This window comes from Paenibacillus barengoltzii G22 (assembly GCF_000403375.2).
Lineage (GTDB): Bacteria > Bacillota > Bacilli > Paenibacillales > Paenibacillaceae > Fontibacillus > Fontibacillus barengoltzii.
On record NZ_KE159655.1, the window covers coordinates 115344 to 173014 of the forward strand.

Here is a 57671-nt window from a genome sequence, read left to right on the forward strand (position 1 = left end):
TTCGTCAACGCTTCCTGCACCAGTCGGAAGATCGCTGCCTCCATCGGAGAGGACAACCGGTGCTCTTTGCCCCGGGTTTCAAAGGTTGCTCTTATCTTCGTTTTTTCTTCGTAGTCATGTACATACTTCCGCAGCGTCGGAATCAATCCCAGATCATCCAATGCCATCGGCCGCAGGTTGAAAATAACCTTCCGCATTTCTTCCAAACTCGAGCGGACCTGTGCTTTCAAATCTACTATTTCGTCCTGCACTAGTTTAAATTCCTGCTTAGCAAGCATTCTTTCTACAATTTCCGTCCTTAGCACTAGATTGGCCAGAAGCTGGGCAGGACCGTCGTGAATCTCGCGGGAGATACGTTTTCGCTCCTCTTCCTGAGCCAAAATAATCTTCAATCCGATCAATTGACGGTTCTTCGCAGATTCCAAAATCCGGGTCACTTGTCCTAATTCACCGGAAAAGTACTCCAGCACGACGCTCATCTGCGAACTGATCGTCTCGGCGCGCTCCACCGACTTCTCCACGTTCCGCGCACGCTTCTGCAGTTCATCACGTCGAGCCTTCAAATACATTTCCTTCTCTCGGTAGATGAGCAGGTCGAGCTGGAGCTGAGTTGCCTTTTCATAGGCTTGCTTAATATCTTCCTCGGTATAACGCACGAAGTCCCGGCTGACTTCCGTCAGCCGGATGCGGGATTTCCGGTAGTTAACCTCGAGCTGGTCTACCTTCTCTACCGTTTCCGCCGTTTCCTTCATGACATTCTGTAACTCATTATTGAGCATCTTCAGCTCATTCCGGGCCGAATCTAGTATTTCCAGGATCTGCAGCTTGCTATTTTCCAATACGCTTACAGCGTTATTAATAACGCGATCTATGGCATCCGCTTGAAAATCCACACAATCCTTCTCCGTTTCTTAGTCCAAATAGTCCCAGACTAATCATATCATGATTCGAGGGTAATGGATTTGGTTTTCTGCTCCCAATTTACGCCAATTCCGAGCTGTTCAGAGACCAAACGTAATGGGACTAAAGTCCTTCCATTGACAATAATTGGCGCGACTTCCGCTTTGGAAGAGACCCCATTTAGCAAAAATGCCTTCTGCCCCACCGTCAACTCCAACACCATAGTACCGCGAGTTACCGTGATTTTTTTGGCTGCCCCGTTCCATGCTGCGTTCCCGCCAAAGACGTCCAGCACGTACTTGATCGGCACGTAGGTCGTATTGTCCTTAAGCAATGGAGCAACTTCCAGGTTTTGCTTCTTCCCGTTAACCGTCATCGACTTCTGGCCGATCACCATGACAGCCTTCGCACTTGGGAAGTCCGGGTTGCTGCCGCCGGCTGCAGGAGCCGTAAAGCGCACATTGTCAAAAGATACACTGCCCGTCAGCGCCCGTTCGTCCTGGCCTTCTTCGACGTTTACAACATAAAGGCGTTTCAGCTTCGCCGGGAACTTGATGTTATTGGCAGTCAGATCCGCCGTCAGCGTTTTCCAACCGGTGTAATCCATCGGACGAGCAAGGTCGATATAAACTGGCTTGCCATCCGCGTCAGACAATTCGGCGCGTACCCAGTTCAGACTCGCATCACCTAACACATCCACCGTCAAAGTCGTTGCATTATCCGGAATCGCTCTGCCGCTTGTGCCGTTAAATTGGGCATAAGCAAACTTGCTGCCGGTACCGCCGGTCAAATCGTAATCGAGCTTCAACACTTTGGAGTTTGCGTGCTCTCCGGTTCCTTGCACAATGCTCACGGTTCCTTTAGCTTCAGCCGGAAGACCGGTGAAGGAGATGGGGTAAGTCATGTTTTCGAAGCTTTCCCAGATCGTTTCAGTGGAAGCCGACAGCACGATCGGTGTTCCATTAAAGCCGTCATAGACGGGCGTCGCATACGCAAACTTCGCCCCATTGTTCACGGACTGCACTGTAAGCACACCGCCTTGTACGCTGGCTTTCATGCCGCTGAACGTCCATTTTACCGATTCCGCTGGAACGTCAACTGTACGTCCATCCTTCAGCTTCGCGGTAACGGCCACCGTAACGCTGGTTCCTGCTTGCAACGGAGCGAACGTTGTGCCCGGTGTCAGGCTTTCCAAGTCCGTTCCGCCCAGTACCTTCACATCCATGCTGGTTTTCGCTTGCCCGCTGGTAGCGGTAATTTTGGCCGTCCCTGCCTTCACACCTTTAAAGCCGCTGCCGGTCCAAACCACGTTACCGTTGCTAGCTTGCCAGGAAGCTTGGATGCCGCTCGTATCGATCGGATTGTAATACGTGTCATAGCCTTTCAGCGCGTACGGCACGGTTTGCCCGATGAACAACGTGGAAGAACCGCTGACCTTGAGACCAAGTAGCGAACCTTGCGGTGCCGTCGTAAATACGCCCAGCCCGTTTGCAACTGCCCGTTGCCCCGCCGCCCCGTTAGACGTCGTAAACGTGAGCTGCGGTGTCGTTTCCGCCAGCGGTCGCGTGACCATTGTCGTGGAGCCGCCGCCGTCCAGGTTCAAGCCTTTCCAGACACCGATTCCCGTCATGAAGCCTTGCAGCTCTTTCAGGGTGAGGCCGGTGCTGTTGCTGTTTTTCTCAGCTGTAATGATATAAGCCGTTTTCCCATCTTTGGAGTAACCTACTGCTGTCCGTGCTACGGCACTGCCTCCGCTGATTGAAGTTGTCGAACGGGTAAACGCTGACGCTTTGCCTTGATCGACCAGCAGGGTGTGACCGCCGATCATCATTTTCAGATCCGCCGGATCTACGAGTTGCCCGTCAGTCAAAGATTGCAGCTGATAGACTGCATCTACGCGCTGACCTACTTGCAGGTGAGCGGCTACATAATCCGCCGCCGTACCATGCGCCCGCAAAATATACCCATCTGCCGGCACCGGTCCCGGAATCGCCGCTTTGATGGAGATTTGTGTAATCACGCCGCCTTGCACCAGCACTTCGGTTGGCGTCGTTGAGCTGGCTGCCGGACGTTCCTCCGATTTCCAGGCACTCGTATAAATAAACATTTTATTCACGTGGCTGTATGCCTTATCTGGCTCGGTCATATAGGATTCCTGGTTAATGCCCGCGAGCGGGAACGTCGAACCATCCTCCGCGAACACCGTACCGCTGAAGCCAAAACGGTCGATCAGCGGAGTCCCGTCATTCCGCACGGCAAAAGCATACATCCCTTGCAGCTGAGCTGGGCTGGTCACAACCGTCCCTTTCGACACCGCCGGCCCCATCGGAACGCCTTGCCCGCCGGTCGCAAAGAAATCGCCGTTTACCCCGGCGACTGCCCCGGTTTCCTTGGCCATTCCTTCCACGCTTTGTCTCGTCGTTACTTGTCCTCCTTTGCCGGTCATCACGTCCAGTTGGACGTAAGGATTCGTCAAATCCACCTCAATAACATCGGTCAGCACCTTCACCGGTTTGCCCGAACGGGTTACCGTGTACTCGTATTTTACGAGCTTGGCTCCCGACGTGATCATTTCTTCACTAAGCTTCACCGTTTGACTTGCGGCTGCTTCCGCAGTCAAAGCCGGTCCCGCGATCGGTCCAATGCCAATCACAGGCTGAATCCATATCAATCCCGCCAGCGTGACTAAGGCGATGCGCTTACCGCCCTTTGTCACCAGGTGGGCCAACTTCGAGTTTTGACGTACGACAACTTCCAGATCCGTATTCACTTGGGTTTGTTTCGTTCCGGTTTCGTCTCTTCTGACTACCATTTTGTTAGACAACTCTCCCATCTGTTCATGCTTCTAACGTGCTTCTATTAAGCTAGTCCCTTATTAATAGACTACTTTTATGCCGAAAAGTTACGAAATTTAGCAAGATTGTTAAAGGAACCTATCAACTTCTTTACTTTTGTGGAATTGAAATGTGGGTAATGTGGATATTGGGGATAAATTCTGTGGAAAACTAGGATAACTTTTGTTTGATACTCCTATCGGATGTGCTTATCTTCTGTGGATAATGTGAATTTCGTGGATAACTTGTGAGCAAACATCCCCAAAAAGGGGGTCTCACTCCGCTTTGCTCAACTCCGAATACCAAACTTATGCACTTATGCACTTGCTCATTTACTCATTTGTCGCTAAGTCACTAAGTCACTTACCCGCTCAGCCGCTTACGCCTGCACGCCCCTTTTCACGACTCTTTTGCACGATGATCCCTTTCGTTCAGAACGACGGGGCCTTAATTTAGTTACCGTGCGGATCGCCCCTCAATGTAACGGCTGATAAGTCCTCTCTTACTGAACACCTTTTTAGCCCTTTTCCACAACCTGATGCAACGGGATAAACCCCGAAAGAGATCTGGCCATATGCATTCCCCTCCCACGTCAAAAAAAAATCCCGACACCAGGGTTCGTCCCCTAGTGCCGGGAATCATTGTGGATTAAATGTAGTTCAGTTTATCCAATACACGTTTCAGCATAACCGCCGCTTGCGCGCGGGTCGCATTGCCTTGCGGCTGGAACGTATTTGTCGTTATGCCCTGAATGATGCCTTCCTTCACGGCTTTAGCCACCGTGTCCTTGGACTGGATCTTCGCCGCATCCTTGAACTTCGTCAATGTTGCCGCGCTCGCTCCGTTCATCGACGTATTGTACCCGGCGTATTCCATCGCCCGCACCATCATCAGCGCCATTTGCTCCCGCGTGATGTTGCTGTTCGGCTTAAACGTGCCGTCGGTGTTGCCGTTAATAATCCCGGCCTTCGCCGCAGCCCCGATGTACGCCGCTGTCGTCCCAGAAGAAACGTCCGGGAAGCGACGGGCATAGGATTCATCTCCAGTTAGTCCGAGGCCTTTTGCAATGTAAACCGCAAACTCAGCACGGGTGATTTTTTTCTCCGGTTCAAACTTCGACCCCGAAGCAGCCGTTACGATCAAGCGACTGGCCAACTCATTAATGTCCGCACGAGCCCAATGCTTGGTCGTGTCAGAGAAGTAACTGTAGCCCACCGCCGGACCAACTACAGCATTGCCGTTAATCTTCCCATTAAAGATGATTGCACTGCCGCTAGTTGTTGTTTTAGACGGAACAAAAGATACGGTTTGTGTATTTACGTCATATTTCATAAGCAAAAATTGACCATTAGGCGAAGTATTTGTCGCTCGGAAGTAAAGTTGTCCGTTGTGGGACACCTCTACCGCGTTTTGCGAATTCACTCCGTTAAATGCTGACACATAGATTTGCACCGGGTCCGTCATCGGGGTTGTTGTGACTCCATTACTGTAGTTCGTCCCCGGTAATTGTGCTTTCGTGACCGTCTCCAGTTGAATGGTAAGATAAGCTGAGTTTAATGCACTGACATTAAGCAACCTGGAAATTTCGGTAAACGGAATCTTTTCCACCGGCAATTCATACATCACATGATTATATTTGACCATAAACGAAGCCGTTTTTCCTCGACTATAAACATCCATCAGTGCACTAAGTGGAACAACCACTTCTGCTGCTTTCTCGGTAGAAGGTACCTCAAATACCACTTTGCGGACTGAAGCGTTGCTGTCTACTAAATATCTAAAGGCCGTCTGCAGCTTGGTATTATCGATTGTATATTTTTTTGTTCCTGCGCCTAAACGCGACCGGCTGTCAGTAGCTTGGGCCGTATTCACGTTTAACAGATATCCACTAACTCCGAACTGAGCATTACTCATGACGGTCAGATAATCCGGTTGGACCCCGTTTGGCGTTGTAGACTGACCACCCATTAAGTTTTGTACCGATAAATTATTAAAGCTTTTTATCATGTTGCCCAGATTATCATATAAAGGTGCCGCACCTGTCAGATAGGACAATGTTACGACCTGCCCGGCTGTTACAGCAGAGCTCAGTTTCAGGATGACCGTATTGCCACTAATAGTCGCGGATTGAACCCCACGGTTCACGTTATCCACATTTACGTAGAATTGATTAACCGGAACATATGACGCCGACTTCAATGTAGAATTGAACGTTATGGTTAGCGTATCTCCCGTGACCGTGGCTGAACGAACCCCCTCAACTACGGTACTGTATGTTACCGGCTGCAGGTTGATGTAACCCGCCAGGTTTCCATTTAGATCCGCGATGCCACCTGTACCCGATACATAAGATAACGTTACGTTCTGATCTTTTGTAAATGACGAAGCCAAGGTTAGGATCACTTGGTTGGATACAATTTCAACACCTGTGACATATACCGGTGCATTATTAACCAGTATCGAAAATTGGCTTTTTAACGGTGTCGGGCTGGTACGCAATGCTTCATTATACGTTAAGATCACTTTGTTGCCAGAACCCTCAACCCCTTGAAATACAGGTGCCACTGAATCATATGTGTTGCGAACAAAGTAATCGGTGAAGCCCGCGATATCAAAACCGCGGTAATCCTGCAGTGGATAAGAACCTGGTGTATAGGATACTTTGACAACATCACCGTTCGAAATCAAGCTGGACAAATACAGCGTAATGGTTGAGCCGCTATGGGATAGACTACTTATCCCCCTGGAACTTCCATTAGCCGTAACCGTGAATTGTTGATAAGCATAACTCGAAGGGCTCTTAAGTGAATCACTAAAATACAACGTGACCGTGTTGCTTGTTGCATACCCGTCTTTTGGCTTCGGCATAACCGAGTCAATCCCGTTAGTAACTACTTTTCCGGTGAAGGCAGCCGCAGCATTTCCGGCCACATCCCGAATCCCCGAAGTGCTACCCGTATAACTGATTTTCACATCCTGCCCGACAGCTACACCAGTCTCTAGGTTTACATATACAGCATCCCCGGATACGGTAACATAACTAATCCGACGTGTTTCTCCATTCACCGTCACTGTGAAATAGGAAGTGGGCAAATTTGAAGTGGACAGCAATGGCTCATTGTACAATAATCGAATAGCTGTGTTGCTATACATCGTTGCGCTTTGAAGTACGGGTGCAGTTTTATCAGGAGCAGCAGTTTGGAAGCTCCAACGATTACTTCCACTTATTCCTGCATAATAAATTAATGTATTCTGAGCATCGTAAATCCCGTTCCCCGCAATTTCAATATAATAACTAGTACCCGCCTCCAGCGTTGAACTTGTTGGATAGATCGTCACAAGATTGGAACTCGCCGACACCGTAATAGGTACGATTGCATTGTTGCTAGATTTTTTAAGCGTAATTCCCCCATTTGCAACACCAGGATTCAATCTAATATTTCGGTTAAACGTAATCGTTGGCTTGGTGTTGATGCTGACATTCGTACTCCCATTGCCCGGACTAAAGGATGCAGATAGTGCCGTCGTTGAAGACTTGGCTGTCGTAAAAGACCAGCTATAGGCTGCCGTAGTTTCACCGCTTCCTTCGATAGTAAAAGCATCCTCAGGCAAAGAAACGGTGTACACTGTGTTATATTGCAATAAAGTTGGCGGCGTCAGTACAATAGAATCTCTATAAGTAGATTCCGTAACGGTAACTTCTTTTTTATCCGTCACTCCACCCGCACTTGTGGAAATTGTATACATCTGCGTGCCGTTTGTCTTGATTTTCGCCCCCGGAACACTTATCTGCAGTTTGATGTCAACTGGAACATTCGTAGAACCGTTCGCGGGAACGACAGTAGGTGATGGTGCAGTGGCACTTGCCGCGCTCGCAACGTCCTCTCCCCATACTCCTATGAACATGTTAAATATCATCGCAATAACAATCCATAACGAGAGTTTCTTTTTCATTTCCTTTCCCCTTCCCCGGTTGCAATCCTATATGTAAAGTAAAAAATGATACGAGTTCAAGACATACCTATAATTAATAACGGCAAAAGGTAGCAGCGAGTTTAGAATTCAGAGAATAAAAAAAGGATACTCACCCAAATAGATGAATATCCTTGTCTTAAACAATATACAATTACAGCCCTGCTTGTGCCTTCAACAACTCGGCCTTGTCCACTCTTTCCCAAGGCAGATCGATGTCCGTACGGCCAAAATGACCATAAGCAGCAGTTTGACGATAAATCGGGCGACGCAGATCCATCATACGAATGATGCCCGCTGGGCGCAGGTCGAAGTTCTCCCGCACAAGCTCCACCAGCTTCTCTTCCGGTACTTTACCAGTTCCATACGTATCGACGTTGATGGAGACCGGGTTGGCAACGCCAATCGCATATGCCAATTGGATTTCCACTTTATCAGCCAGCCCTGCAGCAACCAGGTTTTTCGCTACGTAACGAGCGGCATACGCTGCAGATCGGTCTACCTTTGTCGGGTCTTTCCCCGAGAAAGCCCCGCCGCCATGACGAGCATAACCGCCATACGTATCTACAATGATTTTGCGTCCGGTCAGGCCGGCATCCCCTTGAGGTCCGCCAATAACAAAACGCCCTGTCGGGTTAATAAAATATTTCGTATCCCCGTCCAGCAGCTCCGCGGGAACGACAGGGAGGATAACATGCTGCTTAATATCTCTTTGAATTTGATCCAAAGTAATTTCCTCAGCATGCTGCGTAGATACGACAATCGTGTCTACACGTTTCGGCTTGCCGTCAATATATTCAATCGTCACCTGGGTTTTACCGTCGGGACGAAGATAATCTAGCGTTCCGTCTTTACGCACTTCGGAAAGGCGGCGTGCAATCCGATGTGAAAGGGCTATCGGTAACGGCATTAACTCCGGTGTTTCGTTGGTAGCAAACCCGAACATTAAGCCCTGGTCGCCAGCCCCGATATTTTCTGTCTCTTTATCGACCTGTGCCTGATCGCGACTTTCCAGAGCGGCGTTTACGCCTTGCGCGATATCAGCCGACTGTTCATTCAGCGATGTCAGAACGGCGCAGGTACTGTAGTCAAAACCATATTTAGCACGCGTATAGCCGATTTCCTTAACCGTCTTACGAACGATCGCTGGAATATCGACATACTCGGATTTCGTACTGATCTCCCCGATGACCAGCACCAATCCGGTAGCTACAGACACTTCGCAGGCTACCCGAGCATAAGGGTCATTTGCCAAAAAAGCATCAAGTACCGCATCGGAAATTTGGTCACAAATTTTATCCGGGTGCCCTTCAGTAACAGACTCGGAAGTAAATAGGTGTCGCCCTTGTACGGACATAGTTTCAACCTCCCTTGGATAGTATGGCTACAGCCTGTCTATCCAATACAATATAAAGCCCAATCAAAAAATGAACCTTTCCCAAATCGGAAAAGGTTGGATTAACATCCTCAAAGGAAATAGTATCGCATTTGCCAAGTCATGTCAAAATAATTCATGACTTTTGTGGAATAATTTATAGGATGAAGTTCTGTTCGGCATGCGCGATGAGGCGTTTCGTAATTTCCCCGCCGACAGAGCCGTTTTCACGGGAAGTTAGGTGTCCCCAGCCTCCGCCAGAGCTTTGCCCCCCGCCAAGAGTACCCAGTTCACCAGCGAACTCTGTATCCGCTCCAGATCCTGTCGCGCCATACCCTACAGGCAAACCAAGCTCAGCGGCAATTTCATATTTCCATTGCTGCAACACTTGACGACTTTCCGGTACGATTTTCCGATTACCTCTTGCCATAATCCAGACACCTCCTGAGAAATTGGTTTCAGGAGTAGCATAGCCTCACTTTACCTTCGTTACGCTCAGGAAGTATTGTCTGTACTGCCCAATCCTTCCAAGCAACCGCGTGTCCGGGCATTCTCGGGCTATTTAATTTGGTATCCGCCCCGTACCATGACCGTTAAGTTGTGGGTATCGCCTTCTTGAACTTGAATCCCCCGGCCTTCTCTTGGGAAAGATAACAGGTGATTATTCGTAACTGTGCCGCCATTCGGAATATCCTTACCGTCGGTAAGATCCGCAACCCCGTTGGCATCCGCGCTATAAACGACTGCTTTGCCGGCGCGAACAATAAACTCCGCCCCTGCAGAAGCAATGAGGATCTTGCCTGGTTTGACTTCCACGATTTTTATCTCATCACTACTGGAACTGCTCCCAGTATCTCCAGTGGAAGGCGCGCTTGGTGAACTGGAGACTCCACCACCAAGAGCTTGCTGAATCGCTTGATCAACGTAGCTCTTCGTAACCACGGGGTCATCTGCGGTTCCTGGCGTCGTCCCTGCCCCTTCCGCCTGCATATTCAGCAGCGATCCTGCCCAAACACTGCCGCCAATCAATACCACGGCCGTTGCGATTTTCCAACCCGTCTTCATCATGTTCCTCCTCTATGACTCTGTTATGTCTATGATAGAGGTTTTGGTAGAAAGGAACAAGCCCAAATCCGGAGGGGATTTGGGCTTGTGATAAGTTAAGTTGTTTACTCGTAAAGAGACGAGTTGCTGTAATAGGCTGAAGAGGTAGCAATTTTGGTTTTCTCCCCTTGGTAAGAATCATAAATAGAGAATTGGAAGCCACCTGTTCTTGAGGTTGCAAAGATAGGATCGTTGATAACATAGGAGTATGATTGATTTCCACCAACAACAAAGTCTTTCTCCAACTCAATTTCTTTCTCAAAACGAGCACCACTGGAATCTACCACTTCGAGAATAAACTTGTGTTGGAAAGTCCCCATCTCAAAAGCCAAATCCCGGCTGAGATCGTATTTCAATTTAACCTGAAGTCCTGAAGAACTTGTGTTCCCAACGACTTCTTTTACGGATAAAGTATATGGGAACAATTGAATATCTTTCAAGGTATTCTTGACATCTCTGCTATCAAGATTTAGCTCCATCGCTGAAGCATTCACGTAACCCGTCGGAGTACCCTCCGGCGTAGTAAATTTATTATCCGAAATGCTTTCACCAATTACCAGCTTCCAGTTAGATACTACCGTCCCCTTTGGAACTCTAGCAGAGAATGTGACAATGCTTGCCGCTTCAGGACCTATGCTCCGTTTAACTTGATTTACTTCAGCTTTATAATATTGGCCCTGATCCGTTAGGAAGTACCCCGTAAGCATAGGAGGAACAGTCTGTTTATTTTCTCGGTTTTTCAAGATAAGCTCTGTGTAAATAATGTCGTTCGTGCTTCCTTTATACATGTAGGTTTTACGTGTTTGTAAATCGGACTTTTTCCCAGCAGTATCCAAATTAAAATAAGAGCCATCGGCTATGACATCAAGATCACTGGTCTTCCCATAGTTTGAAAACATCACCCAGTTGCTTGTTTTTTCTGCACTTAATTTTTGCAGCAATTGTACTTGTAATTGAGAGAAACTCAAACTTGATGGAATATTGGCTGCCACATATACACTTGCCTTTTCGCCAACACCAAGAACTTGCGTTGTGTTACTATTGATCAACTGAACTGTACCGCTTAATTCAGTTAAATCCAGTTTGTACGCCCCAGCAAATTCAGGGAGTTTAGCCGCCTTTGTTCCTTTATTTGTAATGGTTATTTTGGTAGCCAGAATATTCCCATCTTCCCAAGGGAGTTTTTGGATGTCATCAAGGGTAACACCAAAGGTTCCATCATTATTTTTGACAATCCGCTCTTGACCGATGGCATATTGCATCTCAATATAATCCGGCAACTTATATCCGGCTATAGGATACGCAGTCGCTAGATTATTCGTTGAAGGCGTTTTCCCGGTAGAACTTGATGAACCCGCTGGCGTTTTTAAAATCAATTCTAAAGCATCTGAGTTTGCAATAACCGGTATTGTTCCGTCGATAGAGATTATTTGCTCTTCTCCAGGTTCCAGAACCGTTTCAGACAGGCCGCTTGCTGTCAGCGAATAACTTTTTGAACCAGATTGAATTTCAAAAGCATAGTTCGGTAAAGTAACGGCCTGATCCCCTTTATTGGTCAATGCGAATTGGATCGAAAGATTGCTTTGTCCAAAGCTTTGATTACGCGAAACACTAACGATTCTAGTAGAGATGGGACTGTTATCAATCATTAATATTTTTTCTTTGTTAACAGCTGTCACCGAGTTCTGGCCTTTTTTCGTTCCTAAATTCAATGTGGCTATAGGCAAATCCGTTTTTGTAGATTCATCTGTCTGAACAAGTAGCAACTGAAGATTTGCCAAGTTTACCGTTTTAGGTATTTTCGCAATCAAATTCAGTGTTTTTCCTTCTTGCGGGTAAATCTGAAGATTAGAACTCGTTCCGTCTGAGGTCAAAGCAAAAGGTGTTCCGCTCGGAGTTTGGATGACATATTTGAGATTAGGATTTTCTATTGTTTTTGAACCTAAATTATGTAATTGTAATGCTACACTTACATAATTATTAGCACCCAATCCAATAACACTTACATTACTGACCTTTACATTTGCTGAATAATCACCAAAGGTAATTTTTCGCGTCGTATTAACAGGCGTTGCAACAGTATAAGATGCTGGTATTTTAATTGTTCCTAAGACTTGCTCATATCCAGAAATACTAAAGTTCCATTTAAGCACCTGGAAATTAAGATCACTGTACTTCAAGCCTTTTGCAATCTTAGTAGTGTACGTAACAGAAACAGACGAACCAGGCACTACTTTCTTCTTATCCTTATCTGAATTTATTGCAGATACACTATAAATCACTCCAGATGTTGTTTTAACTTTAGACCAATAATCCAGCAGCGATAAAGCCGTGCTTCCATTGTTATGAAAAGTCAGCGTATAGGTCAATACACTTCCGTCATCCTGAGACAAAATATTGACATTTGTCAATTTGACGGTACTCTTCGCCCCGATATTCACACCTGCCAGATTATTAAGAGTTTTCACCGATGCTTGAGTTGTAGATTTTACTTTGGTATTCGTTGCAGCAGCCTCTACGTATCCTGCAGCGCTCTGGCTCATTAATGCAGCAACAGCCAATGATGCCACGATCAACTTCGTTCTACTCAATATTAAATCCTCCTATTATTAAGTCTTATATATGTATATACGCATTAGAATAAAAAAAGTTTAGGCATAAGTGTTTGATATTTATACAATATTTTTTAGCTAACAACGAATTGATACTCGGTTCCGATTAGTACGTTATATCCTTACTTGATTTTATGTACTGACTTGTTTGATTCTAACATTAAACAACTTTGATTTCTTTTGGTTAGCAAAATATAAAGAGGCTGCCCCTCAGTCATCTATGATAACTAAGGAACAACCTCTTTTTTGAAAATTAATTAGTTAGTGAAGATAGTGCTAAGTTGGCCACCAAGTTTTTTACCAGCATATGCATTATTGCCATCGGAAATAGCTTTCAATGCTTTGTTGGCATCACCCTTGATCTCAACATTGAGATATTTAGTACCTACAGTATCTGGCAAAGTAACTTCAATGTAGAATTGGTTGTTGGAGCCAGGCACTGCAGCTACACCTTCAATAGTCAAGACTGTTTCATTGAATTTAACTTCAATTACTCTTTCCAGATCAGCAAGGGAACCAAGAACAATCTTATCATTACCTGTCACAATGAGACGATAAGTGTTGTCTGTTACGCTTTGAACTTTTGCTGTCAGAGTGTCGTTAAATTCTGGAGTGATTTCATCAACCAGAGTCTGTTCAGCTTTTGCGATAGCAATACCTTGAGCATCACTAGTCGAAGGGCTATCCACTGTTGTCAATTTTGCATTCGCACCAAGATAAGCAGGAAGCTTATTGTTGTCATTGAATGTCAACGTAAGCGTACGACCATCTTGGCTCAAAGATGCGCTATCTGGAGCCAAAGTTTTTGTGTCAACATCATTCCCGATTTCAGTAGCAACGCTCACACGGAAGTCGCTAGCTGTATAGGAGTTAATCTTACCGTCAAATTTAACCTTAACTTCTGTACGGGAAGTAGCTTTTGCTTCAGTCACAGCGATTCTGCTGGATACCGAAACAGGTGCCTTCAGCGTATAGCCGCTAACACCACCGATAGTTTGCTTGAAGTAGTTTCCATCAGCATCTTGAATCAGTTGCGCTGTTACCTCGTTAGAAGAAGCCAAAGTACCATCAGGATTAAACACCAAGTTCAATGCATTCTTAGTACTTGTGATACGCACAGTATCTCCAGATACAACATCAACAGTTACATCTTTCAACGGCGCGCCATTCACAAGGTACTTCTCAGCGAGGTCGGCTCTGCCTTCACCAGATGTTTTAACATTGGCTTTGTATTGAACATAAAGAATGTTCTCAGAACCGTCTTTTTTGTACCATACACGTGTGATAGCATCACCCAAGGTTTGCTTAGCCGAGAACACAGTAGTGTATGGGAGCATAGTGTTAGCAACATATGCCGTATCAACAACGTTAGCTACTTCCAGTGTGTAGTCAGCTGTATCCAGTTTTGTTCCCAGGTTTACAGTTACAACATTTGTTTCAGGATCGTAGCTTGGAGTCGAATATGGATGGCCATCGCTATCCAGACCAGTACCACTCACTGCTTTACCTTCACTGTTTTTAACAGTGTAGTTAGTTCTTGTTTCAGCAGAAGAAGCTTTAACCTTTTTACTGAAATGAACTTTCAATTTATGGTAGCCAGTAACATCATCTTGTTCTACTTCAACCTTTTCAACTGTTGGACGTTCAGTATCCAGAGTTGGAGTCAATTTAGCTTCACGGTTAGCTTTGTTACCGCTATAGTCAGTTACACCTTCAATGTAAACAGTGTTTTCACCAACTGCCAGTGGTTTGCTGAAAGTTACGATAAGCTTGTTATCTCTCTTCGTAACAACGCCCGTATTGCCGGATACACCATGGTATACTTTGCTCCAAGTTTTAACCGATTCATTAAACTCGATTTCAACTTCCGTCAAATCGTTAGATTTAATGGAAACAACTTCAGGAGCAGACGTGTCTTCAGCAATGGTGAACGATTGTTCTACCGGAGCAATTTTCAAACCAGAGAAATCACGAATATTGCTAACAGTCAGTTTATGTTCACCTGTAGGAAGGCTCGCATTGATAATGGCAACGTTAGGATAAGAGTATTCAACATTCCCACTAACCGGCACGCCATCTACTTTATAATTGCTAGAAGCGTATACGTCGGATTTCAGAACTGGCTCACTGAATACTACTTTGAACGCACTTGTTCCCAAACCTACTACTTCTTTAATTTCAGGAACTTTAACATCAACAACAGTGAATTTTACTGTTTGTTCAATAGTTTTGGTTCCATCTTCGTTTTTGATATTCTTAACTTTAATTTCTGTTTCTTTTTGGTGAGGCAAAGTGTATGCTTCTTGAAGCAAAATGGTAGCAGTTGTCTTGTCATCAGACAATCTCACACTGTCAACCTTTTGATCTTTAACCTCATAGTTCAATTTGTTTTCTGCAGACTTTTTATCCACAGTCCCATCAAATTTAACGACAATTTCCTTGAGGTTGTCAGCCGTTACACTTTCAACCTTTTGAGCCGCAGTCGTTACATAAGTAACTTTTGCAGTGTACTCTTTGTCTTGGTAAGTGAATTTGATTTCAGTTTCTTTGTTAGCTTCGAGAGCTTTTTCCAAAGCAACTTTAACCACATCACCATTAGACATAGTTACTTCTACGTTCTTCGGATCAACCACTTTGTAGGATTTCACCGTAGGAACTTGGCTTGCTTCGTAGATTGCGTAAGCTGCAACAGTCGCTTGGGAACGAGTAGCTGCTGCTTGGTAGTTGATGCCGTCAGCGATGTAACCAGCTTTAACAGCCGCTGCTACATAACCTTTAGCCCATTCGGACGCAGTGTTGTTAGCGTCAGCAGGAACTTCCAGTTTCAGAGCAGTTACCAGAACTTTAGCCAGTTCTTGTACAGTTACTGCGCCGTTCGGATCGAACAGTTTCTTAGTAGCATCTTTACCATTGAGGATGCCAGCTGCAGTAGCTGCTTCAATGTAAGGAGCTGCCCAGTGGCTAGCACTGTAGCCTTTATCCTTGTAAGTTGCAACGCCAGTTACTGGCTCCAGGTTCAGGGAATTAACGATGATTTTCGCGAGTTCAGCGCGAGTCAGCGTTTTTTCCAAGTGAGACAGACCATCTGGGAAGCCAGATACGATCCCTGCCTCTTTCAGAGCATTAAATTTTTGCTCTGGAGTCAATTGGGCATCAGCACCGAATGCTACGGAAGCAAACATGGAGAATGCCATTGCTGTAGACAAAGCTACGGACAAAATTTTCTTCATAACCTTTTTTTCTCCTCCTTGATTAACTATCACATGAGAATTTTCTTTAAATGAATAGCTCGTGTTACTCATTAGCCATTGCACCCCCTTTCCAGAGCTTGAGCAGGTTTCCTATAAATTAGGTCTGCAGCAGAACTGCAGAAACTTGTAAACGAGAATGAATAGAATGTAGAAATAGACTAGTTTCCTAATCCTACCTAAACATTATACAATGGGTCTCCGGAGCCGTAAAGCTAAATTTTCTAATAGATAGACAAGTTTCCCTATGAGGGAGACGTTGCCATGTCTAAAACGGTCGCCATTGTTAATGCTCTACATCTTAAACGCAGCAGGTTTCAAAAAGTTGCGGGGGTTTCAAAAAAAATTGCGAGATTGTAACTTTTTCTAAGATTCCCCTGAGTTACTCCTTTTTGACTTCCTTGCCGCCTGACGGAAATTAGTATATCATGCCGAAATATGTCAGTCATTAAGCAACTTTTCCCATTTTCGCGCTATCTCCATTGTATGTGAGTGCACGACAAATAAGACGTCCAATTTTGGACGCCTTATGGGCAAATCTCGTACCCAAGCGGCCGCAAGCTACCTTACTCTCATGGCCAATTGGATAATACGAGCCCGCATTTGCGGATCGGTATTCAGTTTCTCATACATCTCGTCGATGGCTTTTTTATTATCTTTGTATGTCTTCTCATGCTTCATCGTGTTATGAGACCATTCGATAAGTTCATTTTCGGCTGCACGCAGCTCGGTGAATGCATCATGGAAGCCCGTCTCAATTACAAGACTCTCCATAACCTCCTGGGTTACTTCTTGAAGCTTAGCCGTTTCTTCAATGCGCTTCTCCAATACTTTGGATCTATCCTCAAATTTGCGCTTAGCTTTGGAATAACCCAACTGCGGTTTCGATAGGATCGGTTTCATCTGTTCAAGTTCACCCTTTTGCATAATGTCTATTACTCTGATTATTGTAACGTAAAGCTCTAGAAAACACAAAAAGATGTAATTGGAAATAAAGAGACGGCCTTGGTTAACCTTGGCCGCCTCCAGTCATTGAACGCCTATTAGCTTAGGTTTTTAGGGAAGATAGACGAGCTTTTCTTCAGAAGTTCAACCGCAACTTTCCCTGCCTCAGCTCTCGTCATGTTGTTTTTCGGATTGAAATTGACGGATGCTTTCTTGCTGCCTGCCGTCGTAACACTTTGTCCATCCATGATTTTCGCTTTGTAAACAGCTTGCACGGCTGGACGTGCATAAGGATCAATTCTTCCCGAATCCAGGAATTGCTTAGCCAACGTTGCATTCAACTTACTATCATTAGCCGGAAGCTTCAGTTTGAGTGCACGAGCAATCATCATGGCTGCCTGTTCTCTCGTGATCGGCTCCTCAACCCCAAAGTATCCTTCAGTAATACCTGTAATGATCCCTGCACGGGAGGCCGTTTCAATATACTTGAACTCCCAGGTATCTGTTTTGGCATTTGGTACAACGTCAAAATAAGTTTGAACTTTATTGTCATAATTCAATGGGATATTAAGGCCTTTGACCAGCAATGTAGCAAATTCCCCGCGAGTCGTCAGATCGTCGGCTCCGAACGTATTCGGCTGCAGATTTGCCATAATTCCCTTCGAATACAGAGCATTCAGCATATTCCGTGCCCATGGATGGTTCGTGATATCGCTGAATCCACGGCTTTGCTTCATGACAACATAGTAGCCAAAATCATCAAAAGGCACGGTAATGGTATTGTTCTTCGTATCGACAGTCCCGCCGATATTCTCCCATTCCGAATTTTCGGTGAATCGGAATACCGTTACCGTAGTTCCTGCCTCATCCACGACGCTCTTGTTGAAGGCTAGCTTCAACGTGCCGCGTTGGGAAGGTACAAGCTTTCTTTCTGGTTCTCGTAGCAAGAGATCCCGGAAGTTTTGGGAATCGGAGTACTGCGGCAAAATCGAATATGGCGGCAAACCATTTGTCGCCGGCTTATACGAATCTCCGCTTCCATACTCGCCGTAACCCCCGTTAATCCAGTAAACATCAGAAACTCTGGTGAAATTGCTTGTTTTGGCCGTTGAGTTGAACAACTCAGACAAGTCCTCTGGCAAAGTCAAGGTTGCTAAGCCATTTGGTGTTCTTTCGTCCTTATCAATGTTAAAGAAGTTTCCGTAATCGTTCCGGCGCTCCAAGATCCCGTTCTTAGGATCTGCAATCCCAAATAACAACTTATTGTCCGGATAAAATTTAGTTACGCTACCCTCAGGTACATTTGCTGTTTTTAATACGGTACCTTTAGGGAAAGTTAACTCCAGCGCTTTATTAAACGCCGAATACTTCGTGGCCGGTTTCTCCGTCATATACTGCGAATCCACAGCAACAGCACTCGTATAATAAACCTCTATAGTGTCATTAAGCGTTTCGGTTCCACGTATAATTTGAATTTTGATCTTGGTCGTCTTATCCGGTTTGAGCCCTACAAAATCATAGATAAATCTTGCCGGTGCATTTTCAGGCAGGTCCGTACGACGAATGGCTTCCCCTTTATCAATAATGACTCGGGTTGCACCTTCAGCCTCAATATCGAACCGAACAAAGTTCTTGTTAACGATGATCTGATCGCCTACCGTCGGAACCGGAGATAGAATCCGATATGGTGCCAATACGCGAGAAATCTCCAGTCTTTGCAAAGTCCGGGCTCCCGTAGAATTGATAAGCTCCAGATTATATACCTGACTTCCCAGCGAATCCAGTGCAATATCCTTAATTCTCAATACAAACTTGCCGTTAAATACAGCCATGTCATAACCAACGTCCGGTTTACCGCTCCGAACAATGGTTCCTGTAAGAATTTGTGTGCTTGTCATCGCCGTTGAAGTCAGATCCGCAGTAGGTGCATCTGTTTGGGAATTAAAGACGCTCTCGGAGCCCCGCATTAAGTTAACAATTTTGGCTCCTGCCCCTTGAATGATCAGATCATAATTCTTGGCGCTAGTTTCATAAATCTCTCCAACCAACTTAAACTCAGGCGAGCCCGCAAGAATTTGGGTCAGCTGTGTGTTAGCTCCGCTCGTATCATTCAGATCCAGACCTGTAAACGTTACTGCTGGATCAAAAATCTTCGGACGGAAAACAGTAATGTTCGAGACATTTGTATCCAGAATGTACAGTCTCAACTCTTTAACAACCGTTCTGGAATTCCCCTTACCATCCATGGATACCCCGCTGAATTTAATACGGTTCTCACCATAATACAAGGGGCCGTTAACATCGATCGGCAGTTGAATCGAGAAAGTAGGCGCAGCCGTCGTTGGATTAAAGGCAATAGGAGGCGTCAACTTATCATTAGAAACCCCATTCACAAAAAACTGTGGATTTGACAGGTTTTCAAAGTCGCGGTACTCCCCATTAATATCTACGTAAAGGTTCGCTTTACTTGAATCTACCGAAATCGTTTGACCATCATACAAGCCTTCAACATAGATGTAGTTTTTCGTTGCATACGTAATAGTAGCAATTTTGGATGCACTGGAGGTACCAATGCTAAATTTCACTTGTTGCGTACCACTGGAAAATCCTGTGATTTGGAAAACATGCTGTGTTGCTGTCCCCGTAGTTACAGGAGTAATTGTTGGTCCAGTAGTCCCTCTTGGCAAGTAGACTGCTTTAAGATCACTACTGTTAAACGCTTGGTCTGCCGTAACCAAAATGTAAAAATTATCTTTATCGGCTTGAGTACCATCCAGATCTGGAAGGTCATTGATGTTGACTGGCGGCGTTGAACTGTCCTTCATATATTTCAATCCGGTAACACCAATCTCGCCTGGAAGGTATTTGAAGTTGATATTCAGAGATGTCGAATAAGTTCCATCATATTGCACACTAAGATTAAACTTTTGGTCTCCACTTCCAAAGGTGAATGGCACACTAACTTCAACTAATCTGTATGCACGGGATACACCGTCTGGTGCAGGAATTTCCGTTTCTGTGGCAGTAAATGCCGTGAACGGCGGATTTGTCGTGTTGAAGAAATCCGTCAGTGTCACATTGCCTTTTCCAGCACCTTGCGATGCACCAAAGGCATTACCAGTATCATTTAATAACATCGAGAACTTGAGTGTTCCAGACACAGGCAGTGCCGGTGTTGTGGCTTCTGTGATGGTTGCCACTTTATTGTTCACATCATATTCAGCACCGTTATACTGGACGGCAATCGTATCGAACGGTTTATTTTTATCAAAGTAATAAACGGAGCGCTCAATTGTAACAGAATCCGCGCCGCTTTTAACAGTAATCGTAATTTTGTTAAGGCCTGGTTTCAAATTAAGGGCAGGCGAAAAGAATTTGCCCGTTTGTGTTAATGTAGTAACTAAACCCGCGCCCCCATTCACACTAACGGTTACTTCCGTCGCGTTCTTCACTTCACCGGAGATCGAGACGTTTTCTTTATCTGCAACAACCTCCGAACCCTCGTTTAAGTAAATGGTTCCATAACTGGATCCTAACAATTTCAAATCTTGTACGTAAGGAACTTGATCAAATAAAGCATAGAATGTCGATTCACGTGTTATCCCATTTTGGGAACCCGATAACGTAATTCGGTTAAACCCTGGGAATAACGGCAAGTTGGTAACTTTGAACTTATCCTGGAAAGATGACGAGGTATCTCTAGAGATATTCCCATTTTTAAATTGAGAACTATCTGTCTCCCAGACCCCCTCACCCGTAGCCTGATTTGTAACTTTAAAGGTCAAACGTTCAACTTTAACCTTTAGGGAGTCCTCAGTAACCTGAGAATAAGTACCGGTAAAAGTCATCGTAGGAAGCGTTGTTGTATACATTCGGCTATCCCGAGCGACTTGGTCTGGACCGGGAGTGAGTGTTAACGTAGTCGTATTTCTCAGAGTTAAGTCATCCGGAATAAAATAGTTGCCCTGAGCAGCATTGGCCGTAGGAACGAACCCCGATGGCAACAATGTGATGATCAATGCTGTAAGCATCAACCATATGAAGGGCTTCTTCAAGCGTTGCATGGATTAATCTCTCCTTTGTCGTGTAGTGTGTGTTGATGTCCCCGTCAAAGTTCTGCAGGGACTGCCCATAAGCGTCACTTACATATGTTATCGGTCGAAAGTTGGAAGAATTTTAGGAAAACATGAAAGAGAATCCAACAAAAATCCTGGGGCACAAAAAGATGCCGTTTCGGCGTGGCTTGCTCCGGCATAGATCGCTCTTAGATTATCCCGTTCGCTCAGTCTGCCTTTCAGGAATAGTAACCTTCCTCCTCAGCGCACTGCCTCGGCAACCCTCATCCGTCTCGCTAACGGACCGTAATGACCTTATTCGTCGATTTCCCACTCATTTCCCGTCCTAACGGACTACAGAGACCTTATTGAGCTCATTCTGACGTAAAACTTCCGAAGCAGCACGAAATAAGGTCTCCACGGTCCGTTAGAATCCAAACAGCAGCAGCCAAGCGCAAATAACGGCTCTGATGTCCGTTAGATCAGGGGGAGTACAAGAGGTACAAAGCGGTTGAAGGGGGGGCGGGCCGAACAGGGAGGGTAATCCGCTGAATCAAGCACAAAAAAACAACCCCTGCGGCTCATCACCGCCAAGGGTTGTCCTATCATCAAGTAAAGAAATGCATAATTGCCCTGCATTTAGGAATGCTATTATTTCGTACCGCGCTCCTCCGACACCTTCATGCGAAGGCGGGCGAGGAAGTCGAGCACGGGGCGCTTCGTTTTGCCAATCAGGCCGATGACTTCGGCACCGATTTGCAGGAAGAAGACCATGACGCAGATGACGACAAACGTCACCCAGTTCGCGTTGTACATCGCAGCCGACGACTGGATCACAGCCAGTACGCCGAAGAAAGCGGCGATGCCGTAAATGATCAGCACCGTCTGACGGTGGCTGAATCCGAGCTCACGCAGGCAATGGTGCAAGTGCCCCTTGTCCGGCGAGAAGATCGGCTTCTTCTGCATCCAGCGGCGCACGATGGCGAACATCGTGTCCGAGAGCGGCACACCGATCAGGATCAGCGGCGTCAGGAACGACACGATCGCAATCTGCTTAAAGCCGAGCAACGACAACAGCGCTAAACTAAAGCCGAGAAATAAGGCGCCCGAGTCTCCCATGAAGATTTTCGCCGGGTGGAAGTTAAAATACAGGAATCCAATAATGCTGCCCAGCAGCAGCAGGCAGAGCAACGCCACCATCACATTGCCCATCAGGAATGCCATGACGGCAATTGTCCCGATCGCAATGGCAGAGACCCCAGCAGCCAACCCGTCCAATCCGTCAATGAGGTTAATGGCATTCGTCACACCAACAATCCATAGGATGGTGAATGGAATGGCCACCCACGTCTCCACTGCAGCATAGGTGTGAAATGGAATATTCGCAAATTCAATCCGGATATCAAATACGAACACGACCACGCAGGCCGTTGCAATTTGAATTAAAAATTTCAATTTTGCCGGTAAATCGAAGCGATCGTCCAAAGCTCCCAGCAGCACGGTAATCGTTCCGCCTACTAGGAAGGCTTTGATAAAGTTCACTTCGCGTACCGTGAATACGTCAGGTAAGAATGGAAGAATCAGAAAAAACGCGATGACAAAAGATAAAAATATCCCTAAACCACCGAGTCTCGGCATAATTCGTGTATGCACTTTGCGCGCATTGGGCACATCCACGGCGCCGACTTTGACAGCGAATTTTTTTACGAGCGGCGTTAGGCCCAAAGCCAAGCCAAGTGATACGATAAACCCGATGATATAGATCATCAACATTCAATTTCGACCTCCAATTGTTCTGCACCGGAATGATTATACTCCGATTAAAGAGAAACACCAACCCCTCATTTGCGCAAAAAATCACAGTAATTCATGGAAATCGAGACTTTTAGCCCATTTTCGTAAGGTTTTCTTTCTCCCGCAGCACGCGTACGGCGAATTTCGGCAACGCCAGCATTCTGCGGAAGCGGGTAGGTTCCTTCAACAACCGGTACAGCCATTCCAACCGAAGCTTCTGGAAGGCCACAGGGGCTCTTTTGGTTCGTCCGGAAATGACGTCAAAACTGCCGCCAACGCCCATCATGACAGGGACGCGCAGGACGTCTTTGTATTTGGCGATCCAAGGCTCCTGCGTGTCTGCCCCCCGGGCAACAAACAGCAGATCAGGCGCGGCTTTGACGATTTCGTTGATCACTTCCGGGTCTTGGTCCGGACCGAAGTAGCCGTCACGATATCCCGAAATCGTCGTTCCAGGATATTGCAGAGCCAATCGGCGAGCCGTTTCCTTCACGACGTCTGGCGCTGCACCGAGCAGGTACACCTTCCAACCGCGGCGCTCCCCTTGCTTCATCAATTCGTGCAGCAGATCGTACCCCGGCACGCGTTCTGTCACCGGGTCGCCGCCTTTTTGCGCAGCCCAGACCAGCCCCGTTCCGTCCGGCACAATCAGTTCGGCGGTTTTCATCATCGCTTTATATTCCGGATTCTCAATCGCCGCCATCATCATGATCGGATTGGCCGTAATCACATGGTGCGGCGTCTTGGCGGCGACCACCTCCGTCAAATAAGCGACCGTCTCCTTCATCCCCCATTTGCAGACGGGAACGCCAAAGACCGAAACCGTCGGGATACCTTCCTTGATCATCGTCATCACCTGTTCACCCATCACTTTCGTAAAAATTCAACGATCCGCCGCGCGGGCACCCGTGCCTCCCGCTTCAGTTCGGCAATTTGCGCGGCGTGGGTCTTGCGCCATGTCCCGGCTTCCTGCAGGAGGCGCTCCCCTTCCGCGGCCAAGATCCGCGGATCCAGCTCCTCCGCGGTCCCCACCGGGACGCTTCCGATGCGACCTAAGAAATGGTCGATCTTCGGGTCATACGAGACGCCGAGCAGCGGGACATTCTGCGAGGCGGCGTAGATCAAGCTGTGCAGCCGCATGCCGATCAGCAGGCTGCACTGGCTGACCTCCCGCAGCATATCCTGCGGGTGCTCCGCCTCTGGCGCAATGCTCACGGTGCAACCCCGTTCCGCTACATTTCCCAACCGTTCCATCACGAAGCGCGAAGCTTCGTCGTCGCCTGGGAAATGGAAGGGCAGAAAGCGGATATGCACCGGCTTGCGGCGGCAGAGCAGCGAGAGCCCCTCGGCCAGCTGCGTGAGATCGGTTCGCGATGGGTTCCAGAAGCGAACCGATACGCCCACGACCGGCAGCTCGGAAGCGGACTCGCCTTCCTCGCCGCGCCCTTCCGAGGAGCCATTCGCAGGCTCCCGAAGCGTCAGCCCCATCACCGGGTCAGGCACGACCTGGATGGCATCTTTGCCGCGCAGCCCCATGTCCCGGAGCAAGCTGGCCGATTCCGCATCGCGCACGGAAATATAGTCGCAGCGCCGGAACACCGAAGCGATCAAAGGCCGGAACAGCTTGCGGTTCACCGGTCCAATGCCTTGGGCATACACGAAGGTCGGCTTGCCGAGCCATTGCGCCAGCTTGATGATGCCCAGATAATACGGAATCGACTTAATCCCCGTCGCATCCTGCAGCAAGCTGCCGCCCCCGCTGATCAATCCGTCGCTGCTCTTTATAGCCTTCCTTACCTCGCCGAGTTTCATCCGGTGTACAGCTTCCACGCCATACGTGCGGCTTGTCCATTCTGGATCGATGGACAGCACAACGGGCTTGATGTCCACACCCGAGGTCAGGCCTTCTTCTTCCAACGCGGTCAGAATCGATTGAAGCACCGCTTCGTCCCCGCTGTTGCGAAATCCGTAATACCCTGACAGAACTATGGTTTTAGTAGCCGTGGCGACCATTTATCCCAGCACCTTTCAATGATTTGCCAAACGAGAACGGCAATCAAACCAATCACAAGACCAAGTCCGAGGCCCAGAACATCGCGGATCAACGAAAGCACGGCCGGCGTGTGAATATGTGCGAACGTGTCGACCATCGACAATTGGCCCATCACCGCGATAATCATCGCAAACATCGCCCAGCGATAGCGGAACGCGGCAAACAGACCAACAATAAAGAGCGGATGTGCCAGCAAAAATTCTTTGTTCCGCGGCCGAACACCAAAGGTGTTCTCCAGGAAGGAACGGAAAGCCGCTTCACCCGGCAGCAACGTTCCCGCATTACCGGTACGGGACAGGTAGTACAGTGCCGCCACACCAAGTACAGCAGCAACGACTACCCAGAGCACCGTAATTCGCATGCTAAGCCATTTGCGCAATTCCTCCCAAACCGAGTTGCCCCGGTATAAGAAGACATACACGGCGATCAGCAGGATCGGCGCCAAATGCAGCAGGCTGACGCCACGGAATTGATTTAGCACCAAACTATACGTAATGTTGTTCAAGAGTGCGATCACGAACGGTACAGCGAATAGGGACAGCAACGATGTTTTGATATACAACACAATCGTATGCGTCAGCCGCCGACCGCCCGAAAGGTTCGGATGCTTCTCGCGAAGCTCCTGCACCTTGCGGATCGCCAGCACCATCGCAATCGTTGGCGCGCTGATGGCGACGAACAGAGCTAATGCCTGTTCAAGCAATACTGGCTTCAGCACGTACAATCCAGCCGAACCCACCAAACCGATCACAAAAGCTGCCAGCGTAAGCGACGGCAGGAAACAAGAAATCAGCAGCGCCACAAACGCTACGCCCCCAAGCACAACCAGCGCCTTCAGATATCTTTGCCAGCTGGCATCGTGAATTGTGAAGGCTTCGGCTTGTCCCAGCTCAAATCCGTTGTTTTCGATTCGCTGCAACGCATTCCCTGGAGCTTGCAGCGAGCCGATCAGATTATCGATGGGATTCGTAATCGCCGCTTTCGCCGCATCTTTGGAAGCCGAAGCGTTCAAGTACACCATCCGGATGTTCCGGTCTTTCGTCGCCAGAACGAACCGATCGGCCAGTGTCATCTTATCTTGCGAAGCCTCCGCATCCGACAAGGAATGCAGGCGTACGACGTTATAGTCGATCAAGTAAGCCAGCTTGTTAAAGCCTTTTTGCGGCGCCTTTAAATTTTCGATGGCCGCGATGCCGATGTTGTATTTTTCCAATAAATCTGCAAAGCCTTGCAAACTATGCTTCGTCGGATCTTCGTTAAAGCCTTTCACCGCTTCGCCGTCGAACAGAATGCGATTCACCCCGTTTTCAGCAAAGAAGGCCAATAATTGATCCATCTCTTCCTGATCATAAGGGATATTGTCCGAAAGCCGCGGCAAAATCGTAAAGCCTTTTTCCCTCAGCATTTGAAACGCAATCGGATCCAGCGGCATCGGCTTCATCATCGCTTCTTCCATGCCCATGCCAATCGCCAGACCGCCATGATCTTGATACTGCCAGCTGGCCACCGGCACGTCCAGCTTGCGGAATGCCGCTTCGATCATCGGCTTCAACTGCGCTTCGTTCTCCGCACTTGTAAACGCCAGGTAGGTGTAATTTCCGCTATTCGTCACGACAGTACTATTCAGCTTCGCAACTTCCAACGAACTAAACACCATAATCCGGCGCGCTTTCACCAATTCGTCCAGCGTGCTTTCAAACATCGCCATGGTGCCCACGCCAGCTTCCTTCAGACGGTCCAACTGCTCGTCCATGTACGCCTGCGGATTCGCCTTATACGATGCGATATCCAACAATCCTCGATAATTAAAGACGAACTCCACTTTGTTTGCGGAGGATTCCGTTTGAACCCGCTGCGCGATCACCGGCACAGAAGCCAGGATTCCGACAATCACCAAAACCCACAACAATTTTCGGGAAGCGTTATTCCACCGCTGCCAACTTCGAATCACTAAGGTACCTCCTCAAAAATGCATAAATCCACATCTGTTATTTGTTTCCCAACCTGCTTGCCAATTATTGATCGACGCGAGCAAGAACATCTTCCTGTATCCGATTCAGACGTGCCTTGGCATCTTCCGTCGATGTGCCGCAAACGCCAAAATAGAATTTAATCTTCGGTTCCGTACCCGAAGGGCGCAAGCAGAACCACGAACCATCATCCAGCAAAAACTTCAACACGTTCTCCTTCGGCAAACCGTCGAGACCTTGCGAATAATCCAGTACTTCGGATACACGCACGCCCCCAATTTCCTTCGGCGGATTGCTGCGGAAGGCTTCCATCAGCGCACCGATTTGGGCCAGCCCGTCTTTGCCTTTCAATGTACGGGAAGCCAGCGCTTCGCGGTAATAACCGAACTGTTGGTACAGTTCCTCCAATACGTCAATCAAGGTCTTGCCTTGGCGTTTGTAATAAGCCGCCGCTTCGCAGATCAACATAGAGGCTACAACGGCATCCTTGTCGCGCGCATAGTTGCCCGCCAGGTATCCGTAGCTTTCCTCATAACCGAACAAATAAGTATACTCACCGGAAACCTCAAATTCGTTCATTTTCTCCCCGATATATTTGAAGCCGGTCAGCGTGTTAAACACCGTAGCCCCATAATGACGAGCAATCGCAGCGCCAAATTCGCTGGTTACGATCGTCTTCACGACCGCGCCATTGTTCGGAAGCGTTCCTCTTTCCTTCATTTGACTTAATACATAATGAACGAGCAAGGAGCCCGATTGGTTACCGGTAAGAATTTCATATTCTCCGTCCCGCGTGCGCACAACGGCCCCCATCCGGTCCGCATCAGGATCTGTACCGATCAAGATATCCGCACCTACTTGTTTGCCGAGGTCGATTGCCATCGTGAATGCTTCCCGTTCTTCGGGGTTCGGAGACTTCACCGTTGGAAAATCACCATCCGGCAACTCCTGTTCCTTCACAATGTGCACTTGGGTAAAACCAAGCTTCTCCAAAGCACGGCGAACCGGAAGGTTCCCTGTTCCATGCAGCGGCGTATAGACCACCACCAGATCTTTCGCTGCTCCGGAAGCCATGAGCTCGCGATTAACACTGGTGTTCGCTACCGTATCCGCAAAGGCTTCATCCTCATCAGCACCCAGCCATACGAGCAATCCCTTCGCTTCCGCTTCTTCGCGGCTTAACCGTTTGACTTGAGCGAAGGAAGCCACTTTCTGAATCCGAGCAATGACTTGCTCCGCTTCATGTGGAACGAGCTGGCCGCCTGTCGAGTTATAGACTTTATAGCCGTTGTACTCGGGCGGGTTGTGACTTGCAGTGATGACGATGCCGCCGGTCGCCTTCTGAGCGCGTACAGAGTAGGAGAGCTGCGGCGTTGGACGCAGCGACGGGAACAGCTTGGCTACGATCCCGTTGCCGGCCAGCACCAAAGCCGCTTCCAGTGCAAACTCCGGCGAGAAGTGACGGCAATCATGCGCGATGACAACGGAAGGCGCCCCGGCCTGACCCGCATGCGCTTCCAGAATATATTCGGCAAACCCTTGCGAAGCACGGGCTACCGTATAACGATTCATGCGGTTACTCCCGGCGCCGATCGTACCGCGCAACCCGCCTGTCCCAAACTCTAGGTCACGATAGAAACGGTCCTCGAGTTCTGTCGGGTTATTTTCCAAATCTCGTAATTCCTGTTTGGTTGCTTCATCGATTGTAGGGTCCTGCAGCCAGCTCTCCAGCTTCTCACGGACAGCATTACTGATTTCAGTCATGGATAGGTTCTCCTCCTTAAGTAATCACGATGACGCCCCATTAAGACAAGGCGAACATGATGTCTCCCTCAGCAACAACTTTATCGTCCACTTTGGCAATGGCATGGCCTTTACCAATGGAGCCCTTCATCCGGGTCACTTCGACTTCCAAGCGCAGCGTATCTCCCGGAACGACCTGCCCGCGGAAGCGGAATCCATCGAGTCCAGCCAAGAAGCCGATCTTCCCGCGGTTCTCCTCGACGTTAAGAATCGCAACAGCCCCAACCTGGGCCAGCGCTTCCGTAATCAATACGCCCGGCATGACAGGGTATCCCGGAAAATGCCCGGTAAAGAACGGCTCATTAATCGTGACATTCTTAATCCCAACGGCACGTTTGCCTTCCTCCAGCTCAATAATACGGTCCACCAGTAAGAACGGAGGACGGTGCGGCAAGATTTCCTGAATTTGGTTCGTGTTTAACATATGTACGTCTCCTTTCGGTTTAGGGCATGAGTTTCGGATGGGCGCATCCCAATTTGAATAAAAATGCGGGTATCCGTTCACACTGTAGATATCCTTCGCCTCTGCAGAAGCGAAGGTTAAGATAAGGGGCTTATCCGCAATTGACCCCCCGGTCGATTACGGATACAGCCCTTTTGACGGTTTTTCTCACCTAAGTCCCCCATCATTATACATTTTTCGCCTACAAAAAGAAAACTCCCGTTAGCCGAGAGTTTGTGGACATTTTTGTTATTTTCGTTCGGTTTCTTCTATTATATAGAGGCGATTTGAATGGCCTTATGGAGCAAAGACCAAGTCAAATACATGCTTCCAAGTTGCCCAGTTCCAAATATCGGACACCTCTTGTTTGCCAAACACAACATACCCTACGACCATACCTGCCGCCAGAGCCGCAACAAGAACGAGCAACACAAGCACGATCTTCAGGATGACGATCCAGGCCGGCCGTTTGCTCACCGGTTGACTGTCTTCACTCATGAAGCATCCCACCTATCCGCGCAAGTTGTTGGCTAGACCCATCATCGTCTCACCTGAGGTTAGCGCACGAGCTGTCAATTGGTAGGCGCGCTGTACCTGAAGCATCTCTGCCATCGCTTCCGTCAAATCTACGTTAGAGGCTTCCAGCGCCCCTTGGCGCAAGCTGGCCCGTTGTTCCTGCGGAAGGGTAAGGGAATCTACCATCGCTTCAGCAGGGTCAACCCCCGCAGCCAGAACAAAGAGGTTTCCGTCTTTTTGAACGAGGACATCCGGCTTCTCCGCCGTCAACAACGCGATTCGTCCGACTTCCGTTGTGCCTTCTCCATTGGTAGCCAGGATATTTCCTTCTGCATCAATGCTAAGCTTGGCATCGGACGGGAACGTGATCGGCTCGCCTTCGGCGTTCAAAACGACATACCCGAGTTGATTGACCAAGAAGGCCGACTCGGCATCATCCGGATCCGGTTGAATGTGAAAATCCCCGCCCCGGGTATAAGCAACGATCCCTTCCGGCGACAATACGCTAAACATCGCATTGCCTTGAATGGCCAAATCCGTCATATTGCCAGTCTCTTGAATCGAACCCTGAGCATAATTGACAGTGACCTGCGACATTCTAGAGCCAAAGCCCAGAGTGAATCCGGACGGTGTAGCCCGGCCCGGCAGATTCAGATCCGAAGTCTGGTTCTGCACCCGAGTCAGCGTGTCTTCAAAGTTAGCTTCTTTTCGTTTATACCCTACTGTGTTCGAGTTAGCGATATTATCGGCCAGCAAGTCCAACCGCTGCTGAATCCCGCTCATCGATACCATCGCGCTGATGACGGTGTTATTCATGCCGCACCTCCTGTATTAAGCAAAGCAACCAGACAGGATCACTGTACTTTGCCAATTTCATTAACTGCTTTATCCAAGCTTCTATCGTAATATTGAATAATTTTTTGGTTGGATTCATAAGCGCGTTGCGCGGCCAGCAAATCCACCATAGACTGGGCAGTATCGACGTTAGATACCTCAAGATAGCCTTGGCGCACCACAGCCCCATCCGTTCCAGGCACCAGTCCGCGGACTCCCGCCGCCTCTTCATCCGCCACCCGGAAGACGCCGTTGCCTTCACGGACAAGCTGGTAAGGCTGCTCTACCACGGTAATCCCCAAAGTCCCCAAGTTCACCAGGGCACCGGTATTATCCACGGCCGTTAAATTACCCGCTTCATCGCTGGACAATGTGTTCACAGACAAGCCCGCATCTAGAATAATCGGATTGCCGTCGGTGTCCAACACCCGATAACCGGTGGATGTTCTCAGTTCTCCCGCCGCATTCACCGCGAAGCTGCCATCCCGGGTATATCGTACATTCCCCTCGTTATCTTCCACGGCGAAGAAGGCTTGCGGTTGATAAATCACTTCGCCGTCCGCAGTCACGAATTTACCGGAGGCGTCAAACGCATAAGGCTCACCCGTTTCCGGGTTCTCCAAGCCAAGCTCCGAGATTAAGGCAAAATCGGTATTCTTCCCGGTTTCCTTCAAATCTCCTTGCGTAAACGCCGGCAAGCTCTCTTCCGCAAACACCCCGGTTACCAGCTTCCCGATTTGCTTATTGTTTCCTGACTGCTTGTCCCCCATCAAGGAAATCAACATTTCGGGAAAAGAGCGCGCTACGGTGTTCACCGATTTGTAGCCCGGTGTGTTGAGGTTGGCAATATTCTGCGTAACTGTATCATGCCGCCGTTGTTCAGCGATCATGCCGGATGCTGCGGTATAGAGACCTCTTAGCATGACTTACCTCCAGACGCTATGTATTCGAAATGCCCTATTGTTCTGAGCAATTCATTCCTCTTTATTATATCGGACGATTAGAACTTTCTTCTTAGCACCTTGTCCAAATTATCGAGCATAATCCCCGTACCCTTAACCACACAGTGCATTGGATCTTCCGCAATCAGTACCGGTACGTGAAGCTCTTCGGCCAGCAGCTCGTCCAACCCGTTCAGCAGAGCGCCTCCCCCGGTCAAAATCACGCCGCGGTCAATGATGTCGGCGGACAATTCCGGCGGAGTGCGCTCCAGCACCGATTTAGCGGTGGTAACGATGGAGGATACCGGGTCAGCCAGCGCCTCCTGAATCTCATTCGCCGTGATCGTCACGGTCAGCGGCAATCCGGATACCATGTCCCGTCCGCGGATGTCCATCTCCGCCTGCCGTCCGTTCGGGTGCACCGTTCCGATTCCAATCTTGATATCCTCTGCCGTCCGTTCCCCGATCAACAGCTTGTACTTCGTTTTAATATATTTAATAATGGCAGCATCAAACTTGTCCCCAGCGACTTTAAGCGACGAGGCCGTGACGATGTCTCCCATGGAGAGCACCGCCACATCCGTCGTCCCGCCGCCGATATCGACAACCATGTTGCCGCTCGGTTCGAAAATATCCATGCCGGCCCCAATTGCGGCCGCTTTTGGTTCCTCTTCTAGATACACTTCTTTGGCACCGCTGTGTTCGGCGGCTTCGCGAATCGATTTCTGCTCAACCGACGTAATATTCGTTGGCGCGCAGATCAGAATTCTCGGATGGCTGTACCAGCTGCGTCCACCCACCCGGTCGATAAAGTACTTCAACATCGTTTCCGTAATTTCAAAATCGGCGATAACTCCGTCCTTCAAGGGACGAATTGCAGTGATATTTCCAGGCGTACGTCCTACCATCCGCCTAGCTTCCTCACCAACGGCCAGTACTCGTTTCCCATCGCTGTCAATGGCGACGACGGAAGGTTCGTCAAGTACGACTCCCTTTCCCTTGATATGAATCAGCACATTGGCCGTGCCTAAATCAATCCCAATATCCTTGCCCATCATTCGATCCCCCAAAGCGTATTTTTGTAAATCACGGAAAGGACGTAGCGGTCCTACCTCATGTGATATGGCAGAAGTGTCCCGCTGACGAGGTGTTGTTAATCGACAAAAGTCGAAGAATATTGCGAAATTTCGGGATAAATGGATGAAAATCCACATCATCTTATACCATATTTAAAAATACCATACTTTAGGGGATTGATTCAATGATTATCGTTCGATGAGCGAACTAAATAAATTCATTACGCTTTAATTCACAGAGCTAATCACCTCGCGTTTGTTTTGGCCTTTTTTCTTATACTTGATCTTCGTTGCTTCACCGCCGCGCAAGTGTCTAATCGATTTGTGATATTCGAGAATGTGCTTCACCTGATCCGCTAAATCCGGATTAATCTCCGGCAAACGTTCGGTTAAATCCTTGTGCACCGTGCTTTTCGAAACGCCGAATTCCTTGGCGATCGTCCGAACTGTGTGCCGTGTCTCCACGATGCACCGTCCAATCTTTATCGTCCGTTCCTTGATGTAATCGTGCACGCTCCCGCCTCCCTCAACTCGAGATAGTTTGGTACATTATATGAGGGGCGGGCTTAGATATTCTTTGTTTCCAAGCGTGACAAGCCTTTGCGGGGCCTTTTATTTTACCGTTGGTTACCAGGGGGGCAGCTGCAGCTCGGTTGGAACAAGTGAAGTGAAGTGCGTAAAACGGAGTAATGGAGTTACCATCTTCATGCTTCATAAAGGACTTTTTTGGCCTTATTTGGGCGTTCGAGCTTGATCTGCACGAGATAAGGACAAAATAGGCTCTTATTTGTCTCGATCCTCAGGAAAACAAGCCTTATGAGGCTTGGATCAAAAAAATAAGGCCAATATTTTCCCTTATTTACTCGGGAAGCCGGAATTTCCGGTAAATAAGGCCTTTTTGTACCCTTATTGCGAATGAGGACAAAAAAACGGAGAGCTCTTCGCTCTCCGTCAGGCCTGCTGCCGTAGTCCTCGATGTTTGGATCGGCTGGCAGTGCCTTCACATGGGATGGATGGGTTATTGCAAAACGTTAGTTTTTCGGAAGTACAGATTCCGGATTCACCAGCTCGCCATTTTCATAAATTGCAAAATGGACATGGTTATCCAAATCCTTCTCCACTTCGTTGCGGCCAGCGCTGCCGATAATGTCGCCTTGCTTCACTTCGGCATCCTTCTTCACCTTAACTTCGCCTAAGCTTTCGTAGACCGTCTTCAGGTTATTGGCGTGCGTAATTTCCACCACATACCCGAGGAGCGGCACTTCTTCAACCCGCGTCACTTTCCCGCTCATCGCAGCCGTGACTTCGAAAGGCTTGCGGTCTTCACGCGCCAAGTCGATCCCGGTGTTTGGCGTAAACGTATCGTTGTACTGCACCAGGGCGGCTTGATGTTCTTCAGCCGTGCCGTCCTTCTCATAGAACGGCTTCACAACACTCACTTCGGCGGCATTTACTACCGGCCAAGCGAGATCCTCGGAGGAGGCGATGACTTCGGTTGCCTCTTCCTCTGTCGTTCCCTCTCCCGTTGCGGCTTCCTCTTCGCCAGACAGGTTCACGGTGTCGGTTACGCTGGCGGGGGTCGAGTCCATCGGCTTGTTGCTCGCATCCTGGTAGACCCACACTAAGGTTAGTATAATTGCCGCTGCCGCCACATACGCTGCCGGGTAAACCCATCTCTTAGACAATAATCTCTTCCACGCGGATACCGGCTTTACCGGTTCTCCCAGTCCCATTTTAGGAGATTCCTCGTGACTTGTTTTTTTCTGGTTTTCATTCATTTGCTCATCACCTCAGTAACCAGTGTTACCGGGGTGAACTCTTTTATACTTCGTCTATATACTTTTTTTCAGAAAAAAGAGAAACTTCGCCTTCCATCATCTACTTGAGAAAATGGGAGACCTGCTGAAACGAGATTCCTGTGTAGTAGTGTTTGAGGATTTGCGTGGTCGTATAACCCTCTTTCGCCATCCCGTTCGCTCCCCACTGACTCATACCCACACCGTGGCCGTAGCCGTAGGTGGTGATCTTCACCGTATCGCCCGTCACCGCCAGCGTAAACTGGCTGGAGCGAAGGTCCAGCTTCTCCCGGACTTCCCGGCCATTGTATACCTTGTCGCCAATGCGAATCTCTTTCACGCGATGCCCGGTCGTCCAAGAGAGAATCTTAAACAGCTTATCGGCTCTCAGCTTCGATGCCGCCGCTTTCGCTTCGGTTTCTCCCTGGTCCAACGCAGCCAGCGCCGTCTGAACCGGCTCCGGCACTTTCTGGCCTAGCTTGGCGTAAAGCTGGGTGAGCGGCATTTCCACGGTTTCGCGGTTGTTCGGATTGATCGCGGCATCCCAAGGGCTTGGCACGCTGCGCAGATAAGGAATTTTCAGCGACCAATATTCCTCAGAGTTCTCTGTGTATCCGCCGCTGGAAGAGAAGAAAGAGGCCGTGATTGGCTGTCCGCGGAACGTCATCACGATTCCTGCCGTCTGCCGGACGGCTTCGCGCAGCTTCTTCAGCTCTGCACCCTTCCCCCGGTTCGGCCACTCTTCTAATTCGGAACGAGGGAGATAGACTTGATGTTCAATGGTGTCGTTAACATCCGCGGCTTTGTTCCCTGTGCCGGAAGTATCTCCAGCCGCCAGCCGCTGGACGATAAAGGTGCGCGCGGCGATGGCCTGCGCTTTGAGTGCCGCGAGCTCGAAGTCCGCCGGCATCTCGGCGGCAAGCACGCCGGTGACGTACTGCTCGAGCGGCACGGTCTCGACCACGCCGGTGCGCGTGAGATAGACGCGCACCGGCGGTCCGCCCGCCGCAGCCGCATCCGCAGCGTCCGGCTGCACGGGCGGCGCCTCCGCGCGAGCCGCGTCCTCTGAGCGCGGCTCCGCGGCCGGCGGCACGGCGGCAGACCGCGTCTGCGCCGCCGCCGGGTCGTGGCGCACGGCGGGTGCCTGCGCCGTGCGCCACGCGATCAGCGCTGGCAGCAGCAGCGCCAGCGCGAGGAGCGCCGCCACCACAGGGGCGGCGCCGGTGCCGCCGAACCATCTCCGCCCGAGGCGGGAGAGGGTTCGGCGCGGCCGCGTGCGGACGCTGACGCGCACGCGGGTCTCCGGCGGCACCACTTGCAGCAGCGGTGCCGCCGGCGGCGCCCCGGGCCCTGCCGTAAGCTTCACCCTGGCCGTGCCTTCATGGACCGCACTAGCAATCCCCGCACGCCCGTGTTGCTCGACTCCTCCTTTTCCACGTTCTTCACTTAACTCCGTCGCTTGTTCCAATTTCGGTTGAACCTTCATCATAGATACGGGCGCCGGCTTCTTCGTCGCATTCGCCCCGTCATCCCTTAAAGGCTGGCTCACGGCCTGATGACTTATGGGAAGATGGCTGCTTTCTTTTTGGCTTTGCTTGACCTCTCGACGAGGTGCCACATTGACTTTGACTGCTTGAGATCGTTCCTGCATCGATGGATTCCCCCCGCCCTCATCATGCTGCCTTACTAGCGAGCTAGTAACCTAGCTTTCTGCCCTTATATCGTTTGCCCGCTATACTTATAGATATGAGTTTTGAGGGATTGCTAGAACAGTAAAAAGACCCGATTTCGCGGGTCCCTTGCAAAAGCTTCTAGATTTTATAGAAACGATCAACCTTGGTCTTCTATCTTGTTCAGAAACGGAGCCGTCTTCTTATAGGTTTCGCCCCATTCCTTCATTTGTATAATGATCGGAATTAAGGTTTTGCCAAATTCCGTTAAGGAGTACTCCACCTTCGGAGGGACCTGGTGGTACACCTCGCGATGAACGACGCCATCCTCCTCCAGTTCGCGTAGCTGCAGTGTCAGCATCCGTTGGGTAATTCCCGGGCAAATTCGGCGAAATTCGTTGAATCGAATCGGTCCGTTCATCAAATGATATAATAAGACCCCTTTCCATTTGCCTCCGATTACATCCAACGTGAACTCCACCGGGCAGGCTTCATCGTTGGGACAAAAGCCATAACCGCTCTTGCGATTGCGCATTGCTGCATCCCTCCACAATAGTATACAAATGTGTACTACATAACATTAATGTGCGTACTTCCCATTTTAGTGCATTACATTTACATTAACAATAGAAAAGGAGGAGGTATACTATGGCTAATCAAACCATGAAAGCCGTTGGATTCTATAACTATTTGCCCATCGAGCACCCGGAGAGCTTGTTGGATGTCGAGATCGACAGACCTGTTCCAACCGGTAGAGATTTGCTGGTCAAGGTTCACGCCATCTCCGTCAATCCAGTTGACACGAAAGTGCGAAAACCCAAAAGTAAAGTGGAGTCTTCCCCCCGAGTGATTGGTTGGGACGTTGCAGGCATCGTTGAAGAAGTGGGGCCAGATGTGACCTTGTTTAAGCCGGGGGACGCCGTGTATTATGCCGGCAGCATCACCCGTCCCGGAGGGAACAGCGAATTCCACCTGGTTGACGAACGGATCGTTGGTCGTAAACCAACTTCGCTGGATTTCGCCGAGGCTGCCGCTCTCCCATTGACCGCAATTACCGCTTGGGAAGCGTTGTATGATCGCTTAGGCGTCTCCAAAGACGCCAACCAGAATGCCGGGAAAACGATTCTAATCATCGGCGCTGCCGGAGGCGTGGGCTCTATCGCCACGCAACTTGCCAAGCATGCCGGACTTACGGTGATCGGCACAGCATCCCGTCCTGAATCGGTCAAATGGGTAAAAGAGCTGGGGGCGGATGACGTCATCAATCACTATGACCCGTTTGTTCCTCAACTTCAAGCGCTGGGAGTTCAACATGTCGACTATATCTTTTGCTTGAACACCACCGAAAAACACTGGAAGAACATGGTCGATGCGATCGCTCCTCAAGGCAAAATCTGCTCGATCGTCGAAACGGATGAGCCGGTCAACATCTCCCTGTTGCAGCAGAAAAGCGTCACCTTCGTGTATGAACTGATGTTCACTCGCCCGATGTTCCAAACGGAAGATATGATTGAGCAGCATCATCTGCTGAACGCTTTGGCTGATTTGATCGATCAAGGTGTGATTCGTTCGACCGTGGCAGAGAAGCTCTCTCCCATCAACGCCGCCAATCTCCGCAAAGCCCATGCGCTACTCGAATCCGGAAGAACGATCGGCAAAGTGGTCCTAGAGCATTTCAACTAAAGAAAAAGAAAAACCATGCCTCGGGCATGGTTTTTCATACTTCTATAAACTTCAACTTAAGCCCAAGAGGGCTGAATTTTCAAAACTGGGATTTCCTCTTTGGCGCTAGCTGATACTTTCTCGGTTTCCGGTGCGGTCTCTTCGACCGAAATCCGCCAAATGTCCGCACCCAAGCCGGACAGCTTCTCGGCCAAATCCACGTATCCCCGGTCGATATGATGGGTACCGCTGACTTCCGTCGTCCCGTCCGCTGCCAGTCCAGCTAAGATCAGTGCCGCTCCGGCACGAAGGTCGGTGGCGCATACCTTGGCTCCGCTGAGTTTGTTGCTCCCGGAGAGAATTGCACTGCGTCCTTCCACCTTAATGTCGGCATTCATTAAACGGAACTGATCGACATGCATAAAGCGGTTTTCGAATACCGTTTCGGTAATGACACTTGCTCCTTCGGTTACGAGCAGCAAGGCCATCATTTGCGCTTGCATATCCGTTGGGAAGCCCGGATACGGTAATGTTTTCACATCCACTGCTTTCAGCGGTTTGTCTGCAATCACACGCACGCCGTTCTCCTGAACTTCTATGGTGACGCCCATTTCCTCCAATTTGGAAATCACCGGTCCCAAGTGATCCGCAATTGCCCCTTCAACAAAGACGTTCCCGCCAGTGATTGCCGCAGCGACCATAAACGTTCCTGCCTCGATCCGGTCAGGGATCACCGTATGCTCGCATCCACGCAACCGTTCGACGCCTTCAATCCGAATCATGCCCGTTCCGGCTCCGCGGACAACGGCTCCCATACTGTTCAAATAATTGGCCAGATCAACGATTTCCGGCTCTTTCGCTGCATTTTCAATAATGGTTGTGCCTTCCGCCAAGGTTGCCGCCATCATAATGTTCTCCGTTGCGCCTACACTGGCAACGTCCAAATAAATCTTAGCCCCGCGGAGGCGGCCGTTCGACTTGGCTTCGATAAACCCGTGGCCGATGGTGATTTCTGCACCCATCGCTTCGAAGCCTTTCAGATGCTGGTCAATCGGTCTGGTCCCGATCGCACAGCCACCCGGGAGGGAAATCCGGGTGAATCCCATTCTTGTTAACAATGGACCCATGACAAGAAAAGACGCCCGCATCTTTCGCACCCATTCATAAGGCGCCTCGCAAGAAGTGATTTGCCGCGCATCGACGGTAATGACCTCTCGGTCATACTTAACAGCTGCTCCTAGCGACTCCAACACTTTATTAATGGTCATTACATCGTCAAGAGGGGGTGCATCGCGAATGACGCTGACTCCTTCTTCACCCAGTAAAGACGCTGCAATGATCGGTAGCACTGAATTTTTAGCACCGCTGACTTTTACGTTCCCGGCCAAAACATTGCCACCGCGGACGATAAATTTGCTCATCATGGTTCCCTCCGCGCGTTCATTTTCACTTTTTTCCCGATTTGGAAAAAGATTTACCTGGTTCAATCCCTAAATTTCATCATATCACCGGTCATTTAAGGCACACAAGGCTCCAATCTTGTCGAAAAAGCGAGTTTTGGCACAGAAATCGCTTCTTGCCCCGATTATGGACATGTTCTCGAGTTGTAGTCCTTATTCACCATTGTTGACACAATGAAATGATGTTATTCGACAATTTCCTTCCTGATCTGTCTGTAGACGAACTCCACAAACACTCAGTTAACACTCATACGTGCTCAAAGTTAAGCTCAAAACATATACTTCAGCATTTGGGTATATTGCCAATAATCCATAATAAAAGCAGCTACGAAACGGCCTAGTACAATGGCGAGCAGCAGATGCAGCAGCTTGCCTTGCGGGCTCTTGGGGTGACGAATGAATAGATCCAGCTTCAAGTTCTGCAGGGCCAGCCACGACAGCACCACGCAGGCCAAGGAGACGAGGATCGCTGTCAAGCCGTTTACCCCCACTGAAGACGCTACCTGATCGACGGGATTCATAATAAATCCTCCATCACGTTTATATTTATGCAGCAAGTACCTAAACGGTTAATTCTTCTCCACTAGACGCTGTCACATTGATCCAAGATGCGTTAGGTTCGTATTTATATATCGGTGTCGATCCTGTAAAAATATAGACCTTATATATCATACTTGGCATCGCCGCAATAATCCAGCTTTTCTTTGTCATGCAAAGGCTTCCAACGGCATCTATTACCAAAATATCATTCTGACGTCATTCTGTAAGAAAAAACAGGCACCCCAAAGAGGTGCCCGTTATTTTGCAGTCTATTGCTGTTTGCGGTTGGTGACCACGTTAATCCGGGTGACCGCCCGCTGCAACGCGAGTTCTGCACGGCGATGATCGATACGATCCTGGTTGCTGCGATTCGCCAAACGGCGTTCCGCACGCTCACGTGCCGCGATGGCCCGCTCCAGATCGATCTCCTCCGGCAGCTCTGCGCTCTCGGCAAGTACGATCACCTTATCGCCCTGTACTTCGATAAATCCACCGTGTACGGCGATGTACGTCTCTTCCTTGCCGATTTTCGCAACCACCGGGGCAACTTGCAGCGGGGTCACGAGCGGGATATGGCCCTTCAAAACACCAAATTCCCCTTCAACGCCGCGGACCGTCAAGCTGTCAACCTCTTTCGAGAACACCACATGCTCCGGCGTAACGATTTCCAATAAAAAGGTGCTCAAGTGTTATCCCTCCTGTTCGTGGGACAGTTCATTTCTGAAGCATCCGGATTCGGCTTCGAATTACAGCGTTTTGGCCTTTTCGACAGCTTCTTCAATCGTTCCTACGAACAGGAACGCTGCTTCCGGAAGATCGTCATGCTTGCCTTCCAAGATTTCTTTGAAGCTGCGGACCGTCTCGGCGATCGGCACATATTTCCCTTTAATTCCCGTAAACTGCTCAGCCACGTGGAATGGCTGCGACAGGAAGCGTTCGATTTTCCGGGCACGGGCAACGAGCGTTTTATCGTCGTCGGACAATTCATCCATACCGAGGATCGCGATAATATCCTGCAGTTCTTTATAACGAGCCAAGATTTGTTTTACGCCTTGGGCTACGGCATAGTGCTCTTCGCCTACGATTTCCGGCGTCAAAATCCGCGAGCTGGAAGCCAGCGGGTCTACGGCCGGGAAAATCCCTTTCTCGGAAATTTTCCGTTCCAGGTTCGTCGTTGCGTCCAAGTGAGCAAACGTTGTAGCTGGAGCCGGGTCGGTATAGTCGTCCGCAGGAACGTAAATCGCTTGAATCGAAGTAACGGAACCTTTCTTCGTCGAAGTGATCCGTTCTTGCAATTGACCCATTTCCGTTGCCAGCGTCGGCTGGTAACCTACTGCGGAAGGCATCCGTCCGAGCAACGCGGAAACCTCAGAACCCGCTTGCGTAAACCGGAAGATGTTGTCGATGAAGAGCAATACATCGCGGCCTTCTTGGTCGCGGAAGTATTCTGCCATCGTCAGACCCGTCAAGGCTACGCGAAGACGTGCACCTGGCGGTTCGTTCATTTGACCGAAGACCATCGCCGTTTTCTCGATAACGCCGGATTCCGTCATTTCCATGTAAAGGTCGTTCCCTTCACGGGTACGTTCCCCTACACCGGCAAATACGGAGATCCCGCCATGTTCGTGAGCGATGTTGTGGATCAATTCCTGAATCGTAACGGTTTTACCTACGCCGGCACCACCGAACAAGCCGATTTTACCGCCTTTGGCATAAGGCGCCAGCAGGTCGATAACCTTGATCCCGGTTTCCAGCATTTCCGCTTGCGTCGACAGATCTTCAAACTTCGGCGGTTCGCGGTGAATTGGGTATCTCAATTCGCTGTTGGTTTCACCCTTGTTATCAATCGGCTCACCCAGCACGTTAAATACGCGGCTCAATGTCGCCGAACCGACCGGAACCGAAATCGGTGCTCCTAAGTCGATTGCTTCCGTACCGCGCACAAGGCCGTCTGTCGAGGCCATTGCGATACAACGAACGAGGTTATCGCCCAGATGATTGGAAGCTTCCAGAACCAAAGCAGACTGGCCGTCTTGCTTCTCAATTTTAATTGCGTTATAGATTTCCGGGAGTTGACCGCGCTCAAATTCGATGTCAACAACCGGACCCATTACGCTGACAACGCGTCCTTTGTTCATCTTCGTTTCCCTCCTAAAATTGCTGCCCGGAACGATCAGCCTTGTGCGTTAGCTCCGGCCACGATCTCCGTAATTTCTTGCGTAATCGCCGCTTGACGAGCGCGGTTGTACGTCAGGGTAAGTTCATTAATCATCTTCGTCGCGTTTTTGGTCGCGCTGCCCATTGCAGTCATTTTCGCACCAAGCTCACTGGCTTTACCGTCAAGAAGCGCACCAAAGATCAACGTTTCGGCATATTTCGGAAGAAGCACTTCTAATACGCCTTCCGGCGAAGGTTCATACTCATAGCTGCTGACCGGCGCTTCGCTCTCCACCGAATCAAAGGGGAGAAGGCGCTCCACGGTTGGCAGTTGGGTAATCGCATTGATGAACCGGTTATAGCAAACGTAAATTTCGTCGAATTGTTCAGTTTCGAAGCCTTGCACCGCTGCATAGGTCAACGACTTAATATCCGCAAATCTCGGAGAGTCCGAAAGCTCAGTCACTTCATGAACAACCGGATAATTGCGGCGTTTGAAATAATCTCTGCCTTTACGGCCGATAACAAACAGTTCGTATTCCGAAGCCGAGGCGTGGCGAGAACGGATCAGATCCGTCACTTTCCGCAAAATATTCGCGTTATATCCGCCAACCAAACCGCCGTCGGATGTAATCACGATATACGCGGTCCGCTTGACCGGACGCGACACGAGCATCGGGTGACTAACGCCTTGAGAGGCAGCCGCGATGCTGGATACTACCTCTTTCAGCTTCTCTGAGTATGGCCGAGCCGCTTGCGCTCTCTCCTGCGCTTTACGCAGTTTCGCCGAGGCTACCATTTCCATCGCTTTGGTGATTTGCCGGGTGTTCTGAACGCTTTTAATCTGACGCTTGATTTCGCGCATCCCTTTTGCCATGATTTCACCACCTTAAAACTTTGGCAGAGCCAAAGTTACTTCGTAAGCATAGGCTTAACTTTGGCCTGACCAAAGTATTTTTTACACATAGGCGTAAACCGGCATTGCGCTTAGCCAAGGCCGGTTTGCCGCAAGAACATTCTTATGCCGTAGTCGCGAACCCGCGTTTGAATTGCTCGATAACTTCTTTCAGCTTCGTTTCGTTCTCTGGCGTCAGATCCTTGGTGTCGCGGATCGACTGCAGAACATCATCATGCTGATTTTGGACAAAAGACAGGAATTCCGCTTCGAAGCGGCGCACGTCAGCCAGCGGGATATCATCCAGATACCCTTTGACTGCGGTATACAAGCTGATGACTTGCAGTTCAACCGCCAACGGTTGGTTAACGCCTTGCTTCAGGATTTCCATCATACGCGAACCACGGGTCAACCGGGCTTGCGTCGATTTGTCCAGATCGGAACCGAACTGGGAGAACGCTTGAAGCTCACGGTATTGGGCCAAGTCCAGACGCAACGTACCGGCAACCTTCTTCATTGCCTTGATTTGCGCGGAACCGCCAACCCGGGATACGGAGATACCCACGTTAACCGCTGGACGTTGACCGGAGTAGAACAGATCGGACTCCAGGAAGATCTGACCGTCAGTAATGGAAATAACGTTTGTTGGAATGTACGCCGATACGTCGGAAGCTTGCGTTTCGATAAACGGAAGCGCCGTGATCGAACCGCCGCCAAGCTCGTCGCTCAGTTTGGCTGCACGTTCCAGCAGACGGGAGTGCAAGTAGAAGACGTCACCCGGATACGCCTCACGGCCCGGAGGACGACGGAGCAGCAAGGAAAGTTCGCGGTAAGCAGCTGCTTGTTTCGACAAATCGTCATAAATAATCAGGACATGCTCGCCTTTGTACATGAAGTACTCAGCCATAGCTACGCCAGCATAAGGAGCAATGTACAGAAGCGGTGCCGGTTCCGAAGCGGAGGCCGATACCACAATCGTGTAATCCAGTGCACCGTGGCGACGAAGCGTTTCAACAACGCTAACAACGGTCGACTGCTTCTGACCGATCGCTACATAAATACATTTCACGCCATTGCCTTTTTGGTTGATGATCGTATCGATGGCAATCGCCGTTTTACCGGTTTGACGGTCACCGATGATAAGCTCCCGTTGACCACGACCGATCGGAACCATCGAGTCGATCGCTTTAATTCCCGTTTGCATTGGTTCATGAACCGATTTCCGGTCGATAACGCCCGGAGCGTTATTTTCGACTGGACGGAATTCCGTCGTTTCAATCGGTCCTTTCCCGTCGATCGGTTGACCGAGCGGGTTCACAACGCGGCCCAGCATCGCTTCGCCGACAGGAACCTGCATGATTTGGCCGGTCCGTTTCACTTGATCGCCTTCGCGAATTTCGCTGTAAGGGCCGAGGATAACGACACCCACATTGCTCTCTTCCAGGTTCAGAGCAAGACCAAAAATGCCATTTTCAAACTCGAGCAGCTCGTTTGCCATCGCGTTCTCAAGTCCGTGAACACGGGCGATACCGTCACCAACTTGAATAACGGTGCCGACTTCAGCTACTTCGATTTCCGATTTATATTGTTCGATCTGACTTTTAATCAGTGTACTGATCTCTTCAGGTCTGATACTCAAGTGTTTCACCCCTATCTACAGTGCTTGTCTTCGAAAAGACTTTTCAAGCCGTTCCAATTTCCCGGCCAAGCTTCCATCGTACAACGTGTCGCCAATTCGTACTTTCATTCCGCCAAGCAACGATTTGTCGATCACGTTCTCGACGCGAATCTTCTTATTTAAGAGGGCGCCGAACTCCGCAGCAACCTGCTGCTTCTCCTCTTCGCTAAGCGGGTAAGTCGTTGTTACCAACGCATTGGCAAGCCCAAGCGCTTCGCTGGAAATGCTCACGTAAGCGTCTACCAGCTCCGGCAGGAGCCCGATTCTTCCGCGTTCTACCAGAAGCTTCACCGTCGAAACTACAGGTTTGGACAGTTTGCCTTCAATCGCATTGGAGATGGCTTCCCATTTCGCCGATTCCGTAATCTTCGGTGAGGCAAGAAAATGCTCAATATCCCCTGCCTGGAAAGCTGCCGCCAGCGCTTTCAGCTCTTCTTCAACTTCCAGCGTCCGGCTTTCCGCCGCAGCGATCTCATACAATGCTTTGGCATACCGTTTTGCAGCTACGGTCTCGCGGCTCATGAGCGGCCACCGACCTCTTTAAGGTACTTGTCAACCAGTTCGCCTTGAACGCTGTCTTCGCTGACTTCCTTCTCGATCAGCTTGGATGCGATCTTCACCGACACAGCGCCCACTTCGCTGCGAAGTTGTTCCACCGCGCGGTTCTTCTCGTTCTGAATGTCGCGTACCGCTTCTTCTTTCAAGCGGGCCGCCTCGTTCTTGGCTTCCTCCAGCATTTGAGCGGCTTGCTTGCTGCTCGTCTGCTTGGATTGTTCAATAATTTCATACGCCTCTTTGCGCGCTTGCTGAAGGGCAGCTTTTTGCTCCTCCACATAAGCATTTGCCTGTTCACGTGTTTGCGCCGCTTCACTCAGCTGTTGCTGAACGAGTTCACGACGCTTCTCCATCACGGAAAACAGCGGACCAAATGCGTATTTGTTCAACAAGAAGTATAAAATCCCGATCGCAATCAATGCGAGGACGGTGTTTTCCCATACGAATTCCAAACTCAAGTCACTCCTTTCCGAAGCCTATCCGCATATCGCGTATCGCCCGCCCTGGGCTAAAAAGAAGGCGAGGACGTCTGTGGCCTTCCCCGCCATTTCTTTTCTAAAAATCTTATTAAGCCTGACCAAAGAACATAAATGCCAGGACCACGCCGATGATCGGAAGTACCTCGATCAAACCTACGCCGATAAACATCGTTGTTTGCAGAGTGGACTTCGCTTCAGGTTGACGAGCGATCCCTTCAACTGTTTTGCTGATAACCATACCGTTACCCAGCGCTGCGCCAAATGCGCCCAAACCTGCTACGATAGCTGCTGCTAATAATGCCATTGCTCCCATTTTGTATATCCTCCTTAAGTAAAATCAATTTTTATAGTTCAGTCAGGTTGAAGTCGTTCTCCAATCCGTAACTTGAAACTTAGACTAGCTTATGCGGGCTTCCAACACTGCCCGGTTAATGCTCTTCGTGACTTTCCAGGTTTTGCGAGATATAAACCATCATCAAGATGACAAAGACGAAAGCCTGGATAGCACCTACGAAAATACTGAATCCATCCCATACCATCAAGAGAGGAACGGAGAAGATCGCACCAACCACACTTGCTTTGGCCAACGTCATAATGGTGGAGATCAGTACCTCGCCTGCGAAAATATTCGCGTAAAGACGAACGCCATGCGTTACCAGCTTCGAGAGCTGCTCAATCAAGTTAATTGGTAGAAACAAAGGATAGGGCTGAACGTAATGCTTAAAATAATTTCTCGTGTTTCTCACCATCCCTAAACCGTGGGACAATGTGAAGACGAGCAAGGCCAGACCCATCGTTACGCTGAGATCAGCTGTCGGCGATTTCCACCATGCCACCTCGGCGTGAGCTTCCTCACCCGGATGCTTCTCGTGCTCTTCCGCAAGCACCTTCGTAACCGAAGTGATTTCCTGACCGAAAATTTTCGCTTTTGCCGGATCATCATACTCCGTTACGACCCCAAACAGAAGCCCTAGCATGTTGGCGACAAAGATAAACATAATCATCGTCATGGCCAGGGAGAGAAAAGGTCTTCCCTTCTTCAGATCCATGGTGCTGGAGATCAAGTTCTGAACGAACTCAGCTGCCCACTCCATGAAATTCTGAAGCTTGCCGGGATTCTCTACGGATAGATTCCGAGTCGCTAGACGCGCGATGACGAACACGATGGTGCAGGTCACCACCAGCATCAAGATGATGGACAAGTCCAAATGCAGACCGCCCAACTCTATGACCGGAGCTTCATGCATGTTTTCTCACCCCCATTCCAAGTTGAAATGCTATCAAGCTTTAAGGCTTACGAGAAAAACGAATACCTATAAAAAGAAGAAAAAATTGCGCAAAAACCAGACTGCCGGCAACCGCATACACGTTAAAATACTGCGGATATTTCATTGCGGCAAAAACCGCTAGAACCGCCAGTGCTGCACGGGTTAGAAACCCCATGTTCAACCGCTTCGAACCACCGTTAACCGCGGCATCTAGCACTTGCCGGACTTTGCGGCCTAAGTAAACCGCGTTAATCCAGCTGACCGCTGAGCCGAGCGCGATGCCGAGCATGATGCTTTGATACTGCGGCAATAAAGCGCCTCCCAGAAAACACAGGGCCAAGAAACCTAGGGTTCCGGCTGTTAGAGCGCGGTTGTATTTCGAGAGCTCATCCATCTTTTCCTCCCACAACCGACTTAATTAGAGCGACAATGCCGACAATACCCGCTGCAATGCCGATCAGAACCCCAAGGCCAATGCCCAGTCCATTCTTGAACCACAGCTTATCCAACCAGGCGCCAAGGAAGTAACCTCCCACAGCGCACACGGCAAAGTTCGTTCCTAAAGCGGTTACCACAGCGACAGCCTTCCATACGCTGTTGTTGTTTTTATCAGGTTTAATCGGGTCTTTCATCTCAAATCACCCTAATAATCCCAATTTATTTTACTAATTGTGAAGAGTTATTGTCAATTGAGGTTTTTTAGTGATTTAAAGCCATGAAATGCTAAATTTGCCCTTGCAATCCTGAATAAAACGCATACAGCGTACAGTAATACTGTATACTTTTTTGGGCTCGCGATCAAAACAAATTTTCGCTAGTTTGTGAACTTTCTGTGAAATTCCCCCGGACGATCCTTTAAAAATCCAAAATGGTGACAAATCGCATTGACAATTCTTTGAGATGCTTGTCCATCACCGTACGGATTCGCAGCCCGGCTCATCGATTCGTATAGCTTCTGATCGCTAAGCAACGCCTTTGTCCGTTCATAAACCATCTCCTCATTTGTGCCGACTAACTCCAGCGTCCCCGCTTCGATCCCTTCGGGCCGCTCCGTAGTATCACGAAGCACCAGCACCGGAACACCAAAGGATGGTGCCTCTTCCTGCAAACCGCCCGAATCCGTAAGTATCAAATGCGTGTGAGGGTAGAAGTTGTGCAGATCCACCACATCTAATGGATCAATAAGTTTAATACGGGGATGATCACCTAAGGTTGCATAAGCCGGCTCCCTTACCGCAGGGCTCGGGTGAACCGGGTACACGATGGCTACATCCTCAAACTCATCGGCAATTCTTCTTACGGCGCGGAAGATATTCATATGCGGTTCGCCTTGCGACTCGCGGCGGTGCGCCGTCATGAGAATAAGCCGCTTTCCAGCGGCCCAGTCCAGCACAGAATTTGTGTAATTCGGCTGTACTGTATATTGAAACACATCCGTTACCGTGTTGCCTGTGACATATATAGCTGACTCCGGTTTATTTTCCTTACGTAAATTTCCAGCTGACCATTCCGTCGGAGCAAAATGAAGATCAGCTAAAACGCCGGTCAACTGCCGGTTCATCTCTTCTGGATAAGGGGAGAGCTTGTTCCACGTCCGCAATCCGGCCTCGACATGCCCCACCTTGATCTGTTGCAGGAAAGCAGCATAACTTGCCAAGAAAGTCGTTAACGTATCACCGTGCACAAGCACTATGTCGGGTTTGGCTTCCTTCAGGACGCCCTCCAATCCTTGCAGCACACGAATCGTAATTTCGTTCAGCGTCTGGTTGGGCTTCATGACGTCCAGATCATAGTCCGGAACGATCTTAAAGAATTCAAGCACCTGATCAAGCATTTCACGGTGCTGCGCCGTTACACACACCACCGATTCGATTTTGTCGGGATGCTTCTGCAGCTCCAGAATCAGCGGCGCCATTTTAATCGCTTCGGGTCGAACGCCGAAGATCGTCATTACTTTAATCTTGCTCACCCTACTCAATTCCTTCCATATAGAGGTAATCAAAATAAGTTGTTGTCGTTTGGTATGCGGCAGCAATGAACTGTAAAAGATACCGTTAATTTCGGGTATCTGGCGTAATTGCCTCAATTAGCTGTAAAAGCTACCGTTAATTTGGGCGTAACCCGGATTTTTCACTGAGATCGACCAAATTAACGGTAGCATTTACTGTTATTTCACTTCAATTCACAAATGGATCGAAAACTAACGGTATGATTTACCGTAAAGCAGTCTCTCGTCCCAACGCCTTTCCCCTAACTTCACAAGACGTTGGAGGCTTGATTCAGGCGTTTGGCTTACTTCGTGCCGTACAACCGATCACCGGCGTCGCCCAAGCCTGGAATGATATAGCCATGCTCATTCAGGTGGCTGTCTAATGCCGCAACATAAATGTCTACATCTGGGTGCACGTCGTGAACGGCTTTGACCCCTTCCGGCGCGGCAATCAGGTTCATCATCTTGATCTGCGTGCAGCCGCGATTCTTCAACGCGGTAATCGCTGCAATAGCGGATCCCCCAGTGGCCAGCATCGGGTCGATCACGATCAGCTCACGCTCCTGAACATCCGTAGGAAGCTTGATGTAATACTCAACTGGCTGCAGCGTATCCGGATCACGGAACAAGCCGACATGTCCCACCTTCGCCGCAGGAAGCAGCTTCAACACTCCGTCCAGCATGCCCAGCCCGGCGCGGAGAATCGGAATCAGCCCCAGCATCCGCCCAGAGATGACCTTCGACTCGGCCTCAGCAACCGGCGTCTGCACTTTGATTGACTCGAGCGGAATGTCCCGCGTAATTTCATAAGCCATCAACGTCGCTACTTCATCTACCAGTTCACGAAAATCCTTAGTGTTCGTGCGCATGTCGCGGATAAAAGTCAGTTTGTGTTGAATCAAAGGGTGATCACATACCACCAGTTTTCTCATATTTCGTTCTTCCCTCCGGTTTTATTGCTAAGTCTTTACTTGCTTGTTCGTTCCCATTCTTCGAACGTCCACAAATCTTGTCTATTATATCACTCCAAGATGGCATTTTCACCCTCACGCCAACTTGTCAGAAAGCCGTCATAAAAACGTCACTCATCCTTTAAAAGAGCCGTCAGACGTAACCAAGAGATCCATCCTTGACCAGAAGTGAAACGCCAATAAGCCGGGAGCACATGCTCCCGGCTTGATTAGGAGGCCTAACCTGCCTTTGTCACGATTTCATTAATACTGCAGGTTCGGATACAGCGGGTACCGATCCGTTAATGCCGACACCTGTTTACGCGCTTTATCCAACACCGCTTCGTCCTTCGGCGATTTCAGCACAGTAGCGATGATCTGCCCGATTTCCTTCATCGCTTCCTCATCCATGCCGCGGGAAGTCGCCGCCGGCGTACCGATGCGGATACCGCTGGTGATGAATGGGCTGGTTGGGTCGAACGGAATCGCATTTTTGTTCACCGTGATCCCGATCGAATCCAGAACATGCTCGGCGTCTTTCCCTGTGATGTTCAGGTTGCGCGTATCCACCAGCATCAGGTGGTTATCTGTGCCGCCGGATACGATGTTAAGGCCTTCGGACATCAGCGTTTCCGCCAGGACTTTAGCGTTCTTCACTACATTTTGGGCATAAGTTTTAAAAGAAGGCTGAAGTGCTTCGCCCAAGGCCACTGCTTTCGAAGCAATCACGTGCATCAGCGGGCCGCCTTGCGTACCAGGGAATACCGCTTTGTCAATCGCGGCTGCCCAAGGCTGCTTGCACAGAATCATCCCGCCGCGTGGTCCGCGCAGCGTCTTGTGGGTGGTGGTCGTCACAAAATGAGCATGTGGAACCGGGTTTGGATGCAAGCCCGCAGCCACAAGACCGGCAATATGCGCCATGTCGACCATAAACAACGCACCTACGTCGTTGGCGATCGAAGCCAGCTTCTCGAAATCGATGATCCGCGGATATGCGCTCGCCCCAGCCACGATCAGACGTGGACGATGCTTAAAAGCGGCTTTGCGCACTTCATCGTAATCGATCAAGAACGTATCTTCTTGTACCCCATAAGCCACGAAATTATAGTACAAACCGGAAGCGTTGACCGGGCTGCCGTGGGTCAAGTGACCGCCATGCGCCAGGTTCATCCCCAACACGGTGTCGCCAGTTTTGAGGGCAGCCAGGTAAACCGCAAGGTTCGCTTGTGCTCCGGAATGCGGTTGAACGTTGGCGTGGTCAGCGCCAAACAATTCCTTGGCCCGATCGCGGGCGATATTTTCCACGATGTCTACGCGTTCGCAGCCGCCGTAATACCGTTTGCCTGGATAACCTTCAGCGTATTTGTTTGTGAGCACGGATCCCATCGCTTCCATAACCGCCTCACTGACGATGTTCTCGGAAGCGATCAGCTCAATGTTGTTACGCTGACGCTTGAGCTCCAGATTCATAGCCTTCAGTACCGCTGGATCTTGCTTTCTCAAATTTTCCATCTTCCGTTGTCCTCCTTAGAATCTAATCTATACTTAATCGCAAAGCGTGGAATCCGAATCCGGCGGCAGCGTATAAACGGCTCGTTCCCCGCCGATCAGCTTCGGACGGGTCGTCGCTGCTGTAACGCGTGCTTGCCCAACCAGGCGCAGTGAAGGACGAAAAGGCACCGCCACCCGCCGCAAATGCATGCCGATCAGCGTTTCGCCGATATCGATCCCGGCATGGGCTTCAAGCGTCTCGGCCAGGCACGGGTCCGACAAACGCCGATAGGCTGCAGCGGCCATCGAACCGCCTGCCTTCGGCACGGGAACCGCAGCAACTTCCGTCAAGGAAAATCGCTCCAGCACCGCCCGTTCAACCACCAGCGCACGATTTAAGTGCTCGCAGCATTGAAAGGCGACGTCAAAGCCGTATTTGGCCCGAACCTGTTCAATTCCCGCCCACAGCTCAGCCGCGATGTCCTCAGCTCCGCTCGTGCCAATTCGTTTGCCCGCCACTTCACTCGTGCTGGCCCCGATGACCAGCAGCTTCCCCGGACCCAGATGAGCTGCAACGGCTACTTCCTCTGCAATTGTTGCTACCTGTGCCCGCAGGGTACCGAGCTCTTCCTGTTCCATGTGATGCCAGCTCCTTTCTCCGCAAACCAAACAACATGTCACAAAGACTGTCCTTATTATATCAGAGAAAGGCGAACCGCAAACGGATGTCCGTCCGCTTCGTTCAAACCCAACCAACAAAAAAAGAGCATAACGCAACTGACGTGCGTCGTGCTCTTTGCCCAGGCGACCGGCCGTATTCTCCGATGCTCCATCGTGGTTTGATCCACTCTTGTCGCCAGTTACATCGGAGCTAAAACTTCTGCTATTAGAATAAAGCATCCGCGCAGCAAATGCAACTGGTTTAATGCCCTTCGCCGCGCTCCAGCTTGGCGATCAGCTTCTCCAGCGCTGCGCTGATCTCCGCCGCCGTTCGGTCGTAGTCTGCTCGCGAACCGCCAAACGGATCGGAAATATCGAACGCGGGCAGCCGAAGATGCAGCTCATCCAGTCGCCGCTGCTGCTCCGCAGGCCACTCCTTCCCCAGCGCTCGCGCCAGCTCCCGATCCGCCGCAAGGCGTCGGAACTCCTCCAAGGTAGCTAATATGGAGGCGTCTTCTTCAACGTATTCTTTTAATGTAAATATTTTATCGGCTGTCTCCGGAAATGAATGAATCACCTGGCGCTTATGCCCTTGCGTCAGCGTCAGAATCAGATCAGCCCACTCCGCCAGTTCGGCATAAAGAGGGGTAGATTCGAAAGTCTCTTTAATCCCCCTGTCCCGCAACACCGCTTCCGCATGACGGGAAATGGAGGCCCCTTTCATGGCGGCTACGCCAGCCGAGCGGACTTCCACGTCCAGCCCCCGGTCCCGCGCCAGCTTGCGCAGCATCCCTTCGGCCATCGGGCTGCGGCAGGTATTTCCGGTACATACAAACAAGATGCGCATGCCCTTTCACCTCCATATTCAGCGGGAAAGCTTACCCGCGTTTGGACCTTATTTTATCACGAAAGGCCTCGGTTTCAAAAGATAAACAATAGTCCAAACGCCAGCAAGATTGCTCCGCCAGCCGCCTCCCCGTAATCGCCCAGCGAACGCCCCACGCCTCGTCCCATCGCCAGTCCAAGCAAGGACATGATCCCGCCAAAAAATCCAAAGGCCAGCACCGTCAGGAGCCAGTCTCCATGGAACATGCCCAGCGACACCCCGACGGAAAACGAATCGATGCTGACGCTTAACGAAAATAGCAGCGCACCTAACCAAGTCCGATGGTTGATGGACTGTACGCCGCTGCCTTTGATTGAGCTGACGATCATATGCGTGCCAAGCAGGAATAGAAGTCCGCCTGCCACAAATCGTGCCAAGCTTCCCAGCAGCGCACCGACATACTGTCCCGCTGCAATTCCCAACAGAGGCATTAACACGTGAAAGAGAGCCACCATCGTCCCGATGCGGAACGCATCTTTCCGCCGGACTCCCTTCATGCCGATGCCGACACCCAACGATAAAGCATCCATGCCCAGCGCAATCGCCATCAGCAGGATCGTCACCAGCTCTCCCAGCCGCTCATAAGCCTCTGCCATAACCGAAAGTCCCCTTTGTCCGTCTTTTGTACAACCATATGCGGACAGGTCCCGGTTCATGACTTCACGCGGCCTTCTTTGTGCGTTCCTATCAAGTGCGCCCCACCAATAACGGTGAACTCCCCACAGCAGAGGAGCTCCTATCAATGGAGGAATTCCCTCCAACAATTGAAGAACTTCCATCAACAATGGAGGAGCCCCCCAACATTAACGGAACTCCCCCAGCAATGTGAAATTAGCGGTAAAAGACGGCGTTATTTTCTCAACACATGGGAAAAATTGGACAAATAACGGTATTTTGTACCGCTAAATTGCCCTTTAGAAGCCTGTAATCCCGAAATCCGCATAAATAACACCATGATTTACCGCTATTTACTCAAAACAGAACCTTACCTCTAATAATAACGTCACTTTTTACCGCTAAAAGCTGCAACCATCGTCGCACGTGCCTACACAGTACCAAGACATCGTAAGCTTCACCCATTAGTTCAGCAGGTGAAACGTTCATTCCACTAATCCTCCCAACCGCCGAACAAATCAATCTGAAGCGGTGGAAGCTCCCGCGGCGATTGACCCAGCAGGCCCATCATATCCAAAGCGTTAGATGCTGCATCCCCGCCGGAATTGTTGTTAAAGATCATACAGATTTCCTGGGTCCCTTTGCTGAGCAGCTGGTCCAGCATGTCAACCCACTCCTGCAACTCCTCCAGCGAGTAACGGTACAACGTGCGAATCTCCCGCCAATTGGGCGCGCTGGCTTGACTCCAACCCGCAGCATTTCGTCCATGCATGCGAACGATCGTTAACTCAGGGTCAGTGGGCTCCAGCACCGTGGGTACGGAGCCTTGGCCGATCTGGGGCTCATCGCAAACGATATGGATCCAGCCCTCCTGCCGCATGAACTCCAACGTGCGTTCTCGGTTAGCGGGCGTGAACCAGCTTTGATGGCGAAACTCCAACGCCAGCGGCAAGTTGCCCATCCATTTACGGATTGCGCGCAGCTGCCGGACATGCTCCGCCGTGCAATCGAACCAAGGTGGAAATTGGAACATTACAGCTTTGAGCCGGCCCGCCTCCACCACCGGCTGAATCGAGTCGAGATAGGCCTGGAACATCTCTCCGGGACCGCCAAAGGGCGTTTTCCCTCGGCTATGCCCGGTCATCCCTTGGTACGCTTTGATAATAAACGTGAAATCGGACGGCGTCTCCGCCAACCAGCGGCGATAGACCTCCTCGCCCAGTACAGCATAAAACGAACTGTCCACCTCGACCACGTTAAAATACTTCGCGTACCAAGCGAGCTTGTCTTTGGCCGGCGTTCGGGCAGGGTATAAATCGTCATGATCGCCCCAGCCGGCCAGGCCGATGCGGATCATGACCTCACCCCCTGCCCTCTTCCGAATCTCCGCCGGCCTCAATCACCCGGTGACCGGCAGCTTTCAGCAGCCGGTTCATCACCGCCGAGCCGAGCCCGTCTTCGGGGCAGGCTTCGGCGAGAATGTACGTGACGCCGCAATCGTCGAAGCGGCGGAGCGCAGCGTAGAGACGGTGCGCCGCCGTCTCCAGCTCGTCCTCGCGGCCGAGCGAGAGCGCACAGTCGGCGCGGTAGAACGGGAGGCGCTCGTCGAAGGCGAGCACGCCCGTCTTCTCCCCGCGCGCCGCGGCCGCCGCGAGCTCGGCCTGGATGCGGTCCGCCACCCGGTCGGCGGACCCGCGCACAATATGCAACACGCCCTGCGGCGCATAGTGCGTGTACTTCATGCCCGGCGCGCGAGGCGCAGCCGCCGGGCCAGGGGCCGCTTCGCCGCCCGCCTTCGCCTTCGGCTGCAGGGCGGCGTCCAGCCGTACGCCCGCGCCAGCTACGCGGGCGAGCTGCTCCACCGTGATCCCGCCGGGGCGGAGCACGGTGACAACCCCGTCCCGGCCGGCTTCCACAACCGTCGACTCCAGGCCCACCCCAGTGGGCCCGCCGTCGACGATGCCGTCAATGCGGCCGGACAAGTCCTCGCCCACGTGGCTCGCCAACGTGGGGCTCGGCCGCCCCGACCGGTTGGCGCTGGGCGCCGCCACCGGGCATCCCGCTGCGGCAATCAGCCGCAGCGCTACGTCGTGGGCGGGCATGCGCACGCCCACGGTAGACAACCCCGCCGTCACGCGCGGCGAGACGGCGCCTTTGGCCACGGGCAGCACCAGCGTAAGCGGCCCGGGCCAAAACGCCTCCATCAGCCGCTGTGCCGTCTCGTTCACTTCCGTGACGAGTCCGTCCAGCTGACTCACGTCGGCGATGTGCACGATGAGCGGATTATCGGACGGACGGCCCTTGGCGGCAAAAATCGCCTCCACCGCCGCCGTATTCCGCGCATCTGCACCAAGCCCATATACCGTCTCCGTCGGGAACGCCACCGTCCCGCCGGAGGCGAGTACAGCGGCGGCTTCTTTCAGCGCCGCCGCGTCCTTCGTAGCTCCATTATCCGGCATTTCAGCCCCAACTCCAGTTCCAGGCTGGACATGCCACCAACGTGTCGTTTTGGGGGCTACTTCTTTTAAAGCAGGGAGATCCCCGCGATGTTCCGCTTGATTGAAATTCGTAGATTCCTGTCGGCTCATTCTTGTTCATCCCAAACTGTTCAATAATATATTCTACTATTATACCCGAACCCCGCCATGCGCATAGCCCGCAAAAAAACCGCCCGGCATCCCCGAACGGTTTAACAGTTCCAAATATATTAACACCACTAAGCAAATAGGCCAACAATCCAGTTCCAGAGCTTCACCAGCATGTCCCACAGGAAGAATCGCACTTCCGTCTCCTCCGGTTCAACCTGAACCGCATCTCCCGCAGCCCCGGCAGCCGAGGCCTTCGCCGTTGCCGGGGTTACGGCGGTTACGGCGCCTGCATCCTTAGCCAGCGCGTCCCCGCTCCCGGCATCGATGAAGCAAAGCGGAGGAAATAACACACACCACCAGTTTTTCCCCTTGCCCTCGCCCAGCGTCACGCGCAGCGCTTCATAGTCGCCCGCTGGATAAACGGCGCCGCCATACATTTTGGTCGGAAACGGCACGGTGCCAAGCTCAACTTGATAGTTGTAGTTTTTGCCATATTGCTTAAGCGTTTGACCAACTTGTTCCTCGATGGCCGGCAGATGCTCACGGATGACCCGGCGCGCTTCCTCCAGACTCTGCGGATTCTCCAGCTGTGCCACCCATTCGTTCATTTGCTCAACGACAGCATCGCGAACACGACGTTTGACGAGTTGATCCGCAGCTCCATCCGAGTTAGCCAAAATGCGCAGCCGAATCGATTCCTGCGGAATCTGAGAATTCACCGCTTGCGACCCTGCCGCCGCGGCTGTATCAACCATTTGTCCTTCCCAGGACATCATCAACATCACAATCGAAAAAAAGATAAGTGCAATTTTCTGACGGGAAAAAGAAAGTTTACTCATGATTCCTTGCTCCTAACCAAACCGGTATTTCAGCCGCTGATGTCTATCAGTATGTCCGGTTAGGAGACTTCTAAACCTAGAAATCTAGGAATCTAGTAAAAATTTTTACCCCCGATTTTCCGATTGACGTTTGGATCGGAGCAAGGCATAACGCGACGTAGGAGCCGACGAAGCCACAGGAGGATTTTCTTCCTCCTTCTCTTGCCCATAGATCCGGATACTCATCGCCACGCCGATGCTCGCCATGTTAATTAACAGCGAAGTACCGCCATAGCTGATGAAGGGCAAAGTAATCCCTGTCAAAGGCATGAGGCCAATGAACATGCCGATATTTTCAAAAATCTGATACAACAGCATCGCCACAATCCCCACTATTAGGTAGGGCCCACTGGTTTCACGAGTCTCCAACGAGATCAGAATGAGCCGATGAATCAGTACAAAATACAACAGCAGTAGCGCCGAGCTCCCGATAAAACCAAACTCCTCAGCGATCACCACAAAGATCGAGTCCGAGTAGGTCAGCGGTACCCGTTCCGACTGCACCGTTTCCCCTTTCATATACCCTTCTCCAGTCATGCCCCCAGAGGCAATGGCTAACTTGGCGTTTCGAGTGTGGTAGGAGGCGTCCTCAGACGCTTTCTCCGGCATGAGCCAAGGATCAATCCGGTTAATCCAGTGTTCCCGGCCGATTTCGACGAAGAAGTTGTACACTTGATCATGGTACGCTTTGTACGCCGTGATACCACCGATCACCGAGCCGGCAAAGATCACAAGCGCAATCAACGCATGCCAATATTTTATATTCCCAATCCATAACATGCCCGCCAAAATCACGACATAGCTGAGCGCATTCCCCAAGTCGTTTTGGGCCATAACCGCAACAAAAGGGATAAAAGTAAGCAAGCAGATCGGTACAACGTCCCGCCAAAAGGACAGACGAAGCTTGCGCTTGCGCAGCAACATAAACCCGAGAAAAAGAACCAGCAGCAGCTTAAAAAACTCCGCCGGCTGAAAGCTC

The 57671-nt window shown here is 50.1% G+C and carries 48 protein-coding genes and 1 riboswitch (2 of these 49 cut by a window edge); of the genes, 1 reads left to right on the forward strand and 47 read right to left on the reverse strand.

Annotated features, from left to right (window positions below; all coding sequences use genetic code 11):
• The 25 genes from C812_RS18340 to C812_RS18455 form a co-directional block, all read right to left on the reverse strand.
• Positions 1-893: the 5' portion of a sensor histidine kinase gene (locus C812_RS18340; RefSeq protein WP_009225329.1), read on the reverse strand. It extends 280 nt beyond the left edge of the window; only the first 893 of its 1173 coding nucleotides appear in the window; its start codon is at positions 891-893; its stop codon lies beyond the left edge, outside the window.
• A 47-nt stretch (positions 894-940) separates the two neighbouring features.
• Entirely contained in the window at positions 941-3712 is a 2772-nt protein-coding gene (locus C812_RS18345) for a stalk domain-containing protein (RefSeq protein ID WP_244268361.1), read from the reverse strand.
• 670 nt (positions 3713-4382) lie between these two features.
• Positions 4383-7688, reverse strand: a complete 3306-nt coding sequence (locus C812_RS18350; protein WP_016314144.1) for a SwmB domain-containing protein — start codon at positions 7686-7688, stop codon at positions 4383-4385.
• Between the two features lie 172 nt (positions 7689-7860).
• Positions 7861-9063 carry a methionine adenosyltransferase gene (gene metK / locus C812_RS18355; RefSeq protein WP_016314145.1) on the reverse strand — a complete coding sequence of 401 codons (1203 nt, stop codon included), beginning with the start codon at positions 9061-9063 and terminating at the stop codon, positions 7861-7863.
• Between the two features lie 175 nt (positions 9064-9238).
• Positions 9239-9511, reverse strand: coding sequence for an alpha/beta-type small acid-soluble spore protein (locus C812_RS18360; protein WP_016314146.1), 273 nt, complete (start codon positions 9509-9511; stop codon positions 9239-9241).
• Positions 9512-9639: 128 nt separating this feature from the next.
• On the reverse strand, positions 9640-10146 hold the full coding sequence (locus C812_RS18365; protein ID WP_016314147.1) for a hypothetical protein: 507 nt from the start codon (positions 10144-10146) through the stop codon (positions 9640-9642).
• 104 nt (positions 10147-10250) lie between these two features.
• Positions 10251-12776: a hypothetical protein gene (locus C812_RS18370; protein ID WP_016314148.1), complete on the reverse strand. Its 2526-nt coding sequence runs from the start codon at positions 12774-12776 to the stop codon at positions 10251-10253.
• A gap of 278 nt (positions 12777-13054) precedes the next feature.
• A complete protein-coding gene (locus tag C812_RS18375) occupies positions 13055-16099 on the reverse strand; it encodes an S-layer homology domain-containing protein (RefSeq protein WP_051135021.1) in 3045 nt (1014 codons plus the stop codon).
• Between the two features lie 507 nt (positions 16100-16606).
• Positions 16607-16948, reverse strand: coding sequence for a hypothetical protein (locus C812_RS18380; protein ID WP_028538158.1), 342 nt, complete (start codon positions 16946-16948; stop codon positions 16607-16609).
• Between the two features lie 140 nt (positions 16949-17088).
• Positions 17089-21054, reverse strand: a complete 3966-nt coding sequence (locus tag C812_RS18385) for an S-layer homology domain-containing protein (protein ID WP_016314150.1) — start codon at positions 21052-21054, stop codon at positions 17089-17091.
• Between the two features lie 642 nt (positions 21055-21696).
• The gene (locus C812_RS18390) at positions 21697-22818 is read right to left on the reverse strand and encodes a glycosyltransferase family 4 protein (RefSeq protein WP_016314151.1); all 1122 of its coding nucleotides are present in this window, start codon (positions 22816-22818) and stop codon (positions 21697-21699) included.
• A gap of 112 nt (positions 22819-22930) precedes the next feature.
• On the reverse strand, positions 22931-23692 hold the full coding sequence (locus tag C812_RS18395) for a WecB/TagA/CpsF family glycosyltransferase (RefSeq protein ID WP_036625969.1): 762 nt from the start codon (positions 23690-23692) through the stop codon (positions 22931-22933).
• Between the two features lie 14 nt (positions 23693-23706).
• On the reverse strand, positions 23707-24852 hold the full coding sequence (gene csaB, locus C812_RS18400; protein ID WP_016314153.1) for a polysaccharide pyruvyl transferase CsaB: 1146 nt from the start codon (positions 24850-24852) through the stop codon (positions 23707-23709).
• The gene (locus C812_RS18405) at positions 24825-26843 is read right to left on the reverse strand and encodes a DUF5693 family protein (protein ID WP_016314154.1); all 2019 of its coding nucleotides are present in this window, start codon (positions 26841-26843) and stop codon (positions 24825-24827) included. The genes csaB and C812_RS18405 overlap by 28 nt, the downstream gene beginning before the upstream one ends.
• Positions 26844-26907: 64 nt before the next feature.
• Positions 26908-28626 (reverse strand): phospho-sugar mutase, encoded by a 1719-nt coding sequence (locus C812_RS18410; protein ID WP_016314155.1) that lies wholly within the window; start codon positions 28624-28626, stop codon positions 26908-26910.
• 40 nt (positions 28627-28666) lie between these two features.
• Positions 28667-29089 (reverse strand): 3-hydroxyacyl-ACP dehydratase FabZ, encoded by a 423-nt coding sequence (gene fabZ, locus C812_RS18415; protein ID WP_016314156.1) that lies wholly within the window; start codon positions 29087-29089, stop codon positions 28667-28669.
• Between the two features lie 315 nt (positions 29090-29404).
• Positions 29405-29605: a DNA-directed RNA polymerase subunit beta gene (locus C812_RS18420; RefSeq protein ID WP_016314157.1), complete on the reverse strand. Its 201-nt coding sequence runs from the start codon at positions 29603-29605 to the stop codon at positions 29405-29407.
• Positions 29606-29617: 12 nt separating this feature from the next.
• Positions 29618-30439: a flagellar hook-basal body protein gene (locus tag C812_RS18425; RefSeq protein ID WP_016314158.1), complete on the reverse strand. Its 822-nt coding sequence runs from the start codon at positions 30437-30439 to the stop codon at positions 29618-29620.
• Between the two features lie 38 nt (positions 30440-30477).
• Positions 30478-31380: a flagellar hook-basal body protein gene (locus C812_RS18430; RefSeq protein ID WP_016314159.1), complete on the reverse strand. Its 903-nt coding sequence runs from the start codon at positions 31378-31380 to the stop codon at positions 30478-30480.
• Positions 31381-31457: 77 nt separating this feature from the next.
• A complete protein-coding gene (mreB, locus tag C812_RS18435) occupies positions 31458-32456 on the reverse strand; it encodes a rod shape-determining protein (RefSeq protein WP_016314160.1) in 999 nt (332 codons plus the stop codon).
• A 246-nt stretch (positions 32457-32702) separates the two neighbouring features.
• Complete coding sequence (spoIIID, locus tag C812_RS18440; RefSeq protein ID WP_016314161.1) at positions 32703-32987, reverse strand: sporulation transcriptional regulator SpoIIID; 285 nt, start codon at positions 32985-32987, stop codon at positions 32703-32705.
• A gap of 191 nt (positions 32988-33178) precedes the next feature.
• Positions 33179-33478 carry a hypothetical protein gene (locus C812_RS22715; protein WP_208855771.1) on the reverse strand — a complete coding sequence of 100 codons (300 nt, stop codon included), beginning with the start codon at positions 33476-33478 and terminating at the stop codon, positions 33179-33181.
• Positions 33479-33505: 27 nt separating this feature from the next.
• Entirely contained in the window at positions 33506-34252 is a 747-nt protein-coding gene (locus C812_RS18445; protein WP_009223750.1) for a M23 family metallopeptidase, read from the reverse strand.
• Positions 34253-34352: 100 nt separating this feature from the next.
• The gene (spoIID, locus tag C812_RS18450; protein WP_244268362.1) at positions 34353-35888 is read right to left on the reverse strand and encodes a stage II sporulation protein D; all 1536 of its coding nucleotides are present in this window, start codon (positions 35886-35888) and stop codon (positions 34353-34355) included.
• 212 nt (positions 35889-36100) lie between these two features.
• A complete protein-coding gene (locus tag C812_RS18455; protein ID WP_016314164.1) occupies positions 36101-36475 on the reverse strand; it encodes a winged helix-turn-helix transcriptional regulator in 375 nt (124 codons plus the stop codon).
• A 113-nt stretch (positions 36476-36588) separates the two neighbouring features.
• Here C812_RS18455 and C812_RS18460 point away from each other — a divergent pair, with 113 nt between their 5' ends.
• Complete coding sequence (locus C812_RS18460; protein WP_016314165.1) at positions 36589-37623, forward strand: zinc-binding alcohol dehydrogenase family protein; 1035 nt, start codon at positions 36589-36591, stop codon at positions 37621-37623.
• A gap of 56 nt (positions 37624-37679) precedes the next feature.
• Here C812_RS18460 and murA read toward each other — a convergent pair whose 3' ends face one another.
• The 22 genes from murA to C812_RS18570 all read right to left on the reverse strand — a co-directional run.
• Positions 37680-39023, reverse strand: coding sequence for a UDP-N-acetylglucosamine 1-carboxyvinyltransferase (murA, locus tag C812_RS18465; protein ID WP_036625972.1), 1344 nt, complete (start codon positions 39021-39023; stop codon positions 37680-37682).
• Between the two features lie 308 nt (positions 39024-39331).
• The gene (locus C812_RS18470) at positions 39332-39583 is read right to left on the reverse strand and encodes a DUF1146 family protein (protein WP_016314167.1); all 252 of its coding nucleotides are present in this window, start codon (positions 39581-39583) and stop codon (positions 39332-39334) included.
• A 288-nt stretch (positions 39584-39871) separates the two neighbouring features.
• The gene (locus tag C812_RS18475) at positions 39872-40288 is read right to left on the reverse strand and encodes a F0F1 ATP synthase subunit epsilon (RefSeq protein ID WP_016314168.1); all 417 of its coding nucleotides are present in this window, start codon (positions 40286-40288) and stop codon (positions 39872-39874) included.
• 60 nt (positions 40289-40348) lie between these two features.
• Positions 40349-41740 carry a F0F1 ATP synthase subunit beta gene (gene atpD / locus C812_RS18480; RefSeq protein ID WP_016314169.1) on the reverse strand — a complete coding sequence of 464 codons (1392 nt, stop codon included), beginning with the start codon at positions 41738-41740 and terminating at the stop codon, positions 40349-40351.
• A gap of 35 nt (positions 41741-41775) precedes the next feature.
• Positions 41776-42636, reverse strand: a complete 861-nt coding sequence (atpG, locus tag C812_RS18485; protein ID WP_016314170.1) for an ATP synthase F1 subunit gamma — start codon at positions 42634-42636, stop codon at positions 41776-41778.
• Positions 42637-42778: 142 nt separating this feature from the next.
• The gene (atpA, locus tag C812_RS18490) at positions 42779-44293 is read right to left on the reverse strand and encodes a F0F1 ATP synthase subunit alpha (RefSeq protein ID WP_016314171.1); all 1515 of its coding nucleotides are present in this window, start codon (positions 44291-44293) and stop codon (positions 42779-42781) included.
• Between the two features lie 15 nt (positions 44294-44308).
• Complete coding sequence (locus C812_RS18495; RefSeq protein ID WP_009223741.1) at positions 44309-44854, reverse strand: F0F1 ATP synthase subunit delta; 546 nt, start codon at positions 44852-44854, stop codon at positions 44309-44311.
• Positions 44851-45339 (reverse strand): F0F1 ATP synthase subunit B, encoded by a 489-nt coding sequence (gene atpF, locus C812_RS18500; protein ID WP_009223740.1) that lies wholly within the window; start codon positions 45337-45339, stop codon positions 44851-44853. Before atpF ends, C812_RS18495 begins: the two co-directional genes overlap by 4 nt.
• Positions 45340-45454: 115 nt before the next feature.
• Positions 45455-45679 carry a F0F1 ATP synthase subunit C gene (gene atpE / locus C812_RS18505; protein WP_009223739.1) on the reverse strand — a complete coding sequence of 75 codons (225 nt, stop codon included), beginning with the start codon at positions 45677-45679 and terminating at the stop codon, positions 45455-45457.
• Positions 45680-45794: 115 nt separating this feature from the next.
• A complete protein-coding gene (atpB, locus tag C812_RS18510) occupies positions 45795-46613 on the reverse strand; it encodes a F0F1 ATP synthase subunit A (protein WP_009223738.1) in 819 nt (272 codons plus the stop codon).
• Between the two features lie 40 nt (positions 46614-46653).
• Complete coding sequence (locus tag C812_RS18515; RefSeq protein WP_009223737.1) at positions 46654-47028, reverse strand: ATP synthase subunit I; 375 nt, start codon at positions 47026-47028, stop codon at positions 46654-46656.
• A complete protein-coding gene (locus C812_RS18520; protein WP_009223736.1) occupies positions 47021-47266 on the reverse strand; it encodes an AtpZ/AtpI family protein in 246 nt (81 codons plus the stop codon). The genes C812_RS18515 and C812_RS18520 overlap by 8 nt, the downstream gene beginning before the upstream one ends.
• Positions 47267-47448: 182 nt before the next feature.
• Positions 47449-48603, reverse strand: coding sequence for a non-hydrolyzing UDP-N-acetylglucosamine 2-epimerase (wecB, locus tag C812_RS18525; RefSeq protein WP_016314172.1), 1155 nt, complete (start codon positions 48601-48603; stop codon positions 47449-47451).
• A gap of 323 nt (positions 48604-48926) precedes the next feature.
• Positions 48927-49556 carry a uracil phosphoribosyltransferase gene (upp, locus tag C812_RS18530; RefSeq protein WP_009223734.1) on the reverse strand — a complete coding sequence of 210 codons (630 nt, stop codon included), beginning with the start codon at positions 49554-49556 and terminating at the stop codon, positions 48927-48929.
• Positions 49557-49838: 282 nt separating this feature from the next.
• Entirely contained in the window at positions 49839-51086 is a 1248-nt protein-coding gene (gene glyA / locus C812_RS18535) for a serine hydroxymethyltransferase (RefSeq protein WP_016314173.1), read from the reverse strand.
• A 33-nt stretch (positions 51087-51119) separates the two neighbouring features.
• Entirely contained in the window at positions 51120-51704 is a 585-nt protein-coding gene (locus C812_RS18540) for a TIGR01440 family protein (protein ID WP_016314174.1), read from the reverse strand.
• A gap of 152 nt (positions 51705-51856) precedes the next feature.
• Positions 51857-51939: riboswitch (ZMP/ZTP riboswitch) on the reverse strand.
• A 48-nt stretch (positions 51940-51987) separates the two neighbouring features.
• Positions 51988-52572: a low molecular weight protein arginine phosphatase gene (locus C812_RS18545; RefSeq protein WP_016314175.1), complete on the reverse strand. Its 585-nt coding sequence runs from the start codon at positions 52570-52572 to the stop codon at positions 51988-51990.
• A 74-nt stretch (positions 52573-52646) separates the two neighbouring features.
• Complete coding sequence (locus C812_RS18550; protein WP_036625975.1) at positions 52647-53207, reverse strand: manganese efflux pump MntP; 561 nt, start codon at positions 53205-53207, stop codon at positions 52647-52649.
• A gap of 512 nt (positions 53208-53719) precedes the next feature.
• Positions 53720-54583 (reverse strand): DUF72 domain-containing protein, encoded by an 864-nt coding sequence (locus tag C812_RS18555; protein ID WP_016314177.1) that lies wholly within the window; start codon positions 54581-54583, stop codon positions 53720-53722.
• Between the two features lie 4 nt (positions 54584-54587).
• Positions 54588-55685 carry an L-threonylcarbamoyladenylate synthase gene (locus tag C812_RS18560; protein ID WP_244268363.1) on the reverse strand — a complete coding sequence of 366 codons (1098 nt, stop codon included), beginning with the start codon at positions 55683-55685 and terminating at the stop codon, positions 54588-54590.
• A gap of 257 nt (positions 55686-55942) precedes the next feature.
• Entirely contained in the window at positions 55943-56653 is a 711-nt protein-coding gene (gene spoIIR, locus C812_RS18565; RefSeq protein WP_016314179.1) for a stage II sporulation protein R, read from the reverse strand.
• Positions 56654-56758: 105 nt separating this feature from the next.
• Positions 56759-57671 carry the 3' portion of an FtsW/RodA/SpoVE family cell cycle protein gene (locus C812_RS18570; protein ID WP_016314180.1) on the reverse strand. 311 nt of this gene lie beyond the right edge of the window, so the window shows 913 of its 1224 coding nt (coding positions 312-1224); the start codon falls outside the window, past its right edge — the gene reads right to left on this strand; it ends in the stop codon at positions 56759-56761.

Excerpts from the sequence above, each read along its gene's own strand:
- metK (WP_016314145.1), bottom strand. The coding sequence starts at position 9,063 with ATGTCCGTACAAGGGCGACACCTATTTACTTCCGAGTCTGTTACTGAA.
- atpD (WP_016314169.1), bottom strand. The coding sequence starts at position 41,740 with ATGAACAAAGGACGCGTTGTCAGCGTAATGGGTCCGGTTGTTGACATC.
- C812_RS18420 (WP_016314157.1), bottom strand. The coding sequence starts at position 29,605 with ATGAGTGAAGACAGTCAACCGGTGAGCAAACGGCCGGCCTGGATCGTC.
- C812_RS18455 (WP_016314164.1), bottom strand. The coding sequence starts at position 36,475 with ATGCGCAATCGCAAGAGCGGTTATGGCTTTTGTCCCAACGATGAAGCC.
- C812_RS18350 (WP_016314144.1), bottom strand. The coding sequence starts at position 7,688 with ATGAAAAAGAAACTCTCGTTATGGATTGTTATTGCGATGATATTTAAC.
- C812_RS18380 (WP_028538158.1), bottom strand. The coding sequence starts at position 16,948 with ATGAAACCGATCCTATCGAAACCGCAGTTGGGTTATTCCAAAGCTAAG.
- atpG (WP_016314170.1), bottom strand. The coding sequence starts at position 42,636 with ATGGCAAAAGGGATGCGCGAAATCAAGCGTCAGATTAAAAGCGTTCAG.
- atpB (WP_009223738.1), bottom strand. The coding sequence starts at position 46,613 with ATGCATGAAGCTCCGGTCATAGAGTTGGGCGGTCTGCATTTGGACTTG.
- C812_RS18520 (WP_009223736.1), bottom strand. The coding sequence starts at position 47,266 with ATGAAAGACCCGATTAAACCTGATAAAAACAACAACAGCGTATGGAAG.
- C812_RS18460 (WP_016314165.1), top strand. The coding sequence starts at position 36,589 with ATGGCTAATCAAACCATGAAAGCCGTTGGATTCTATAACTATTTGCCC.
- C812_RS18385 (WP_016314150.1), bottom strand. The coding sequence starts at position 21,054 with ATGCAACGCTTGAAGAAGCCCTTCATATGGTTGATGCTTACAGCATTG.
- spoIIR (WP_016314179.1), bottom strand. The coding sequence starts at position 56,653 with ATGAGTAAACTTTCTTTTTCCCGTCAGAAAATTGCACTTATCTTTTTT.
- C812_RS18345 (WP_244268361.1), bottom strand. The coding sequence starts at position 3,712 with ATGGTAGTCAGAAGAGACGAAACCGGAACGAAACAAACCCAAGTGAAT.
- C812_RS18555 (WP_016314177.1), bottom strand. The coding sequence starts at position 54,583 with ATGATCCGCATCGGCCTGGCCGGCTGGGGCGATCATGACGATTTATAC.
- C812_RS18540 (WP_016314174.1), bottom strand. The coding sequence starts at position 51,704 with ATGGAACAGGAAGAGCTCGGTACCCTGCGGGCACAGGTAGCAACAATT.
- C812_RS18545 (WP_016314175.1), bottom strand. The coding sequence starts at position 52,572 with ATGCGCATCTTGTTTGTATGTACCGGAAATACCTGCCGCAGCCCGATG.
- C812_RS18395 (WP_036625969.1), bottom strand. The coding sequence starts at position 23,692 with ATGACGATGATCAAGGAAGGTATCCCGACGGTTTCGGTCTTTGGCGTT.
- C812_RS18360 (WP_016314146.1), bottom strand. The coding sequence starts at position 9,511 with ATGGCAAGAGGTAATCGGAAAATCGTACCGGAAAGTCGTCAAGTGTTG.
- C812_RS18445 (WP_009223750.1), bottom strand. The coding sequence starts at position 34,252 with ATGAATGAAAACCAGAAAAAAACAAGTCACGAGGAATCTCCTAAAATG.
- upp (WP_009223734.1), bottom strand. The coding sequence starts at position 49,556 with ATGAGAAAACTGGTGGTATGTGATCACCCTTTGATTCAACACAAACTG.
- csaB (WP_016314153.1), bottom strand. The coding sequence starts at position 24,852 with ATGGTCGCCACGGCTACTAAAACCATAGTTCTGTCAGGGTATTACGGA.
- C812_RS18560 (WP_244268363.1), bottom strand. The coding sequence starts at position 55,685 with ATGCCGGATAATGGAGCTACGAAGGACGCGGCGGCGCTGAAAGAAGCC.
- C812_RS18470 (WP_016314167.1), bottom strand. The coding sequence starts at position 39,583 with ATGAATCCCGTCGATCAGGTAGCGTCTTCAGTGGGGGTAAACGGCTTG.
- C812_RS18495 (WP_009223741.1), bottom strand. The coding sequence starts at position 44,854 with ATGAGCCGCGAGACCGTAGCTGCAAAACGGTATGCCAAAGCATTGTAT.
- C812_RS18410 (WP_016314155.1), bottom strand. The coding sequence starts at position 28,626 with ATGACTGAAATCAGTAATGCTGTCCGTGAGAAGCTGGAGAGCTGGCTG.
- C812_RS18425 (WP_016314158.1), bottom strand. The coding sequence starts at position 30,439 with ATGAATAACACCGTCATCAGCGCGATGGTATCGATGAGCGGGATTCAG.
- C812_RS18375 (WP_051135021.1), bottom strand. The coding sequence starts at position 16,099 with ATGAGTAACACGAGCTATTCATTTAAAGAAAATTCTCATGTGATAGTT.
- atpE (WP_009223739.1), bottom strand. The coding sequence starts at position 45,679 with ATGGGAGCAATGGCATTATTAGCAGCAGCTATCGTAGCAGGTTTGGGC.
- C812_RS18550 (WP_036625975.1), bottom strand. The coding sequence starts at position 53,207 with ATGGCAGAGGCTTATGAGCGGCTGGGAGAGCTGGTGACGATCCTGCTG.
- C812_RS18515 (WP_009223737.1), bottom strand. The coding sequence starts at position 47,028 with ATGGATGAGCTCTCGAAATACAACCGCGCTCTAACAGCCGGAACCCTA.
- fabZ (WP_016314156.1), bottom strand. The coding sequence starts at position 29,089 with ATGTTAAACACGAACCAAATTCAGGAAATCTTGCCGCACCGTCCTCCG.
- mreB (WP_016314160.1), bottom strand. The coding sequence starts at position 32,456 with ATGATGGGCAAGGATATTGGGATTGATTTAGGCACGGCCAATGTGCTG.
- C812_RS18365 (WP_016314147.1), bottom strand. The coding sequence starts at position 10,146 with ATGAAGACGGGTTGGAAAATCGCAACGGCCGTGGTATTGATTGGCGGC.
- glyA (WP_016314173.1), bottom strand. The coding sequence starts at position 51,086 with ATGGAAAATTTGAGAAAGCAAGATCCAGCGGTACTGAAGGCTATGAAT.
- C812_RS18430 (WP_016314159.1), bottom strand. The coding sequence starts at position 31,380 with ATGCTAAGAGGTCTCTATACCGCAGCATCCGGCATGATCGCTGAACAA.
- murA (WP_036625972.1), bottom strand. The coding sequence starts at position 39,023 with ATGAGCAAATTTATCGTCCGCGGTGGCAATGTTTTGGCCGGGAACGTA.
- C812_RS18390 (WP_016314151.1), bottom strand. The coding sequence starts at position 22,818 with ATGTTGATGATCTATATCATCGGGTTTATCGTATCACTTGGCTTGGCT.